We start from the raw sequence: 54,783 nt of genomic DNA, 5'->3' as shown, positions 1-54,783 counted from the left end.
ACGAGTGGGCTTCACGAGTGGGCTTCACGAGTGGGCTTCACGAGTGGGCTTCACGAGTGGGCTTCACGAGTGGGCTTCACGAGTGGGCTTCACGAGTCGGCCGCCGACGTCGAGGGCCTGGCGTCCCCATGCCGCCGCCGGGCCATGAAGATCGCGCCCGGAGCCGGACGAACGCCTCGAGTCCCGCCGTGGAGGGGTCTTGTGAAGCGGTCTTGTGAAGCGGTCTTGTGAAGCGGTCTTGTGAAGCGGTCTTGTGAAGCGGTCTTGTGAAGCGGTCTTGTGAGGCGGTCTCGTGAGGCGGTTTCGTGAGGCGGTTTCGTGAGGCGGTTTCGTGAGGCGGTTTCGTGAGGCGGTTTCGTGAGGCGGTTTCGTGAGGCGGTTTCGTGAAGCGGTCTCGTGAAGCGGTCTCGTGAAGCGGTCTCGTGAAGCGGTCTCAATTGTTTTCGAACGAGGTCGTCGTCGGATCGGAGCATCGGAGGACTCCGGCCTGTGGACAACCCCGTTCCGGCTCGTCCGGCCTGATATTCCGAAGATGTGCACGACGACGACGGGCAGATCGACGACCGACCGGCAGCGGACGACGCGAGCGGACCGCCCGCTCCCGCGGCGTGGCCCGACCTGCCGGAGACGCCTCCCGAGGAGTGGGAATACGCGCGTGCGCGGCGCCGGCGGGGGCGTCCTGACGAACCGCTGCACATCCGTCCGCTGCTGATCGACGCGGGTGTTGCCATGGTGGAGCGCGACGGCTTCGCCGAGCTTTCGCTGGCGAAGTGCGCCCGCCGCGCCGGGGTGAGTTCGGGCGCGCCGTACTCGTGGTTCGCCAACGCGGTCGAGTTCCGCTGCGCGGTGATCGCGACCTACGTGGAGTCCGCACGCAGTGACGCGCTCGACGTGGCCGGCGCGGGGGGTGACGCGCTCGACCTGCTCGTCGCGGCGTGCCGCGCGCTCGTGCAGCGCCTCGGAGCAGTCGGCATCGGCCTTGATGTCGTCTTCGGCCCGGCGGACACCGCCGTCGGCCGGGATCTCGCCTGGGCGCGGGGCGCGTGGCTGCGCGAGGTGCTCCGACTGGTCCACGCCTCGCTGTCGTGCCAGTGCTCCGGCATCGTCGCGAGCTGCCCGGCCGCGGTGGCGGCGTGGTCGGACGTGTTCGCCGTCTGCCACGGGTACATCGCACTGGCAGGCCGGGCGCGCTCCGACGCCGAGCGGGCCGAGACCGCCGACCGGGCGGGCTTCGCGGTCCGCTTGCTGCTGCGCGACCGCGTCCTCGAAACCACCGTCGGCTGAGAACGACACCCCGCCCGCCGCTCGGACCCGGCGGGTTACGTTGGGGACGTGCGAGCGGACACCGACCGGCAGGGCTTTGTCCCCCCGCCGTACCCGTACGAGCGGCTGGACGAGATCGCGGCGCTGGCCGCGCAGCACGACGGCGGCGCGGTCGATCTGTCGATCGGCACCCCGTGCGACCCGCCGCCCGACGAGGTGGTCGCCGCGCTGTCGGCCGGCCTCACCAGCCGCGGGTACCCCGCCTCGATCGGCACACCCGCGTTCCGCGAGGCCGCGTCCGCCTGGCTCGACCGCCGGCTGCACGCCCGGGTCGACCCCGCCACCGAGCTGGCCGCGTGCGTCGGCACCAAGGAGTTCGTCGCGTCGCTGCCGCAGTACCTGCGCCTGCGCGACCCGTACCACGACACCGTCCTGTACCCGGCGATCAGCTACCCCACGTACGCGATGGGCGCCACCCTCGCCGGCTGCCGCGCGGTGCCCTACCTGCATCTCGACGACATCTCCGACGACGACGCCGACCGCGCGCTGTGCGTGTGGGTCAACTCGCCGGGCAACCCCACCGGCGAGCTCAGCGACCTGGCGGCCGCCGCGGCGTGGGGCCGGGTGCGCGGCATCCCCGTCGTCTCCGACGAGTGCTATGCCGAGTTCACGTGGGCCCGCCCGGCCGCCTCGATCCTGGGGCCGACCGGCGACCACAGCGGGCTTCTCGCCGTGCACTCGCTCTCGAAGCGGGACAACTTCGCCGGCGCGCGCATCGGCTTCTACGCCGGTGACCCCCAGCTCGTGCACTACCTGCGCGAGACCCGCAAGCACGCCGGCCTGATGCCTCCCGGTCCCGTGCAGGCGGCCGCCGTGCTCGCGCTCGGCGACGACGAGCACGTCGAGGCGCAGCGCGACCGCTACCGCCGCCGCATGCACCGGTTGGCCGAGATCCTGGGCGCGCTCGGGTACCGCGCCCCGCTGCCGGAGGGGGCGTTCTACCTCTGGGTCCCCGCCCCGGACGGGGACGCCTGGTCGGCCGCGCGCGACCTCGCGCAACGCGCCGGGATCGTCGTATCGCCGGGCGAGTTCTACGGGCCTCAGGGCAGGGCATACTTCCGTGTCGCGGCAGTGCAGCCGGACGACCGCATCGAGGTGGTCGCCGCGCGCGCCGGCGCCTGACCGACCCGCTTGCCCGACCCGCAGGAGGACCCCGCACCATGCCGAGCTCGGCCGGGCTGTTCGACCACTACGAGCTGGGCGCGGCGTGGGACGAGATGATCTCCGCCGACGGCAGCGCCCGCGGCCCCTACCGGATGCTGCACGAGTCGCTGCAACGCAGCGGTGCCGGCGAGCTGCGTGCCGGTGTCGACGCCCTGGCCCGCGCGTACCTCAACCAGGGCGTCACCTTCGACGTCGGGGGCGAGGAGCGCCCGTTCCCGCTCGACATCGTCCCGCGGGTCATCGACGACGAGACGTGGAGCACCGTCGAGGCGGGCGTCCGACAGCGGGTGCACGCGCTCGAGGCGTTCCTCGCCGACGTGTACGGCAGCGCCCACGTCGTGAGCGACGGCGTCGTCCCGCGCTCGGTCATCACGTCCTCGAGCCACTTCCACCGCGCCGCGCACGGCATCGAGCCGCCCAACGGCGTCCGCGTCCACGTCGGCGGCATCGACCTGATCCGGGACGAGCAGGGCGAGTTCCGGGTGCTCGAGGACAACGTGCGCGTGCCGTCCGGCGTCAGCTACGTGCTCGCCAACCGCGCCGCCATGCGGCAGCAGTGGACGGACGTGCTCGGCAAGGTGCGGCTGCGGCCGGTGTCGCACTACCCGCAGCGGCTGCTCGCCGCCCTGCGCGCCGCCGCGCCTGCCGGGGTCGCCGAACCCACCGTCGTCGTGCTCACGCCCGGCGTGTTCAACAGCGCCTACTTCGAGCACGCCTGGCTCGCCCGGGCGATGGGCGTCGAGCTCGTCGAGGGACGCGACCTGGTGTGCTCCGGCGGTGTCGTCCGCATGCGCGACACGTCCGGCGAGCGCCGGGTGGACGTCATCTACCGCCGCGTCGACGACGACTTCCTCGACCCCGTGCAGTTCCGCCACGACTCGATGCTCGGGTGTCCCGGGCTGCTCACCGCCGCCCGCGCCGGCAACGTGACCATCGCGAACGCGGTGGGCAACGGCGTCGCCGACGACAAGTTGATCTACACCTACTTCCCGGACCTCATCCGCTACTACCTGCGCGAGGAGCCGGTGCTCAAGAACGTCGACACCTGGCGGCTCGAGGACCCGGGCGCGCTCGAGGAGGTGCTCGACCGCCTCGACGAGCTCGTCGTGAAGCCGGTCGACGGCGCCGGCGGCAAGGGTCTCGTGATCGGCCCGCAGGCCACGCGCTCCGAACTCGACGCGCTGCGTTCGCGGTTGATCGCCGACCCGCGCGGCTGGATCGCGCAGCCGGTCGTGCAGCTGTCGACCGTCCCCACGCTCATCGACGACACGATCGCGCCGCGCCACGTCGACCTGCGCCCGTTCGCGGTCAACGACGGCGACGACGTGTGGGTGCTGCCCGGCGGGCTGACACGGGTCGCCCTGCCCGAGGGCTCGCTGGTCGTGAACTCCAGCCAGGGCGGCGGGTCGAAGGACACCTGGGTGCTCGCCGGGGAGCGGCACGGCGCGCCCCCGCGTCCGGCACCGAAACCGAAGCCCGAGCACGCCGCGTTGCCCGCCGTCGAGTCGGCCATCGACATGGAGATCCGGCAGCAGCAGATGCAGCAGCAGCAGGGGAAGGACGCGACGTGCTGAGCCGCATCGCCGAGTCGCTCTACTGGATCGGTCGCTACGTCGAGCGCGCCGAGGACACCAGCCGCATCGTCGACGTGCACCTCAGCCGCCTGCTCGACGACCCGTGGGCCCCGGAGGAGGCGGTCTGCGCGTCACTGCTGTCGGCGATGGGTCACGATCCGGACCCCTCGGCGGTGGTGCGACGCGAGGAGGTGCTGCAGACCCTCGTCTACGACCGGTCGACCCCGGCCTCCGTGCTCGGCTCCATCGGCGCGGCCCGCGAGAACGCCCGCCGCTCCCGCGAGATCGTGTCGTCCGAACTGTGGGAGACGCTCAACGTCACGTGGCACGAGGCCAACAAGCCGGCGCGCCGCACCTACCCCTTCCCGTTCCTCGCCTGGGTGCGGGAACGCTCGGCGATGTTCAACGGCGTCGCGGACGGGACGCTGGCGCGCGACGAGGCGTTCCACTTCATGCTGCTCGGACGCAGCATCGAACGTGCCGACATGATCGCCCGCATGGCCGCGGCCCGCTCTCTCGCCGGGGACGCCGGGCCGTCGTGGGTCACGCTGCTGCAGAGCTGCGGCGCGTACCAGGCGTTCCTGCGCAGCGCGCGCGGCGCGGTCGACGAGCGGCGCTCGGCCGAGTTCCTGTTGCTCGACCCGCTGTTCCCGCGCTCGTTGATGAGCGCGCTGGTAGTGGCGGAGAAGTCGCTCGACCGGCTGGCCGCCTGGCACGGCGGCCTCGAGCGGACGGGCAAGTCCGGCAGCGCGGTGAAGGCGCACCGGGTGCTCGGCATGATCCGCTCGGAACTGGAGTTCGCCTCGCCCACCGAGCTGCTCGACGACGTCTACCAGCTCATGGAACGGGTGCAGAGCGCATGCTCGGTGGCCGGCGACGCGGTGGCGCAGCGCTACTTCCCCCGCGCGGTCGTCACCTCCTGGATGGCGAGCTGATGGGCGCCCGCTACCGCATCACCCACACGTCCCGGTACGAGTACGACCACAGCGTCATCGCGTCGTTCAACGAGGCGCGGCTGACCCCCGCCCAGACCGCGTGGCAGACGACCCTCGAGTCGTCACTGCAGGTCGACCCGTCGTCGTGGCACCACCGCTTCACCGACTACTGGGGCACGGAGGTCCGGGTGTTCGAGGCCAACACCGCCCACCGCGCGCTCGAGGTGCGGGCCACCAGCCTGGTCGAGATCGACGCCCGCCGGCGGCCGGTGCCGGGCGACCCGAGCTGGGACGAGGTGCGCGACCGCGCCGTGACCGACGAGTTCGTCGAGTACCTCACGCAGACCCCGGCCACCGCCCCGCCGCCCGAGGTGGCGGCACTGGCCGACGCGCTCGCCGCCGAGCACCGTCCGGCCGAGGCGGCCCGTCGCATCGGCGACGCGGTGCACGACGCGATGACCTACGTGCGCGGCGCGACCGAGGTGCAGACCACCGCCGCCGAGGCGTGGGCCGCACGCAGCGGCGTCTGCCAGGACTACGCGCACATCCTCGTCGGCGCACTGCGCCACGTGGGCCTGCCGGCCCGCTACGTGTCCGGCTACCTGCACCCGGTCGCGGAGCCCGCCGTCGGCGAGTCCGCCGAGGGCGAGAGCCACGCCTGGGTGGAGTGCCGGCTCGGGGAGTGGGCGCCGTTCGATCCCACGAACCGCGCGGAGGTCGCCGAGCGGCACGTGATGATCGGGGCGGGACGCGACTACGGCGACGTCCCGCCCATCAAGGGCGTCGTCGCCGGACCGCACCGCACCACCGACCTGAGCGTCAGCGTGGAACTCGTCCGCTTGGCGTGATTGCCGGTTACCGGTCGGTACGCCGCGGGTACCCGTTGGGTGTCCGCACACGCGAGCAGCCCGAGGAGTGGTGATGAGCGCGACCGACAAGATCAAGAACAAGATCGAGGACGCCGGCGGCAAGGCCAAGGAAGCTCTTGGCAGGGCCACCGGTGACCGCGACACGGAGGCCGAGGGTCGCAAGGACCAGAGCAAGGCCGATCTGAAGGACGCGGGCGAGAAGGTCAAGGACGCGTTCAAGAACTGACCCGCCACGGCGGTGTCGCACGAAGGCCCGGGGCCGTCGCCCCGGGCCTTCGTCGTGTCCGGATAGATTTCGGCCATGAGCGAGCTGCGCCCCCAGCGGCGGTCCCGGAAGATCGCGATGACCGACGAGGAGCGGGACGAGTTCCTCGCCTCCGAACGCACCTGCCGCGTGGCGACGGTCGGTTCGGACGGGCCGCACGCCACGCCGCTGTGGTTCGTCTGGCAGGGCGGCAGCCTGTGGCTCACGTCGCTGGTGCGCAGCCAGCGCTGGGCCGATCTGCAGGCCGACCCGCGTATCGGTGTCGTCGTCGACGCGGGGGAGGACTACCTCGAGCTGCGGGGTGTCGAGATCACCGGACGGGTCGAGGTCGTGGGCGACGTGCCACGCACCGTCGACGGCGTCGGAGCTCCCGCCGAGGTCGAAAGCGCATTCGCGCGCAAATACATGGGCGGGGACGACATGTACCACGACGAGCGTCACGCCTGGCTGCGGGTCGTCCCGTCGAAGATCGTCAGCTGGGACTTCCGCAAGCTCGGCTGATCAGCCCAGCGTCTCGTAGAGCTCCTTGGCGTTCTTGCCGAGCGACATGGCAAGTCCCACGGAGGCCTTGGCGTACTTCTGCGCGTCCTTCGCCGCGGAGAATCCCTGGGCGGCGTTCACGCCGGTGAGCGCCATGCTCGTGAACAGCGGGAAGCCCTTCTCGAAGATCTCCACCAGGTTCGAGTTCTCGTCGCGCAGCTGCTTGAACAGCTTCTCGGCCGTCGGCTGGGCCTCCTCGAAGCGCGAGATCGAGCCGCCCACGACGAAGGCCTTGTCGAGCATCGTGCCGAGCTCGGCCTGCAGCTTCTCGAGCTTGGCGAGGACGGCCTTGGCCTCCTTGCTCTCGGCGCGGCGGATCTTCTGCTCGAGCAACCCGGACTGGTCGATGGCCTCGGTGATCTTGTCGGAGGTCTCCTGCAGCTTGCCGGACAACCCCGCGACCTTGTCGCTCCAGAGCTTCAAGGTCTTCTCGGCCTCGGGCAGCGAGTCGACGAACGGGTTCGTGCCGAGCAGCCCGCGGATGATCGTGGCGCCCACCTCGTTGCCGGCCTGCTTCTTGGCGCTGGTGTAGCGCCCGGTGAGGGTGTCGCAGCTCTTCTTCAGCCGGTCGCCGACGGTGTCGGCCTCGACGTAGAGGTCGACCAGCTGGGTGGTGAGGGTGGCGGCGCCCCGGGTGAGGCCGATGATGCCCAGCGCGAGGCCCGCGCCGCCGGTGCCGACGATGCCGGCCGCGCTCGCGACGATGCCGAGCGTGCCCGCCGTGACGGCGACGCCGGACTTCACCTTGTAGACCGTGTACTGCTTCTGCCGGGAGACGAAGAGCTTCCAGCGCTCCTCGGGGATGGCCTTGAGCCGTGCCTCGGCCGCCTGCATGACCTTGGTGACGTCGCGCTGGAAGTTCTCGCGGGCGGCGTCGGTGTCTTGGGGCGACTTGCCCGGCAGCGAGTCGAGGTCGGCGACCCGGTCGGCCAGCGCCTTGACGACGCCGTCGCCGACCTTCTGCGCGTCCGACACCATGAACTGCAGGATGGCGGCCTCGCCGTTGCCGCGGATCGTGTGGATCAGCTCGTCGTCGAGCACCAGCTTGAGCGTCCAGCCGGTGAAGGTCGCCAGCCAGTCGGGATCGGCCTTCTTGCGCACCTGGGCCGACACGTCGATCTCCCAGAGCACGCCGGGCCTGCCGAACTTCTGCGGCGGCGGCGTCTTCGCCTTCTCGATCCGGGCGTGCGCGGCCTTGCGCTGGTCGCCGAGCTGGGCGGTGTACTTGTGCAGGCCGGCGATCGTCTCGGCGTGCTGCTTCGGGTCGGCGCGCTTGATGGCGTCGGCGATCTTGCCCTCGAGTTCGGAGATCGTCTTGAGGACGAGCGGCTCGTCCTTCTTCGTGACCGCGATCTGGAAGCGCGCGAGGAGGTCGCCGATGCCCGTCTTCTGCAGGGTCCTGGCCTTGTTGTCGTCCCACCACTTCTTGGTGAGCTGGGGGGTCGCTCCGGGCTTCATGACTCTGCGCTCCGATGAAGTTCGCGTTAGGTGTCGCCACATCCTGACAGCGAGAACGCAACCGGGGCAGGGGCGATGGTCCTGCCGCCCCTGCCCCGGATCGCGCGGTTCTCAGTGGCGCCCGCCGACGCTCAGACCCACTGCTCCCACTGGTCCTTGCCGCTGGACGCGAACTCCTGCGTCAGGCCCACGGCGGCGTTCACGGTCTCCAGCAGACTCTGCGCTGCCTTGAAACCCTCACCGGCGGACGCTGCCGCCAGGGCGAGGCTCACCGCGGTGGGGAACAGCTTGTCGAAGACGACCGCCCACTTCGGGTTGTCGCTCTCGAGTTCGGCGAGCGCCTGCTCGAGCTGCGGACCGGCCTCCTCGAAGCGGCGCACCTTGCCCATGAGGTCGGCGACACCGTCGAGCGCGTCGTTGACCTTGGCGCGTGCCGCCACCAGCTGCTTGTAGACGTCCTTGGCCTTCTTGTCGGGGACCGTCTTGAGCTTGGCCTCGAGCTCGTCGCACTTGGCCAGCGTCATCTTGATCGCCTTGCCGGCCTTGCGGCCGTTGACGGTGACCCCGGCGACCTTGTTGTCCCACAGCTCGTAGTTCGCACGTGCCTTCGGCAGCGTGGCGACGAACGGGGCGTCGGTGCCGAGGATGCCCTTGAGCACGGAGGCACCGGCCTCGATCGCGCCCTGCTGTGTCCTGCTCGCGTCCTGGTAGCGCTTCTGCAGGGTCTCGATGTCGGCCTTGAGGTCCTTGCCCACCTTGTCGGCGTCGAGGGCCAGGTCGTAGCAGGTCTTCACGATCGCGGTGCACCCGCGCACCATGCTCACGATGGCCAGGGGCAGCGCGGCTCCCTGCGATCCGGCGATGGCGGCGGCGCTGCCGGCGACCGTGAGAACGCCGACGGTGACCTTGACGCCCGACTTGATCTTGTAGTCCTTGTACTGCTGGTTGCGGGCGACGAAGCGCTCCCAGCGGGCCTTCGGGATGGCCTTGAGCTGCGGCTCGGCGAACTTCAGGACGTCGACGACCTGGTTGCGGAGGATGTCGCGGGCCTTCGCCAGGTCGGCGGCGCTGAGCTGCGAGGCCTTGGAGTCGAGCTGCTTGATCTTGGTGACCACCTGCGCCACCGCCTCGGCGCCGACCTTCTGCGCGTCCTCGACCATGAACGCCGGGGTGACGACGTCCTTCGCCTTCTCGAGCACGGTCAGGATGTCGTCGTTGAGGGTGAGCGACATCGTGAAGCCCTTGAAGTCGCCGAGCCACGCGGGATCGACGACCTTGGTCGCCTCGACGCCGAGGTCGATGCCCCACACCGTGACGTCCTTGCCGACCTGCTGGGCCGGCGCACCCGTCGGCGCGGCCTTCGCCCGGGCGATGCGTCCCTTGGCCAGCTCCTCCTGCTTGTCCAGCAGGGTGTCGTACTCCTTGAGCGTCGTCACCGTCTTCGGGTGCTTGCCCTTGTCGGTGCTCTTCAGCGTCGCCGCGACCTTGTCCCGCAGTTCGCTGATCGACTTGAGCACCTGGGTGTCGTCGTCCTTCGCGACGGCGATCTCGAACTTGCGCAGGGCGTCGCCGATGCCCGTCTTGCTCACCCCGTCCGGGCGGTTCTTCTCCCACCACGTCTTCGTGAGCTGTGCCGTTCCTGCCACTGTCGTCCCCGTCCGCTCGTGTCGGCGCCCGGTGAGGCGCGCGAGCGGATCGTGACACCGGGTAACCGGGGCCGGTAGGCCCCGAAAGACCCGATTGCCCGGCCGAACGGGTTCCGGACGCGCGAGGGCCGGCCGGGGACGCCCCGGCCGGCCCTCGCGGACGGACGGTCGATCAGCCGAACTCGACGCCCTGGGCGAGCGGGAGCTCGGTCGAGTAGTTGACGGTGTTCGTGGCGCGGCGCATGTAGGCCTTCCACGCGTCCGAGCCCGACTCGCGACCGCCGCCGGTCTCCTTCTCGCCGCCGAACGCGCCGCCGATCTCCGCGCCCGACGGCCCGATGTTGACGTTGGCGATGCCGCAGTCGCTGCCGGTGGCCGAGACGAAGCGCTCGGCCTCGCGGACGTCCATCGTGAAGATCGAGCTCGACAGCCCCTGCGGCACGTCGTTGTGCATCGCCAGCGCGTCGTCGAAGTCGTCGTAGGTCATCACGTAGAGGATCGGCGCGAACGTCTCCGCCCGGACGATCTCCGACTGCGTCGGCATGCGGACGAGCGCCGGCTGCACGTAGTAGGCGTCCGGGTGCTCGTCGGCGAGCACGCGCTCGCCGCCGGCCAGCACGGTGCCGCCGTTGGCCTTCGCCTTCTCGAGGGCGTCGGCGTAGCCGCGGTAGGACGCCTCGTCGACCAGCGGGCCCACGAGGGTGCCCTCGTCGAGCGGCGAGCCGATCGGCAGCGTGGCGTAGGCGGACGCGATGCGCTCGCACAGCTCGTCGGCGATCGAGGAGTGCGCGATCACGCGGCGCAGGGTGGTGCAGCGCTGGCCCGCGGTGCCGGCGGCGGAGAAGACGATGCCGCGGACGGTGAGGTCCAGATCGGCGGACGGCGCGACGACGGCGGCGTTGTTGCCGCCGAGCTCGAGCAGCAGCTTGCCGAAGCGGGAGGCCACACGGGGCGCGACCTCGCGACCCATGCGGGTCGAGCCGGTGGCGCTGACGAGCGCGACGCGGTGGTCGTCGACGAGTGCTTCGCCGACCTCCTTGCCGCCGATCACGACGGACGACAGGTGCTCGGGCGCACCGACGCGGCGGGCGGCTTCCTGGGCGAGCGCATGGCAGGCGAGCGCGGTGAGCAGCGTCTTCTCCGACGGCTTCCACACGACGGGGTCGCCGCAGACGAGGGCGAGCGCGGCGTTCCACGACCACACGGCGACCGGGAAGTTGAAGGCGCTGATGACGCCGACGACACCGAGCGGGTGCCACTGCTCCATCATCCGGTGGCCGGGCCGCTCGGAGGCGATGGTCAGCCCGAACAGCTGCCGCGACAGGCCGACCGCCAGGTCGCAGATGTCGATCATCTCCTGGACCTCGCCGAGGCCCTCGGAGCGGATCTTGCCGGCCTCGATCGACACCAGGGCGCCGAGGTCGTCCTTGTGCTCGCGCAGCAGGTTGCCCAGCTCGCGCACCAGGTTGCCGCGCACCGGGCCGGGCACCGCGCGCCACTGCAGGAACGCCTCGTGCGCGGCCGACACCGTGTCGCGCACCTCGTCGGCGGTGTGCGCCCGGACCCGGGCGAGCTCGGCGCCGGTGATCGGGCTGCGCGCCGGCTGGTCGCCGTCGGTGAGCTCGACGCCGAGGCGGGCGAGGATCTCGGCGGCGTGGGCGGCGAGGTCGGTCTGGTCGGGCACGGCGACTCCTTCGGATTGCTTAGGTCCGACGAGTCTATGCCGTAAGTTCGGCTTATGGCAGAGCGCGGCGCCGAGCACTGGGACGTCGGCCGGCTGCGGCTGCTGCGCGAGGTCGGCCTGCGCGGCTCGATCGCGGGGGCGGCGCGCACGGTGGGCATCACCGCGTCCGCGGTCTCGCAGCAGCTGTCCGCGCTCGAGCGCGACGCGGGGGCCTCGCTGCTCGAGCGGTCGTCGCGCGGCGTCGAGCTGACCGCGGCCGGACGGCTGCTCGCCGAACGGGCGGGGGAGGTGCTCGACCTGCTCTCGGGCACCCGCGCCGAGCTCGACCGGCTCAGCGGCGCGGTCGCCGGACGGGTGCGGGTGGCTGCCGTCGCGAGCGCCGCGGCGACCTTCGTGTGCGACGCCGTCACCGGCCTGCGGCTCGACGCGCCCGAGGTGTCGGTCTCGGTGACCGCGGCCGAACCGGACCGCGGCAGCGCGCTGCTGCTCACCGGTGACGTCGAGATCGCCGTCGTCGACGAGTACGACCTCGTCCCGCTCGCCCTGCCGGAGGCCACGGAGGTGCGCGAGCTGCTCGTCGAACCGCTCGTACTGGTGCACGCCGGCACTCCGCGTCGCCGTCCGGGGCTTGCCGACCTCGCCGACGCCGACTGGGTGATGCCGCCGGAGGCGGCGGCGTGCGGACGGGCGGTCCGGGGTGCCTGTCGCGCCGCGGGTTTCGAGCCCCGGGTGCGGTGGGAGACCGACGACATGCTGCTGCTGCGGCGCGCGGTCGCGGCCGGTCACGGCGTGGCGGTGCTGCCGGCCCGCTCGCTCGGGACGGCGGGTGCGGGGACGGGGGACGAGGTGACGCTCAGCCCGCTGCGCGACCCCGCGCCCACCCGCCGGTTGCTCACCGTGGCGCGGCCCGCCGTCGCGGCCCGTCCGGCCGTTGCCGCGGTCCTGGACGCGATCGCGGCCGCCGCGACCTCGCGGTGAGCCCGCTCGGTCCCCGGAACGGCGAGTTCGGCACCGCGTTCGGCGCCGCGCCGGTACCGCGCCGGTACCGCGTTCGGCACCGCGATCGGCACCGCGATCGGCACCGCGACCGGCACGATGCGCGACCGGATCGGGACATACCGGCGTGTCGCGCGGGAGTAGCAGCCGCCCGGGTTGACACCTCGGAACGACACGCGTGTAATTTCAGGAACGTCATCAGCGACGGCCGCCCGCACCGCAGTACGCGTACGACATCGCAGGACCAGTACCAGCCCCCCACCCGGCCCAACCCGTCCACCGGAGGCCACCCGTGACCCGTTCTCTCGAGAACTCCCTCGACACGTCCACCGAGACGTCCATCGACGGAGCCGACGACCAGCTGCTCGCCGACATCTTCGGGCTGCCCGAGGAGGCGAGCTGGCACGAGCGCTCGCTGTGCGCCCAGACCGACCCCGAGGCGTTCTTCCCCGAGAAGGGCGGCTCCACCCGCGAGGCGAAGAAGATCTGCACCGGCTGCGAGGTGCGCAGCGAGTGCCTCGAGTACGCGCTGCAGCACGACGAGCGCTTCGGCATCTGGGGCGGGCTCAGCGAGCGCGAGCGGCGGCGGCTGAAGAAGAGCGCCGTCTGACCCGTCCGACCGCTGCGGCCCGCGGTTACGGCGGGTCGAGTTCGTCGATGTCCTTGCCGAGGAACTCGGCGACGAGGTCGACCACGACCATGAACACCAGGTCGGCGCAGTCGTCGCGCTCGAGCGCGCGCGCCTCGACGGGGCGCCGGTAGACCACCACCACCGGCTGCGGGATGTCCGGCAGCCCCTCGCGGAACAACCGTCCGAGCACGACACCGCGGTCGGTGACCGCCTCCGGTCCGAGGTCGAGCCGCGCCGAGGTGTCGGGTGGCACGTCCTCCACGGCGAACTCCAGGCCCGCCAGCTCCGCCGCCCAGTGGCGTTCGAGCTCGTCGACGGCGGCCATCACCAGATCGTCGAAGGACTCGCTGCGGGTGCGGTGCAGTGGCACGGACGCCGGGGCGAGGTGGCCGCGCAGGCCGCGGCCGCGACGGTCCCGGCGGCGGCCGCGACGGGGCCCGCGCGCGGGGCGCGCGACCGGTCCGCTTCGACTGCGCACCCCGTCAGCGTACGCATCGGCGGTGGCTCGGCGCGTCGTCGCAGCGACGGCGGACGCGCGGCTATGGTCCCAAGCTGTGACGCCGCGACGCTGCACCCGCACCGGCTGCCCCCGGGCGGCGGTCGCGACGCTGACGTACGCGTACGCCGACCTGACCGCCGTCGTGGGGCCGCTCGCCTCCTACAGCGAGCCGCACTCCTACGACCTGTGCGAGGAGCACGCGGTACGCCTGACCGTCCCGCGCGGCTGGGAGGTCATGCGACACGTCGGCGAGTTCCCGTCGCCGATCCCGCACGCCGACGACCTCGAGGCCCTGGCCGACGCCGTCCGCGAGGCCGCGCGCACCGAACCGTCCGCGCCCCGTGGTGAGGGCGACGCCTTCACCGGGCGTCGCGGTCACCTGCGGGTCGTCCCGCCGGCGCACTGACACCGGTCGCCAGCTCGGCGATCCGCCGCAGCCCGTCGGCCATGCCGGCCTCCAGCTCGTCGTCGTGCGTGGCCTGACCGTCCAGGAACCGGCGCGTGAACCACAGCGCGAACCGTCCCTCGCCGCGCGGCGTGCGCCGGGTCTGCACGACACGCGTCGTGTCCGGTCCGAGCGACTGCAGCTCGTAGCGCCACTGCGAGCGGTTGGTCAGCACCGTCCACCCGATCGCCCGTCCGGGCTCGACCTCGGTGATGCGCGACAGCGTCACCCAGCGGGTGCCGCCGCGCCGGTTGCGGCCGAGCAGCAACCCGCCGCGGCGCACCCCGCCCAGCGCCGTGACGGCGCGGCACTCGGGCGACCACTCGCCGGTGCGCCCGACGTCGGACACCACCGCCCACAGCGCGTCGGCCGGGGCCGCGACGTCCAGGGTGGCGGTCAGGGGACGGGGCTCGGCAGAGGTCATGGCCAAAGTGAACCACGCGGTTCACTTCTGGTCGAGAGCCTCCTCGCGCTCCAGCGCCCGGGCCAGCGCCGCCAGGGCGAAGCCGGCGTCGAAGTCGTCCGGACTGGTGCGCCGGGTGAGGATCAGGCCGCGCAGCGTGGCCAGGACGAGGCCGGCGATCTCCTCGGTGCGCCCGGCGTCCCAGTCGGCCGGGCACAGCCGGCGCAGCGGCGGCAGGTACTCGACCAGCGCGTCGTGCGCCAGGGCGCCGTAGCGCTCGGGGTGGTACATCGCCAGCCCCATCGCCTGGTCGAGCACGTCGGCCTCGGCGCCGATCAGCGCCGGCCACAGGGCGAGCACCCGCTCGGCGAGACTGCCGTCGACCGCGAGCGCCGCGGCCAGGCCGCTGTCGATGCGACGTGCGCGCACCCGGGAGACCGCGGCCGCGAGCAGGTGCTCGGCGCTGCCGAAGTGGTAGAGCAGCACCTTGTGGGTGGTGCCGGCGGCCTGCGCCACGCGGCGCAGCGAGAAGTCGGCAAGGCCGTGGGCGAGCAGGTCCTCGGTGACGCGCTCGAGCAGGTCCTCGCGCCGGGCCATGCCACGCGGCGAACCCGTCGACCGGGCGGGCGCTGCTGGCACCTCGGGCACGGCTGGCACGGCGTCACTGTAGGCACCTGCCGTGCGGTGGGGGCTATGCCGCGGCCGCGACGCCACTAGGGTGACCGACGTGGACCTTTCGGCACTGGTGAAGGCGTACGACGTCCGGGGCGTGGTGCCCGACCAGCTCGACGAGTCGATCGCGAGGGCCATCGGCGCCGCGTTCGTCGACGTCACGGGGGCGACCCGGTTGGTCACCGCCCACGACATGCGCGAGTCGGGCCCCGGCCTGGCGCGCGCCTTCGCGCAGGGCGCGATGCTGCGCGGCGCGTCCGTCGTCGAGGGCGGGCTCGCCTCGACCGACATGCTCTACTTCGCCTCCGGTCACCTCGACCTGCCGGGCGCCATGTTCACCGCGAGCCACAACCCGGCGAAGTACAACGGCATCAAGCTGTGCCGCGCCGGCGCGGTGGCCATCGGCCAGGACACCGGCCTGTCCGAGATCCGCGATCTCGCCGGCCGCTACCTCGACGAGGGCGTCCCCGAGACCGGCCAGGTGAACGACGTCGAGCAGCTCGAGGACCTCCTCGCCGACTACGCCGCGCACCTGCGCGGTCTCGTCGACCTCTCGGGCATCCGTCCGCTGAAGGTCGTCGTCGACGCCGGCAACGGCATGGGCGGTTACACCGTCCCGGCGGTGCTGGGCGACAGCGTGCTACCGGCCCTCCCGCTCGACATCGTGCCGCTGTACTTCGAACTCGACGGCTCGTTCCCCAACCACGAGGCCAACCCGCTGGAGCCCGCGAACATCGTCGACCTGCAGCAGCGCGTCGTGGCCGAGGGCGCCGACCTGGGCGTCGCCTTCGACGGCGACGCCGACCGCTGCTTCGTCGTCGACGCCGAGGGCAAGGCGGTGTCGCCCAGCGCGATCACCGCTCTGGTGGCCACCCGCGAGCTGGTGAAGTCGCCCGGCAGCGCGGTGATCCACAACCTGATCACGTCCCACGCCGTGCCCGAGATCGTCCGCGAACACGGGGGCGAGCCCATCCGCACCCGCGTCGGGCACTCGTTCATCAAGGCCGAGATGGCCAAGGCGAACGCGGTCTTCGGCGGCGAGCACTCGGCGCACTACTACTTCCGCGACTTCTGGTTCGCCGACACCGGCATGCTCGCCGCGATGCACGTGCTCGCCGCGCTCGGCGAGCAGCCGGGCACGCTGGCCGACCTCACCGCCGAGTTCTCGCGCTACGTCGCCTCCGGCGAGATCAACACCACCGTCGACGACCAGGCCGCGCGGGTCGAGAAGATCCGCGAGACCTTCGCCGAGCGCGCGAGCAGCATCGACGAGCTCGACGGGCTGACCGTCGAGCTGCCGGACGGTACGTGGTTCAACGTGCGCGCCTCGAACACCGAGCCGCTGCTGCGCCTCAACGTCGAGGGCCCCACCGAGGACGCGATGGCCGCCGCCCGCGACGAGGCGCTCCAGGCGATCCGGGGCTGACGGTGACGCTCGACGACCTGCTGCTGTCGGTGCTGGCGTGCCCCAGCGACGACCACGCTGCGCTGCGCCCCGATCGCCGTGACGGTGCGGACGTGCTGGTCTGCACCCACTGCGCGTCCGTCTTCCGCATCGACACCGTGGGCGGACAGTCGATCCCGGTCCTGCTGCCCGACGAGGCCGAGCCCGGCCCGAACGGTCTCGGGGTCGCGGCGGGAACCGGGTCGGGTGGCTGAGTTCGACGAGGCGGTCCTCGACGACCCGGCCCGCCTCGACCAGCGCGACGAGCACCGGCTTCTCTGGGCGCTGGCGACCGCCGGCGCCCAGGTGCGGCGCGCGGTCGAGACCGAGGGCGACTTCGGCGTCGATCGGCTCGCCGATGCCGGCCCGCCGCGCGCCCTGCTCGTGGCCACGGACGGGGCGCCGGGCGCCTCACGACTGATCACCCGCCTGGCGTGCACCCGCGCGCCGGCCATGACGTGGCACGGCGCCGAGCTGCCCCGGTGGGCCGGCCCGGCCGACGCGTTGCTGATCGGGTCGGTCGACGGCCGCAACCGGCGCCTGGCCGAGCTGGCCGCGCAGGCGTCCCGGCGGGGACTCGTGACCGCCGTCGTCGCCCCGGGCGGCACCCAGCTCGCGGCCGCGGCCGGCCGCTCGCCGCTGCACGAACTGCCGGGCTCGCTGCACCCGCGGGCGTCCCGGTGGTCGGTGCTCGCGCCGCTGCTGCAGGCCCTGGACGTGCTCGGTCTCGCCACGATGCCGCGCGAGGAACTCATCGAGACCGCCGACGCCCTCGACGCACAGGCCGAGGCCTGCCGTCCCGACGGCGAGGCGTTCACCAACCCGGCCAAGGCGCTGGCGGCCGAGTTCGCCGAGGCCGACCCGCTGGTCGCCGGGGCCGGCGCCGTCGCCGGTGTGGCCGCCCGCGCCGTGAGCGATTCGCTGCAACTGTTCGCGGGGGCCGCCTCGACCTCGGTGTCGCTGCCCGACGGCGCCGGGCGCGCCGCGTCGTTGCTGCGCCGCTCCGCCACCACCGGTGCGGATGCCGCGGACGACCTGTTCCGCGACCGGGTCGACGACGTGCCGGCGCGCCGCGCCCGGCTGCTCGTCGTGGGCGACGACGGCAGTCCGGACGACCCGCTGCTGGGCGAGCGCTCCGAGGCCCAGATCCAGCTCGACGAGGTGGCGGCGCGGCGCGCGGCGGCCGCGCTGCGGCAGCTGGCGTCCGCTCTCGGGCTGCGCGCGTCCGGGGTCGACGTGCCCAGCGGCATGCCCGTCACCCGTTTCGCCGCGGCCACCGCGTTCGGCGATTTCACCGCCGCGTACCTGGCCTTCGGGCTGGGACGCGATCCCGGTGCACCGTCCCCCGAGGAGGCCCCGTGAGCGGAGCGTGCGTAGCGAACCGGGGTCACAGCGCGCCTGGTGCCTCGTGCGCGCCCGGAGCGAAGCGAGGACGTGCATGAGCGCGGGTGGCAGTTCGAAGGCGATCTTCGCGGCGCTGGGCGCCAACCTCGGCATCGCGGTGATCAAGTTCGTCGCGTTCGCGATCACCGGGTCGTCGTCGATGCTGGCCGAGGGCGTGCACTCGGTCGTCGACTCCGGCAACCAGGGTCTGCTGCTGCGCGGCCAGCGCCAGGCGAAGCGCCGCGCCGACGCCGACCACCCATTCGGTTACGGGCGCGACCGCTACGTCTACGGCTTCCTCGTGGCGCTCATGCTGTTCTCCGCGGGCGGGTTGTTCGCCCTCTACGAGGGCATCGAGAAGATCCGCCACCCGCACGAGCTCGAGTCACCGATCGTGGCCGTCGTCGTGCTCGTGGCCGCGATCGGGCTCGAGTCGTTCTCGCTGCGCACGGCGGTCAAGGAGTCGCGGCACGTCAAGGGCGACGACACGTGGATCGGCTTCATCCGGCACGCCAAGAACCCCGAGTTGCCGGTCGTCCTGCTCGAGGACATCGCCGCGCTGACCGGTCTGGTCCTGGCCCTGGGCGGTGTCGGCCTGGCGACCCTGACCGACGAGCCGGTCTGGGACGGCATCGGCACCTGCGCCATCGGTGCGCTGCTCATCGCGGTCGCCTGCGTGCTCGTGGTCGAGACCAAGAGCCTGCTGCTCGGCGAGTCGGCCGCGCCGGTGCAGGTGAGTGCGATCGAGCGCGCCCTCGTGGGGGAGGGCGTCGAGCGGGTGATCCACCTGCGCACGATGCACCTCGGCCCGGACGAGCTGCTCGTCGCGGCGAAGGTCGCGATGCCGCCCGGCGCGCCCGCCGCCGACGTGGCCCGCGCGATCGACGCCGCCGAGGCCCGCGTCCGCGCGGCCGTGCCGAGCGCCCGGGTGATGTACCTCGAACCCGACCTGGACCGCTCCACTGCCGACGGTGCCGCGGTCGCGCCCACGTGATCGTCGCCCTGGACGGCGTCGTCCGCCACTACGCGTGGGGCTCGACCACGGCGGTGCCCGAGCTGCTCGGCACGCGCCCGGACGGACGTCCGGTGGCCGAACTGTGGTTCGGCGCGCACCCCGACGACCCGTCCCCGGCCATCGGCGACGAGCTCGCGGCGGGCGCCCGGCTCGACACCCTCGTCGACGCCGATCCCGCCCGGATGCTGGGTGCCGCCGTCCTGAGCCGCTTCGGCCCGCGGTTGCCGTTCCTGCTCAAGATCCTCGCGGCCGACACCGCGCTGTCGATCCAGGTCCACCCGACGCTCGACCAGGCGGTCGCCGGGTACGCCGCCGAGGACGCCGCCGGCGTGCCGCGCGGCGCGCCCGAGCGCAACTACCGCGACCCGAACCACAAGCCGGAACTGCTGTGCGCGCTCACCGGGTTCGAGGCGCTGTGCGGGTTCCGCCCGGTCGAGCGGACCCGTGCCCTCGTGAGCCGGCTCGCAGTGCCGGAGCTCTCGTTCCTCGAGCCGCTGCTCACCGGGCCCGACCCGTTGCGCGCGGCGTTCGAGGCGGTGCTCACCCACGACGACACCGCGGCGCTGAGCGAGGCGCTCGCCGCCGCCGTCGGCGAGCGGGAGATCGACGACCCGCTGCGCGGCGTCGCCCTGGCCGCGGCCGACTTCCCGGGCGACGTCGGGGTCGTGCTGGCACTGCTGCTCAACCATGTCGTGCTCGCGCCGGGAGAGGCGATCTACCTGGGGGCGGGCAACGTGCACGCCTACCTGCGCGGCACCGGCGTCGAGATCATGGCGAACAGCGACAACGTGTTGCGCTGCGGTCTCACCCCGAAGCACGTCGACGTGCCCGAGCTGCTGGCCGTCACCGACTTCTCGGCCCTGCTCGACCCGCGGCTGCCGTCCGTGGACGGGGCCTTCGACGTCGCCGTCCGCGATTTCCGGCTCACCCGCCTGCACCTGGACGGGAGGGTCACCCTCGAGGAGCGCGGGCCGTTGATCGTGCTCTGCGTCGAGGGCGACGCGCGGGTCGGCGACGTCGCGCTGACCCCCGGCCGGGCCGCCTTCATGTCCGCCGACAACCCCAGTGCGGTGCTCGACGGCCACGGCCTCGTCTTCGTGGCCGGTACCCGCGCCTGAGAGGCCCGGCCGCGAATCTGACACGACCGTGGTAAGTTTCTTGCCGATGCAGTCCATGACCATCACGCAGGCAGCGGCGGCGACCGGGTGGTCGCAGCGGATGCTGCGGTACCTGGAGCAGGCCGGCCTCGTGGCCGCGCTGCGCACGCCGGGTGGTCACCGGCATTACGGACCGCGTCAGATCGAGCGCCTGCAACGGTTGCGGGAGCTGCTCGACACGCACGAGCTCGGCATCACCGAAATCGTGTTCGAGCTGCGGATGCGCACCGACCCGCGACTCGCCCGCGCCGTGGACGAGTGGTTCGGTCCGATCCACCGCTCCGCCGCACCACCGGAGTCGGAGATCTTCCGCCGGCTCGCCACGGTGGACGCCCACAGACAGCCCATGTCAGAAGGAGTGCATGTGACCAGCACGCTCACCCCGGATTCCGCCGGCAGCGTCACCGACTTCAAGGTCGCCGACCTGTCGCTCGCCGCGTTCGGCCGCAAGGAGATCGAACTCGCCGAGCACGAGATGCCCGGCCTGATGGCGCTGCGCCGTGAGTTCGCCGGCTCGCAGCCCCTCAAGGGCAAGAAGATCGCCGGCTCGCTGCACATGACCGTGCAGACCGCCGTCCTCGCCGAGACGCTCGTCGCCCTCGGCGCCGACGTCCGCTGGGTCAGCTGCAACATCTTCTCCACGCAGGACCACGCGGCCGCCGCGACCGTCGTCGGCCCCAACGGCACCCCGGAGAACCCCCAGGGCATCCCGGTCTTCGCCTGGAAGGGCGAGACGCTGGAGGAGTACTGGTGGTGCACCGAGCAGATGCTCACCTGGCCCGACGGCTCCGGCCCCGACTCCATCGTCGACGACGGCGGTGACGCGACCCTGCTGATCCACATGGGCACCGAGTACGAGACCGGCGGCGTCGTGCCGCAGGCCGAGGACACCGACTCGGAGGAGTACCAGGTCATCCTCAACCTGCTGCGCCGCTCGATCGTCGACCACCCGGGCCGCTACACCCGCATGGGCGCCGCGATCATCGGCGTCACCGAGGAGACCACCACGGGCGTCCACCGCCTGTACGAGTTCGAGCGCGCCGGCACGCTGCTGTTCCCGGCGATCAACGTCAACGACTCGGTCACCAAGAGCAAGTTCGACAACAAGTACGGCTGCCGCCACTCGCTCATCGACGGCATCAACCGCGGCACCGACGTCATGATCGCCGGCAAGCTCGCCGTCGTCTGCGGCTACGGCGACGTCGGCAAGGGCTCGGTCGAGTCGCTGCGCGGCCAGGGCGCCCGCGTCGTCGTCACCGAGGTCGACCCGATCTGCGCGCTGCAGGCCGCCATGGACGGCCTCGAGGTCGTCACCCTCGAGGACGTCGTCGGCAAGGCCGACATCTTCATCACCACGACCGGCAACAAGGACATCATCATGGCCGACCACATGGCCGCGATGAAGCACCAGGCGATCGTCGGCAACATCGGCCACTTCGACAACGAGATCGACATGGCCGGCCTCGCGAAGGTCCCCGGCATCAAGAAGACCGAGGTCAAGCCGCAGGTCCACGAGTGGACGTTCCCCGACGGCAAGAAGATCATCGTGCTGTCCGAGGGCCGCCTGCTGAACCTGGGCAACGCCACCGGGCACCCGAGCTTCGTGATGAGCGCGTCGTTCGCCAACCAGACGATCGCCCAGATCGAGATCCACAAGAACCCGGACAACTACATCGTCGACGGCAAGCCCACCGTCACCACGCTGCCGAAGCACCTCGACGAGAAGGTCGCCCGCCTGCACCTCGACGCGGTCGGCGCCAAGCTGACCCAGCTCACCAAGGAGCAGGCCGAGTACATCGGTGTCGACGTGGCCGGCCCGTACAAGTCGGACCACTACCGCTACTAGGAGCGAGCGCAGACGAGCTTGCTCGTCTGCCGAGCGACGACGTACCGGTTGAGCGCCGAAGGCGCGATCACCGCTACTGACCCGGACTTCTCTGATGTAGTCCGGACCCAGCACCACCTGACGGGCCCGCTGTTGCTTCTAGCTACCAGCGGGCCCGTCGCCCGTTAAGTAGAACCAGCGTCCCTCTTCGTTCCGGACGAAGCGGCTGCGCTCGTGCAGCACGTGGGGTTCGCCGGCCACGCGGTAGTGCGCGCGGAACTCGACGGTGCCCGTGATCCCGTCGTCCGAGGCCGCGAGCACCCGCAGTCGAGTCCAGCGCACGGAGGGGTCGAGCGTCAGCTCGTCCGGACGGGTCGAAGGATGCCAGGTGCGCAGCAGGTGCTCGCGCAGGCCGAGAGCGAACGCGGCGTACCGCGAGCGCATGAGCGCCTCGGCGTCCGCCGCTGGTGCGCCGTGGTGCAGCGGCCCACAGCATCGGCCGTAGGTCGAGCCGCTTCCGCACGGACAGTCACCGCTGTCGTCCATCGACATCACGCGAACTTAGCTTCAACTGCCGGATCTGCCACACTGCGTCTCGTGACCGTGAGTGACCGCCGCGTGCAGCCGTTGCCCGTCACCACGCCGCTGCCGCCCGCGCCGGACGCCGAGTTCGACCGCATGGCGGCGCTGACCCGCCGGGTGCTGCGGGTGCCCGTCGCGCTGGTGTCGCTGGTCGCGTCCGACTGCCAGGTCGTGCCCGGGCTGGCGGGCGATCTGCCCGACCTCGACGCGACGCGCACCAACGACCTGTCGTTCTCGCTGTGCCAGTACGTGGTGCGCGGGGCCCAGCCGTTCGTCTTCGCCGACGCCGCGGAGGTCGACTTCCTGGCCGACAACCGCTCGGTCACCGAGCTGGGCATCGTGTCGTACGCGGGCATGCCGCTCGTCGACGCGAAGGGTGTCGCCTTCGGCTCGCTGTGCGCGATGGACCTCGTGCGCCGCGACTGGAGCGACGAGGAACTGGACACGCTGCGCGACCTCGCCGCGGCCGTCTCGTCGCAGTTCCGGCTCCGGGAGATCAGCACCCGCACCGCGGTGAGCGCCGATCGCGACCGCATCGCCCGCGACCTGCAGAGCGCCGTCATCGGCGACCTCTTCCGGCTTTCGATGACGCTCGGCAGCGTCCGGACGATGTCGTCCGGCAGCTCCGAGCGGGCGCTGGCCGGGGCGATCGACACCGTCGACACCGTCATCGCGCGGATCCGCAATTCGGTCTTCGACGTCGATTAGCAGGACCTTCGTCCTCGGTTTCGCGGCAGGCCTCCCGTGTGTGATTCGTGTTAGGTACGGTCTGCGGCATGACGGAAGGGCCGAAGCTCGGGGTGCTCGTGGAGCGGCGTCCCGCCGAACCGCGCGACACCGCGCTGCTGCGGGACCTGTTCGCCGAGAGCCACGACGACCTGCTGGCGCTGCCGCCGGAGACCCGTGACCTGATCGTCGACATGCGCTTCCGGGCGCTGCGCCGCCGGCACCAGCAGGCGCATCCCGGAGCGCGACGTGACCTGCTCGTCCTCGACGGGATCGTCGTCGGACAGCTGCTGACGGCCGAGGAGATCGCGACGGTGCACCTGCTCGAGCTCGACGTCCGGCCCGCCTACCGGGGCCGGGGCCTCGGGGGCAGGGTGCTCGCCGACCTGCTGGCGGACGCCGACGCGACCCGCCGGGTCGTCCGCTTCTGCGCGTGCGACATCTCGTGCGAGTCCGCCGCCGCGACGCAGCGGTGGCTGCGCCGGCACGGCTTCGCCGGCGGCACGACGAGCCCGTCCGACCTCGTCCGGCGCCCGGGCGCCGCCGCCTGACCCGGACCGCTGCGACGGTCCCTCCCTTGTCACACTGCGACGTATGCGCGCGCAGCCCGGCATCTTCGCCCTCGGCACGACCGACCACTGCTACCTCGAGCTCGACCTGCTGCCGGGCGCCGACGCGAACGCGGCCGTGGCGGCTGCCGTCCGCCTCGAGACCGAACTCGCCTCCACCGGCGGGGTCAACGTCGTGATCGGGGTGCGGCCGTCGCTGTGGCAGCGCATCGCCGACCCCGCCGACGTCCCGGCGGACGTGACCGACTGGAACGACCCCGTGGTCGGCCCGGACGGCTTCACCATGCCCGCCACCCCGCACGACCTGTGGGTGTGGATCGCCGGGGGCGACCGGTCGCCGGTGTTCGACCTCGCCCGGGACGCGATCGCCGCCCTGGCCCCGCATGCGGGTGTCGCCGCCGAGGTGACGGGCTGGCTCTACCGCCACGACCGCGACCTCACCGGCTTCGTCGACGGCACCGAGAACCCGTCCGCCGGCGAGGCACCCGACGTCGTCGCGGTGCCCGACGGCCGTCCCGGGGCGGGCAGCAGCGTGGTGCTGCACCAGCTGTGGCGGCACGACTCGGCGGCCTGGTCGGCACAGCCGGTCGAGGTGCAGGAGCGCGCGATGGGCCGCACCAAGGCCGACAGCGTCGAGCTGGACGAGGACACCATGCCCGCGGACTCCCACGTCTCGCGCACCGTGGTCGAGGTCGACGGCGAGGAACTGGACATCTTCCGCCGCAACGTCGCGTACGGCGGCGTCACCGACCACGGCACCGTCTTCGTCGGGTTCAGCCACGACCAGTGGCGCATGGCCGAGATGCTGCGCCGCATGGCGGGCGTCGGCGACGGCATCCGTTGCGCGCTGACCCGCTACGTCGTGCCCCTCACCGGCGCGTACTACGTTGTGCCGTCGCTGGAGGCGCTCGCGCGGGTGTGAGGCCGGTTCCCAGCGACGGATGGAATCATGGGCGCGTGAAACCCCGCGTTCTCGTCGTCGACGACGACTCGGCCCTCGCCGAGATGCTCGGCATCGTCCTGCGCGCCGACGGTTTCGACCCCGCCTTCGTGGCGGACGGGTCCCGGGCGCTGAAGGCGTTCCGCGAGGTGCGGCCCGACATCGTCCTGCTCGACCTCATGCTCCCGGGCATGTCCGGGCTGGACGTGTGCCGGTCGATCCGCGCCGAGAGCGGCACGCCGATCATCATGCTGACGGCCAAGACCGACACCGTCGACGTGGTGCTCGGGCTCGAGTCGGGCGCCGACGACTACGTCATGAAGCCGTTCAAGCCCAAGGAGCTCGTCGCCCGCATGCGGGCCCGGCTGCGCCACCACGACGAACTGGCCGGCGAGACCCTGACCATCGGTCCGCCCGACTCGCCGGTCACGATCGACGTCCAGGCGCACCAGGTGACCCGTGACGGCGAGGCGCTCGCGCTCACGCCGCTGGAGTTCGACCTGCTCGTCGCGCTGGCCCGCAAGCCGCGCCAGGTCTTCACGCGCGAGGTGCTGCTCGAGCAGGTGTGGGGTTACCGCCACGCCGCGGACACCCGCCTGGTGAACGTCCACGTGCAGCGGCTGCGTGCCAAGGTCGAGCGCGACCCCGAGCGTCCCGAGGTCGTGCTGACCGTCCGCGGCGTCGGCTACAAGGCGGGTCCGCCGTAAGTGGGTGAGGCGTTGCCGGCCGCGAGCGCGGGTCCGGCGTCTGCGAAGTCCCGGCTGGCCGGTGCCTCCCGGGCCTTCGGCGACGTCACGCGGCGGCTGTCGACCCGCGCGCTGAACACGTGGCGACGGTCGTTGCAGGTGCGCGTCGGCACCACGACCGTCCTCGTGTCGGGCCTCATGGTGCTGGTCATCGGGTTGTTCCTCGTCGACAAGGTGGCCGGCGGCGTGCTCGGCGCCAAGCAGGACGCCGCCGTGAACCAGGCACGCATCGGCCTGCAGACCGCCAAGAGCGTCTTCTCCGACGTCGACGCGGGCGTGCCGGCGGACGTGTACGAGGCCCAGCAGCAGATCCTCGCCAGCCTCACCGCCGGCGGCACCAGCTCGGGCGCGGGCCTGTTCACCATCGCCATCGAATCGGCGCAGGCCATCGCCGGGCAGCGTCCGACCGTGAAGATCCCGGCCGCGCTGCGGGCCACCGTCCGCGCCGGCAACCTGGCCACGCAGTACGCACCGGTGCAGCGCACGCCGACGTCCGACGAGCTCGTCCCGGGACTGATCGTCGGCGAGCCGGTGCAGGCGCAGTCGGGGCTGTTCGAGCTGTACTACCTGTTCCCCCTCGACGCCGAGCAGCAGACCATCGCGCTCATCCAGCGGACGGTCCTGATCGCGGGGCTCGCGCTCGTCGTGCTCGTGCTCGGCATCGCGCTGCTCGTCACCCGGCAGGTGGTGCGTCCGGTGCGGGTGGCGGGGGAGACCGCCGGACGGCTCGCCGCGGGCGACCTCAGCAAGCGCATCACCGTCAGCGGCACCGACGACATCGCCCGGCTCGGCCGCTCGTTCAACGACATGGCCGACAGCCTGCAACGCCAGATCCGCCGTCTCGAGGACCTGTCGCGGCTGCAGCGCCGCTTCACGAGCGACGTGTCGCACGAGCTGCGCACCCCGCTGACGACGATCCGCATGGCGTCCGAACTGCTCTACGCCAGCCGCGACGAGTTCTCGCCCGAGATGACGCGCGCGGCCGAGCTGATGCACGACGAGCTCGACCGGTTCGAGTCGCTGCTGGGCGACCTGCTCGAGATCTCCCGGCACGACTCCGGTGCCGCGCACCTCGAGTCCGCGCCGGTCGACATCCGCGCGACCGTCGACGCCGCGGTCGAGGCCGCCCGGGTGCTGGCCGAGGCGCACGGCAGCGAGCTCGAGGTGGTGCAGCCGGCCGTCCCGGTGTCGGTCGACATCGACACCCGCCGCGTCGAACGCATCCTGCGCAACCTGCTCAACAACGCGCTCGACCACAGCGAGGGCAAACCCGTGCTCGTGACGGTCGGGTACGACGCGGACGCCGTGGCCATCACCGTCCGCGACCACGGGGTGGGGTTGCGCCCGGGTGAGGCGGCGCTGGTGTTCAACCGGTTCTGGCGCGGCGACCCGTCGCGCAGCCGGCTCACCGGCGGCACGGGGCTCGGCCTGGCGATCGCGCTCGAGGACGCCCGGCTGCACGACGGGTGGCTGCAGGCGTGGGGTGAGCGGGGCCGCGGCGCGCAGTTCCGGTTGACGCTGCCCCGCCGCGCCGGTCACACGCTGATGCACTCGCCGTTGCCGCTCGACCCCGAGGAGACCGACGAGGAGGACGAGTCATGACGACCGTCGGACGCCGCACCCTGTTCTGGCTCGCCGCCGTCCTGCTCACTCTCGCCGGCTGCACCGGCGTGCCCGGCTCGTCGTCACCGCGCACGGTCGAGTCGATCGACATCACCGGTGACAGCGAGGCGGCGATCCCCGGACCGACCCCCGGCGCGCCCGCGCGCACGATCGTGCAGGACTTCCTCGCCGCCAACCCCGTCGACCAGAGCAACCATGCGGCGGCGCGCAAGTACCTGTCGCCGGGCGCGCGGCGCACGTGGTCCGACGCGTCGGCCACCATCGTCGCCAACACGACCGTGAACCGGTACGAGGGCGGCGTCGTCACCGTCAGCGGACGCTTCGTCGGCTCGCTCACCCCCGCCGGCGTCTTCGTGCCGCAACCGGTCGGCATCGGCGACGGCGGCGACACCCAGCGGTTCACCTACAAGGTCGGCAGGGTCGACGGCGAGTACCGCATCACCGGGCCCGCGTCCGGGTTGCTGCTGACCGTCGACCAGTTCAAGCGGTACTACCAGCAGCACGCGCTCTACTTCTTCGACGCCGCGCGCCGCTACCTCGTGCCCGACACCCGCTGGAGCGCGCTCAGCGGCCTGCCGCTCGCGAACTGGCTGTGCGGTCAGCTCGCGGCCGGCCCGCGATCGGACCTCGTCGCCGGCGTCACCGTCGACACGTTGCCGGGGCAGGCCAACGCCCGCCGCGTCACCGCCACCGCGGGCAACCCGTTGCGCGTCGAGGTTCCCGGCTCGGCCCAGCTCGACCCCGCGTCACGATCGCAGCTCGCCGCCCAGCTGGCGGCCACGGTCACCGACCCGGCGTCGCCGGAGCAGATCCTCATGACCGACGGCGGCAGCACCGTGCCCGTGCCCGGGTTCCGCGGCGGGCAGTTCACCGCGGCCGACCTGTACCCGAGGTACGCCCCGCCGACCCTGCCGGCCGACGTGTTCTACGTGCGCTCCGGCAACGTGGTGCAGGACGGCATCGGGGCGCTGCCGGGCAAGCTGAAGAACAGTCCCTATGCGCTCACGTCCGTGGCCGTCGCGCGGGCGGCCGACGGGTCGCTGCTCGTCGCCGGGGTCACGCCCTTCCCCGGCGGGACGAAGGGCAACACCCTCGTGCTGGGCACGGCCGCGTCCGGGTACCGGCTCACGTCCGTGCGCAAGGTGACGTCCAGACCCACGTGGGCGCCGTCCACCGGCGCGACCTCCCCGCGCGAGGTGTGGGTCGGCGTCGGCGGGCAGCTGACCCGCGTCACGGTGTCGGGCAACCGCGGCACGCCCGCGCCGGTCTCGCTCAACACCGGCGCCGGCGGCGGGCGCATCACGGCGGTGCGACTGAGCCCCGAGGGCGCCCGCCTGGCCATGGTCGTCAACTCGCAGAACGGCGCGCGCCGGCTGTACATCGGCACCATCGCGCGCACCGCCGGGCAGGTGCGCGTCGACTCGGCACCCACGATCAGTCCCGAGGGCGTGACCGTCGACGACGCCGCCTGGATCGGCACCCAGAAGCTGATCGCGATCGGGGCGCTGCGGGCCAGCGGCGGCATCAGCGGCGACCCGCGCATCTTCGAGACGAACGTCGACGGGTCCAACTGGTCGGGACGCTCCCCGGGATCCGGACTGCCGACCGCCCCCGACAGCGTGACCGTCGCGATCAGCCAGTTCGCCTGGGTGTCGGCGAACGACACCGTCTGGGAGCAGTTCGGCCGCAGCTGGTCCTCGCCGGGCGCGACCGACCAGACGCTGGGGACGAACCCCGTCTACCTCGAGTAACCGGCCGTCCACACGGTGGGGCGACACACCGCTCGCCGTCCCCAGGCCGGTCGTCGGCACCGGCGGACCGCGGCCGTCGCGGCCAGGCTCGACCCGTGCTCGCGCCGCTCGCCGACATCGTCGATCTCGTCCTGCCGCGCCGCTGCGTGGCGTGCCGGGCGCCCGGTGCGGCGTGGTGCGCCGACTGCCGTCCCGAGCCCGAGGGGGTGGTCGCGTGGGCGGGGGACGTCACCGTCCACGCGGCGGTCGCCTACGAGGGTGCCGTCCGCCGGGCCTTGATCGCGTACAAGGAACGCGGCCGGCGCGATCTCGCCCCGCCGCTGGCCGCGCTGCTGGCGGTGGCGGTGCGCGCGTGCGTGTCGCCGGCGGCCGGACGTCCGGTGCTCGTGGCGCCGCCGACCGACCCGCGCACCGCCGCCCGCCGGGGCGGCGACCACGTCGTCCGGCTCGCCCGCCGGGCGTGCCCCGCAGGCGCGACCGTCGCGGCAGGTGCGGTGCGGACGGCCCGCCGGGTCGACGACTCCGCGGGCCTCGGCATCGACGAGCGCGCACGCAACCTGCACGCCTCGATGCGGACGGTGCCCGGCCGGCTGCGTCCGGGCGTGGCCGTGGTCCTGGTCGACGACATCGTCACCACCGGGGCGACCCTGCGCGAGCTCACCCGCGCACTCCGGGCCGCCGGTCACCCGGTCGTCGGCGCCGCGGTCGTCGCGGCGACCCAGCGGCGGGTGCCGCGGCGGCTGTGACCTCACCCGACACCTCAGCGTGTCCGGGTGATCCCACTGGCAGGTCTCAGCCGAGCGGTCTAGCGTGAGCCGGACCACACAACGATCCAGGTGCGCCGACCGGCTACCCCCGACGATCGGCCGCGGCGCACCGCGAGCACGGTGGAGGTCGCATGACAACTGTCGCCGGCACGAACGAATTCGCCGAGACCACGGACATCGACGACCAGTCGGAATCCGGCACCACGATGGAGATCGTGGTCCGGGGCCGCAACGTGGTGGTGCCCGAGCACTACCGGCGCCACGTCGAGGAGAAGCTGGGCAAGCTCGAGCGCTACGACCAGAAGATCTTCCGCACCGACGTCGAGCTGCAGCACGAGAAGAACCCGCGCCAGAACGGCAGCTGCCAGCACGTCGAGATCACCTGCCGCACCCGCGGACCGGTCGTGCGCGCCGAGGGGTGTGCCGAGGACTTCTACTCCGCTCTCGACCAGGCCGCCGACCGCCTCGAGCGCCGGCTGCGGCACGCCGCCGACCGCCGCCGCATCCATCACGGCCGCCGCCGCCCGCCCTCGGTCGCCGAGGTCACCGCCGAGCTGGCCGCCGCCATGGACGTCGCCCCCGAGTCGATCGTCGCCACCGGCGGTGGCGCCACCGAGGGCGATGCGGGCGCCGCGGGCACGACGGCCGCCTCGGCCGCTGCCGACCCGTTCGAGCCGCCGGACGACGGTCCCGGTCGCGTGGTGCGCGAGAAGACGCACCCGGCCACGCCGATGTCCGTCGACCAGGCCCTGCACGAGATGGAACTCGTGGGCCACGACTTCTACCTGTTCAAGTGCGTCGAGACCGGACGGGCGACCGTGGTCTACCGCCGCCACGCCTACGACTACGGGCTCATCCGCCTGGGCGACTGAGCCCGCCGCCGGCATCCGACGGGGCCCGCTTCGCGTGCAGCGCGAAGCGGGCCTCGTCGTCGAAACCCCCGCCCGGCCGCCGCAACCGACCCCGCAGCACGCCCTCGCGCTCGAACCCGGCCGCGAGGGCGCTGCGCTGTGAGGCCACGTTGCCGGTCTTGGCGCCGAGTTCGACGCGCGCGTACCCCTGCGCGAACAGCCACGGGGTGACCAGCCGCAGCGCCCGGGCGGCGTACCCGTGGCCGCGGAAGTCGGGGTGCACGACGTAACCGAGGCCCACGACCTGGGGCGGTCCCGCCTGGCGGACGGCCACCGATCCGGCCGTCCGCCCCGTCGCCGCGTCGACCACCGCGAGCAGCGTGCGGGCACCGACGAGCAGGTCCAGGGCCGAGCGGTCACAGATGCGTTGCCAGTGGGCGTCCGGCCGCCGCGGGCCGCCGAAACCGGTCGCCTCGGTCACCGCGTCCTCGTCGCTGTCGCGCAGCGCCGGCGCGTCGGCGCCGGTCAGTGGCCGCACGACGACCGTCCCGTCGCTCAGGCCGGCTCGCGGCAACGGGGCGAACGTCGTCGGGACGGGTCCGGACGGCTCGCCGGCCGTCCGCCCGAAGCAGGCGAGGTCGCCGGGACCGAGCGCCCCCACGGGCGCGGCGGCGGCCATCACGCCCTCGAAGCGGAACCCGGCGCGCAGGGCGGTCGAGGCCGACGCCACGTTGCGGACGTCGCAGAACAGCCCGACCCGCCCCAGGCCGTGGTCGAGGGCGAACCCGGTGAGCAGCGTCGTCGCGGCCGTGGCCCAGCCGTGGCCGCGCGCGTCGGGCGCGACCCAGAAGCCGACCTCCGGGTGGTAGCCGGAGATGCGCAACGCGGCGGCGCCGACGACGGTGCCGCTCGCCCGCTCGACCACGGCGCAGCCCAGGCCGGTGCCGTCGACGCGCCCTTCGTGGCCCGTGCGGGTGACGAAGTCCCGGGCGTCGCCGGGTGTGTAGGGGTCGGGCAGCACCAGGAAGTCGTGCATCGAGCGGTCCTGCATCACCGCGTGCACGCGCGCGGCGTCGTCGGGCCGCCACGGTCGCAGCACCACCCGCTCGTCACCCAGTTCGAGCCTCGAGAAGGCGGTCGGGTCCATGCCCACGAGCTGCGCCAGACGTCCCATTCGCACAGATTGCCACGCTGCGGGGCCTGCGGGCGGGCCTCCGTAGGGTGGACGGGTGATCGCGACGTTGCGCCGGCTGCCCTGGACGACCGTGCTCCCGGCGCTCGCCGTCGTGCTGCTGGTCGCCACCTTCGGCCGCGATCTGCCGGTGCTGCTCTACGTCGTGGTGGGTGCGTTCCTCATCGGCGCGGTGCTGTCGGCGGTGCACCACGCGGAGGTGGTCGCCCACCGGGTGGGCGAGCCGTTCGGGTCGCTCATCCTGGCTGTGGCGGTCACCGTCATCGAGGTCGGTCTCATCGTCACGTTGATGGTCGGTGGTGGCGACAAGGACACGTCCACGCTCGCCCGCGACACCGTCTTCGCGGCGGTGATGATCAGCGTCAACGGCATCGTCGGCCTCGCGCTGCTCGCGAGCGCGCTGAAACACCATCTGGCGATGTTCAACCCCGAGGGCGCGGGCGCGGCGCTGGCCACGGTGATCGCGCTGGCGACCCTGACCCTGGTGCTGCCGACCTTCACGACGTCGAAGCCGGGCCCGGAGTTCTCCGGCACGCAGCTCGTCTTCGCCGCGATCGCGTCCCTGGTGCTCTACGGCCTGTTCGTGTTCACCCAGACCGTCCGCCACAGGGACTTCTTCCTGCCCGTCGACTCCGAGGGCAACACCCGCGACCTGGACGGCGACGGACATGCCGACCCGCCCACCGGGCGCGCCGCGCTGCAGAGCCTCGGGCTGCTGCTCGTCGCGCTCGTCGGCGTCGTCGGCCTGGCCAAGGTCGCGTCGCCGGGCATCGAGGACGGGGTCGATGCCATCGGCTTCCCGCAGACGTTCGTGGGCGTGGTGATCGCGCTGCTCGTGCTGCTGCCCGAGAGCATCGCCGCCACCCGCAACGCGCTGCGCGAGCGGGTGCAGGTCAGTCTCAACCTCGGCTACGGCTCGGCGATGGCCTCCATCGGGCTCACCATCCCCACCATCGCGGTCGCCTCGATCTGGCTGGACGGCCCGCTCAAGCTCGGCCTGGACGCCACCCAGATCGTGCTGCTGGTGGTCACGGTCGCGGTCGGCACGCTGACCGTCGTGCCCGGACGGGCGAAGCCGCTGCAGGGCGGGCTGCACCTCGTGCTGCTCGCGGCGTTCGTCTTCCTCTCGATCCGTCCCTGAGCCCGCGGCGGGGTCCGGCCCCTGAGCCTTCCCGGGGCCCGGCCCGTACGATGACCGCGTGGTTCTCCAGCGAATTCTGCGTGCCGGCGAAGGCAAACAGGTCCGGCGGCTGTCCTCGATCGCCGATCACATCGAGACGCTCGAGGACGACTACGTCGACCTGACCGACGCCGAACTGCGCGCGCTGACCGACACCTTCAAGGAGCGTCTCGCCGACGACGAGACGCTCGACGACCTGCTGCCCGAGGCGTTCGCCGTCGTCCGCGAGGCCGCGCGCCGCACGCTGGGCCAGTTCCACTACAAGGTGCAGCTCATGGGCGGCGCCGCGCTGCACCTCGGCAACATCGCCGAGATGAAGACCGGTGAGGGCAAGACGCTGGTCTCGACGCTGCCGTCCTACCTCAACGCGCTGTCGGGCGAGGGCGTGCACCAGGTCACGACCAACGACTACCTCGCCAGTCGCGACGCCGACTGGATGGGCCGCGTCCACCGCTTTCTCGGCCTCACCGTCGGCAAGATCACGAACAACATGCCGCCGGAGCAGCGGCGTGCCGCGTACGCCGCCGACATCACGTACGGCACCAACAACGAGTTCGGCTTCGACTACCTGCGCGACAACATGGCGTGGTCGCTCGACGACCTCGTGCAGCGCGGCCACAACTTCGCGATCGTCGACGAGGCCGACTCGATCCTCATCGACGAGGCCCGCACCCCGCTGATCATCAGCGGTCCGGCCGAGGAGAACCAGCGCTGGTACCTCGAGTTCGCGCGCATCGCGCCGCGGATGAAGAAGGACACGCACTACGAGGTCGAAGAGGGCAAGCGCACCGTCGCCGTCACCGAGGACGGCGTCGCGTTCGTCGAGGACCAGCTCGGTATCGACAACCTCTACGAGGCCGCGAACACCCCGCTCGTCGGCTACCTGAACAACTCGCTGAAGGCCAAGGAGCTGTTCAAGCGCGATCGCGACTACATCGTCACCGACGGCGAGGTCATGATCGTCGACGAGTTCACCGGGCGCGTGCTGCAGGGCCGGCGGTACAACGAGGGCATGCACCAGGCCATCGAGGCCAAGGAGGGCGTGCAGATCCAGCAGGAGAACCAGACCCTCGCGACGATCACCCTCCAGAACTACTTCCGGCTCTACTCCAAGCTGTCGGGCATGACCGGTACGGCCCAGACCGAGGCCGCCGAGCTGCACCAGACCTACAAGCTGGGCGTGGTGCCGATCCCCACGAACAAGCCGATGGTCCGCAAGGACGAGACCGACTTCATCTACAAGACCGAGGACGCGAAGTTCGCCGCCGTCATCGACGACATCGAGGAGCGGCACGAGCAGGGCCAGCCCATCCTCGTCGGCACCGCGAGCGTGTCCAAGTCCGAGCGGCTGAGCTCGCTGCTGCTGCGCAAGGGCATCCCGCACGAGGTGCTCAACGCCAAGCAGCACGAGCGCGAGGCGGCGATCATCGCGAACGCCGGCCGCAAGGGCGCCGTCACCATCGCGACCAACATGGCCGGTCGCGGCACCGACATCCAGCTCGGCGGCAACCCCGAGTTCACCGCGGACGTCACGCTGCGCGAGCAGGGCCTCAGCCCGGACGAGACGCCCGAGGAGTACGAGGCCGCCTGGGCCGACACCCTCGAGCAGGCGAAGTCCGAGACCGACAAGGAGCACGAGGAGGTCGTCGAGCTCGGCGGCCTGTACGTGCTCGGCACCGAGCGGCACGAGTCGCGCCGCATCGACAACCAGCTGCGCGGCCGCTCCGGCCGGCAGGGCGACCCGGGCGAGTCGCGGTTCTACCTGTCGCTCGGCGACGACCTCATGGTGCGCTTCAACGGCGAGCGGGTCGCGGCGATGATGAACATGCTGCGGCTGCCCGAGGACGTCCCCATCGAGGCGAAGATGGTCAGCAAGGCCATCCAGTCGGCGCAGACGCAGATGGAGCAGCAGAACTTCGAGATCCGCAAGAACGTCCTCAAGTACGACGAGGTGATGAACAAGCAGCGCACCGTCGTCTACGAGGAGCGGCTGCGGGTGCTGCAGGGCGCCGACCTGTCGGACCAGATCCGTCCGATGATCGACGACGTCGTCACCGATTACGTCAACGGCGCGACCGCCTCCGGCTACCCGGAGGAATGGGACCTCGACCAGCTGTGGACGGCGCTGAAGACGCTCTACCCGATCTCGCTGACGCAGCAGGAGGCCATCGACCAGGCCGGCGGCGAGAAGACCGACCTCACCCGCGAGTTCCTCGTCGAGGAGCTCGTCGCCGACGCGCAGGCCGCCTACGACCAGCGCGAGGAGGACCTCGGCCCCGAGGTCATGCGCGAGCTCGAGCGGCGCGTGCTGCTGTCGGTGCTCGACCGCAAGTGGCGCGAGCACCTGTACGAGATGGACTACCTGCAGGAGGGCATCGGCCTGCGCGCGATGGCCCAGCGCGACCCGCTGGTCGAGTACAAGCGCGAGGGCTTCGACATGTTCGCCGCGATGATGGACGGGGTGAAGGAGGAGTCGGTCGGGTTCCTGTTCAACCTCGAGGTCGAGGTCGACGAGACCGGTGACACGACCGCGTCCGTGCCGGGCGCGTCCGCGAACGCAGCCGGGGCGGCCGCGGCCCTCGCCGAGGCCGAGGAGCTGGCCGACGAGGTCCGTGACGACGAGCCGCAGCTCGACGTCTCGATGCTCAAGGCCGCGCAGGACGAGCACGATGCCGTGCAGACCGAGCGGTCGCCGCAGATCAAGGCCAAGGGCCTCGACCGCAACCAGAGCAAGCAGCCGCTGACCTACAGCGCGCCCGACCTCGGGTCCGACGAGCCGTCGGTGTCGACGGAGTCCGACGGGGCCGGCGCCAAGGCCGGCAGCGCCACCGCGAAGCGGCAGCAGAACCGCAGCAACCCCAACCGGGGCAACCGGGGCAACAAGCCGCAGAACCGCAACAAGCGCAAGCGCTGACGAACCCGGACAGACCCGTCCGGACCGCTGCAGCCCCCGGAATCAGGGGGCTGCGCGACGGTCCCCCCGGATGCCGCCGCGCAGCCTGCTCCTGAATACCCGCGGCCGAAGCGCGGGTCCCGGACGTGTCAGCTTTTTGTCACGCGTGCCCGGTGGCCGCGGATTCGGCGGGGGTTCCGGTCGCGTCCGCCGTGGGTCGTCAGCCGAGTTGCAGGCGGGTGAGGCGCCAGCGGCCGTGGTGTTCGTCGAGTCGTAGCGCCATGGCGCGCACCCGGTCGCCGACCTCGAGGGTCACGCTCAACTCGGCGGCCCCCTCGGCGGGTTCCGACGCGCGCACGGTGCGGACGGCGGCGCGGTGCAGCCAGTGCCGCGGGCCGGTGGTGCCGACCGGTTCGAGGTCGTGACCCAGCCCGCGCAGGATCGACGGGCTCAACATCGCCCCGAGCTGCGGCAGCGGACGCCGGCCGGCCGCCGCCTCGATCAGGCCGACGATCAGCACGTAACCCCACCGTGCCGGATCGGGCAGGCCCGGCGGCCGTGGAGGCGTCGCCGCGAGCGGCAACGGCGTGGGCCGCGGCGGTGGCGCGAACGGCAGCGGACGGTCGGCCGGCCCGACGAGCGGCGGCTCGGTGAGCTCGTCGTCGAACGGCGGTTCGCGCCGCGGCGCCGCGCGCACGACGACGCGCAGCGGTCGGGGTGCGGGCGGGCGCCCGGCAGCGGACGGTGCGGGCGGGACGGACACGGCGGCGGTCATCGGTCACCTTCCGGAGCGGTGGGCAGGTGCAGGACCTGTCCCGGCACGACGTGGTCCGGGTCGGCGCCGACGACGGCCCGGTTGGCGGCGTAGAGCCTCTGGACGAACGGCGCGACGGCGCGCGCGTCGTGGGTGTCGAGCCGGTGTTCCGCGATCGACCACAGGCACTGTCCGGGGCGGACGGTGACGACGTGCGACGAGGCCGACGCACCGGCCGGAGGCGTCCGCGTCGGGCTGTGCGGGTGCTGCGGGTGGTGGGGTGTGGTCGGCGGCGCGCCGGGCGGGGTGTGCCCGGTGCCGCTGGGCCAGGCGGGCCCGGGAACCGGCGGTGGCGTCGGCGGGATGGCCCGCGGGGCGGCGAGGCCGGACGAGGCGCCGGTTCGGCTGCCGTCCATCGCGACCTGCGCGGCGGGGCGTCCTGCCGGGTTCCCCGCGGCGCCCGGGTGCTCCGGGGTGCGGGCGCCGGCGGCGACGGGAGCGAGCAGCACGCCGAGCCCCACCGAGCCCGCCACCATCCGGCGGACCGCCGCCGGGAGGGCGACCTCGGCGACGGACTGTGCCCACCGTCCGGCGGCTCCCGGCAGCCCGGCCGCCACGACCGCCACCAGGCCGGCGGCGACCCACACCGCGACGAGCCACAGGGCGGCGGAGCCGACGGTCACGGTCACGTGGTCGGCGCCGGTCTCGGCCAACCACGTCCGCGGGTGGGCGAGACCTCGGCCCAGGGCGGACACGTCCGAAGTCGCCAGTGCCAGAACGGCGGCGTCGGCGGAGGCCAGGGCGGCGAACCGGACGGTGACCATGCTCGATCCTTTCGTTTGCTTGCGTTTGCCTTTATAAGCGTCTGATTGCGACCGGTCAACCTTCTTGGGCGGTGCGAGATGCGGACGTCGCGGCGCGGCGGCACGATCGAGTCATGCGGTGGGAGGGGCTGTTCGCCGATCTCGAGGCGCAGGCCGAGGCGCTCGAACAGGCCGAGCGCGCGGCCGAGGTCGAGGAACGCACCCGCGCCGAGGTGGGCCGGCTCGGTGTCCACGAACGGCTGCGCGCCGGGGTCGGGATGGCCGTGCGGCTGCGGGTGGCCGGTGGGCTCGCGCTGGCGGGCCGTCTGGACCGGGTCGGTCCCGACTGGCTGCTGATCGCCGAGGACGCGGGGCGGGAGGCCGTCGTCGCCACTGCCGCGCTGCTCGGGGTGCGCGGGCTCGCGCGGTGGTCGGCGGCGCCGGGCGGCGAGGGTGTGGTCGCGTCGCGGTTGACGTTGCGGCACGCGCTGCGCGGTGTGGCCCGCGACCGGGCGGTGGTGCGCGTGCACCTGGTCGACGGCAGCACCCTCGACGGCACGCTCGACCGGGTCGGGGCGGACTTCGTCGAGCTGGCTGCGCACGCACCGGGCGAGGTGCGGCGCCGGAACGACGTGCGCGAGAACGAACTGGTCCCGCTCCCGGCCCTGGCCGCGGTGCGGCGGGCGGGCGGCTGAGCTGTCGGCGCGCGGGCGACCCGCGGGTCAGGACTCCGGTTCGGCCTCGACGAACGGGTGTTCGGCGATGAACGCGCTGGTCTGGCGGTACATGCGGGCGATGTAGTCCTCGAGGCGGGCGCGCTCGACGCGCCACTGGCCGCGGCCGCCGATCTTGATCGCCTCGAGCTCGCCGTTGCGGACGAGTGCGTAGGCCTGCGACGCGGAGATGTTGAGGATCTCGGCGACGTCGGTCAGCGTCAGGAAGCGGGGTTCGGCGGCCATCGGTCACGAGTGTGGCATCCGCCGGGGTGGCTGTTGCGTTGTCCACAGGCTGGCTGTCCGATTCGCGAGGTATGCCTCGCTCGGGCAGCATGGTTCGCGTGACGGACATTCCTGGCGCCTCGCCCGAGCCGAGACGGGTGGCCACCCCACGATGGCTCGACCTGCGCCTGGTGCTCGGGGTCGTGCTGGTGCTCGGTTCCGTGCTGCTCGGGGCCACGCTCGTGTCCCGCGCCGGCGACACCCAGGGCGTGGTCACCGTGACGCGCGACCTGGCGGCCGGTACGACGCTGCGCGCGGGCGACCTGCGCGTCAGGCAGGTGCAGCTGCCCGACGACGACCGCGCCCGGTACCTCGCCGACGTCGACGCCGCGGTCGGCCGGACCCTGCGACACGGCGTGCGCGCGGACGAACTGCTCCCGGCCGGCGCCGTGACGACTGCGCCCGAACGCACCACGGTGACCGTCGCGCTGGCGGCCGGCGCCGCCCCCGACCTGCGCGCCGGCCAACGCATCCGGTTGTGGCTCTCGACGCCGGCGTGCGCGTTCGTCGTGCTCCTGCCCGACGTCACCGTGCAGGCCGTGCGCGACGGCGGCGACGGGTCGTTCGCCGCGAGCGGGGACGGCCAGAACGTGGTCATCAGCGTCGAGCCGTCACTCGCCCCGCGGGTGGTGGCCGCCCAGTCGATCGACGACGCGCAGGTGCGCGCCGGTGTGCTCGAGGGCGGCCCGCAGGAGCCGTCCGCCTCGGGTGCCCCGTCGTCGGGTGGCCCGTCCTCCGGTGCCCCGTCGTCGGCCGGCGGTCTGCCGGCCGATCTCGCCGCCTGCGCCGGGTCGCAGGGCGCGGGAGGGGCGGGCACGGAGTCACCGGCGCGATGAGGCTGCCGGTGCTGTGCGCCGCCGACGGCGCCGCGTGGGAGGAACGGCTCGTCCGCGAGCTCGGGCCCGGCGCGCCGATCGACGTCGTGCGGCGCTGCGTCGACGTCGTCGACCTGCTGGCCGTGGCCGCATCCGGGCAGGGTCGCGCCGCGCTGGTGGCCGCCGGCCTGCCCCGGCTCGACGCCGACGCCGTCGACCGGTTGCTCGCGGCCGAGGTCGTGCCGGTCGCGGTGGTGCCCCGCGCCGACCACGAGGTCGAGGACCGCATGCGCGCGCTCGGCATCGTCCACGTCGTGCCCGACGACGCGGACCCGTCGGTGGTGGCGACGGTGCTCGCCGAGGCGGTGCGCGGGGGTCCCGCGAGCTCGTCCGGCGCGGCCGACGGGGCTCGCACGACCACGCCGCGCGATCGCGCCTTCGCCGACCCGTCCGTGTCGATGGCGGTGCCGCCCGGGGAGGGCGAACCCGTCACCGGCGCCGCCGCCCGCCGCGGCACCGTCGTCGCCGTCTGGGGGCCGACCGGTGCGCCGGGCCGCACGACGGTCGCGACCGGGCTCGCCGACGAGCTCGGCCGGCTCGAACCGCCGTCGCCGCACCCGCCGCCCTCGACGTTGCTGATCGACGCCGACGTCTACGGCGGCACGATCGCGGCGGTGCTCGGGCTGCTCGACGAGTCGCCCGGTCTGGCCGCGGCGTGCCGGCAGGCCTCGAGCCGTCGGCTCGACGCCCAGGTGCTCGCCACCCTGTGCTGGCAGCTCGGGCCGCAGCAGCGGGTACTGACCGGGCTGCCGCTCGCGTCCCGGTGGCCGGAGCTGCGTCCGCCTGCGGTCGCGTCCGTACTGGCGGCCGCTCGCACGCTCGCCGACTTCACCGTGGTCGACTGCGGCTTCTGCCTCGAGACCGACGAGGAGCTGTCGTTCGACACCCTGGCCCCCCGCCGCAACGGCGCCACGCTGGCCGTGCTCGACGACGCCGACCTCGTCGTCGCGGTGGGCTCGGCCGACCCGATCGGCATGCAGCGGTTGGTGCGCGGCCTGACCGAACTGCGCGACGCGGAGATCGCCGCGCCCGTGTGGGTCGTTCTCAACCGGGTGCGCTCGGCCGCGGTGCCGGGTGACACCGGGAACGAGCTGCGGGCCGCGCTCGAGCGGTTCGCCGGACGTCCGCCCGCGGCCCTGCTGCCCGCCGACGGCAAGGCCCTCGACGCCGCGCTCGCGGTCGGTCGCACGCTGCGCGAGGCGGCGCCGGCCAGCCCGCTGCGCCGGGGCCTGGTCGAGTTGGCCGCGAAGCTGGCCGGGGTGCCCGTGCCGTCCGGACGGCGGGGCAGGCGTCGCGCGAGGTCTGGGAGGATGGCGGTCGGCCGGTAGCGGGCCGACGTGGTGATCGGGGAGGCGCGGATGACGGAGCGGCTGGCCGTTGCCGACGTCGCCTTCCTGCACCGCGAGAGCCGCACCGCACCGCAGCACGTCGGCGGCATCGCGCTGTTCGAGCCGCCGCCGTCCGGGTTCGACTACGAGCGATTGGTCCGGTTGCTCGAGGAACGCATCACTCTCGCGCCCCGGTACCGGCAGAAGGTGCGCGCCGTGCCGGGCCACATCGCCAACCCGCTGTGGGTCGACGATCCCGCGTTCGACATCACCTATCACGTGCGCCGGTCGGCCTTGCCGCGGCCGGGAGCCGAGCAGCAGCTGCTCGACTTCTGCGCGCGCATCCTGTCCCGGCTGCTGGACCGGTCGCGGCCGCTGTGGGAGATCTACCTCGTCGAGGGCCTGTCCGACGGGCGGGTCGCCATCGTGACCAAGACCCACGAGGCGATGGTCGGCGAGGACGGCGGCATCGACATCGCCCAGGTCATCCTCGACGCGGCCCCGGCGCCCCGCCGCACCGTGGAGGCGATCTGGCTGCCGGACCCGGAGCCCAGCGGGTTGCGGCTGCTGGGCGAGGCCGTCGGCGGCATCGTCCGGCGTCCCATCGCCCTCGGCGACACCGCCCGGCTGACCGCGCGCGATCTCGCGACACTGACTGCCGGCGTGCGTGCCGTGGCCGGGGGTCTGGTCTCGACGGCGACCGCGTTGCTGCGGCGGCCGGTGCAGTCGCCGCTGGTCACGCAGCTGTCGGAGCAGCGCCGCCTCGCGGTCGCGCGCACCCGCCTCGACGACTACCGGGCTGTGCGCGACACCTTCGGCGGCAGCGTCAACGACGCGGTGCTGGCCGTGGTCGCGGGGGCGTTGCGCGGGTGGCTGCTGGCGCGGGGCGAGGCGTTGCGGCCGGCGACCTCGGTGCGCGCCCTGGTGCCGGTGAGCGTCGTCGACACCGCCGGATCGGAGGCGACCGCGGTCCGTCCGATGCTCGTCGACCTGCCCGTCGGCGAGCCCGACCCGGTGCTGCGGCTGGCCCAGCTGCGGTACGCGATGGCCTCGCACCGAGCGTCCGAGGCCGCGGTGGGTGCCGAACGGCTGACCACGCTCGGCGGGTACGCGCCGCCGACCCTGCACGCGCTCGGCGCCCGCGCGGCCGGTGGACTGGCCCGCCGGCTGTTCAGCCTCGTGGTGACGAACGTGCCGGGCCCGCAGTTCCCCCTCTACGCGGCGGGCGCGCGGATGACGGCGATGTTCCCGGTGCAACCACTGGCCGAGGGCCAGGCGGTCTCGATCGGACTGTCGTCGTACGACGGCGGGGTGTACTTCGGCGTGAACGGCGACCGTGACGCTGTGCCCGACGTCGCGTTGCTCGCCGAACTCGTCGAGGAGTCGTTGGCCGAACTGGTCGACTGCGCGCGCTCGGGTTCGGCCGCCGGACTGGAGGACGGCCGGTGACGCGCCGTGTGGCGGCGATGATGACGGCGACGACGGCAATGACGGCGATGACGACGATGACGACGACAACGGGAGCGTGCGTGGGCCGCTCGACCGAGGAGGAGGTGGCGCGGTGAGGGTGTACGTGCCGGCGACGACGACGATGCTGCGCGAACTGCACGACACCGGGGTACTGGGCACCCCGCCGCTCACCGCCTTCGCGGTCACGCCCGGCCTGCGCGAGTGGTACGTGCGCAGCGACGCCGACGACGACCAAGAGGAACTCGAGTACGCGGCGTCGGTCGAGGCCGCCCGGGGTTCGTTGCGGCTGATCGACTCGGACGAGGGCGCCGCCCGCCGGCGTGTGGTCGTCGCCGTCGAGGCGCCGGACGCGTCCGTCGAGGTGCGTGACGACCTCGACCGGGGCGTGGTGCAGCTGACGGTGCCGGTCTCCCTGGGTGACGTGGCGTCGCTGCACGTCGACGACGCCGACGCCGAGAACACGATCACCGCGGCGGCCGAGGCGGTCATCGCCGCCGACCTCGGCGACGCCGGCTCGCAGGAGAAGGTCGACGACGCCGAGGGTTTCGAACTGTCCTGGTACGCCAACCAGGAACTCGGGGCCCTGCTCGAGAGCATCTAGTCCGCCGCCCCCGGGTCCGCGATCTGCACGTGCACCGGTGACGCGAGCAGCGGATGCCAGCGGGGGTCGCCGATCAGCAGGGCGCGGCCCGGCGGAAGCGTCACCGCGCGCTCGGCGGTGCGCACCCCGAACGGTTCGCCGTCGCCCGGCCCCGGCCGCAGCAGCACCGCGCAGCGCTCGCGCCGCACCGTGGCGACGAGGCCCTGGTAGTCGGCGAGCACCTCGTCGCTGCGGGCGACGGCGACGACTGCGGCCCGACCGTCGGTCGTGTCCTGCAGGTGCTCCACCAGGGCCTGCCCGGCGTCGGACTCCGCCGCGGCGACCGCGTCGTCGACCAGCAGGAGGCAGCCGGGTGGAGGTCTCGTGTCGCCGGCAAGGACCGTGCGCACCTCGTGGCCGCGGCGTGCGAGCCGGAGCGCGGTCGCGAGCAGCGGCGAGCGCGGCGGGGCGAGCACCCGCACCGGGATGTCGGCGCGGACGGCTTCGAGCAGCAGCACCCGCAACGCGGTCGTGCGCCCGGACCGGGGCGGGCCGCTGACGAGCAGGCGGCCGCCCGTCGCAACCAGGTCGAGGTCGAGGCAGGTGCCGAGGTCGCCGGCCGGCCCGAGCCGCAGCGACGCAGCGCGCGCGGGCGGCAGGTCGTCCAGGGCGATCCGCGCGGGCAACGGTCGCAGTCGCAGCGCGTCGTGGGGCGGGGGCGTCTGCTCCGCGAGCCGGGCGACCACGGACGCTGCGGGCGCGTCGGCAACCGCTCCCGGGTGAGCGAGTTGGAACATCGAACCGTCGGCGACGCGGACGCCGCCGCCGGGCGGGAAGCGCGCCGGGAGGTCGCGGCCGAGCCCGGCGGCGAGGTAGTCGTCGCGATGCGCGAGGTCGAGCAGCAGTCGGGTCTCGAAACCGCCGCCCACCCGTGCCCCGAGCAGGTCACGTCCACCGGAGGCCACGACGAGCGTCGCCGTCCGTGATGCCGCCCGGACGACGTCGGTGAGCAGTGTCGCCGCCGCGACGGCGTCGGCGTCGGGCAGCGCAGGCAGCGTGCGGTCCCAGTCGTCGAGCAGCAGCAGTGTGGTCGCTCCGTCCCGGCGCCGGCCGCGCCGGGCGAGCCGATGCAGCAGCGCGGGCAGGACGTCGAGGTCCGCGTCGCCGATCACCGTGCCGTGCGCCAGCGGTGCGGCGGCGACGGCGAGGTCGCCGCCCACGACGTGCACGTGCGGTACCCGCGGCGGGCCCGCCGACGGCCTCCCCAGCGCGGCGGCCAGCACGGTGAGCAGGGCAGTGGTGCGGCCGCTGCCCGCCCGTCCGACGATCAGCACGCCGCCGTGGGGACCGATCGTCAGCGCGGGCTGGCGCAGCTGGTCGGGAAGGTCCAGCAACCCGATCGCGAGCATCCCGTCGGCGCCGCCGCCGCTGCCCGAATCGTGGCGCGCCGGCAGTGACGACAGGGGGACCGCGCGCGGCAACGGCGGCGGCCAGGGCGGCCGGGGCGCGGCGGGACGCTGCCCGGCCGCCAGCGCGATCGTCGCGACCAGGGGGTCGAGGTCGGATGCGACGGCCGTGCCGGCCAGGGGTCGGCGCCAGCCGTCGAGCGGGGCCACGCCCGGCCGGGCGGCGGGGGCTCCCGCCAGGGCGGTCCGCACGCGCACCGGACCGGCGGCGGCACGCACCAGCGCGAGCCCCGGTTGGCGGGGGTCGAGCCGCGCCGCGTCGTCGGTGCCGATGACGTCGGACGACTCGCCGGGCTCGGCGGTGCGCAGGGCGATGCGGATCGCGGTGTTGGCCCGGATCTCGGACGACACCGCCGTGCCGGGCCGCTGCGTGGCGAGCACGAGGTGGACACCGAGGGAGCGGCCGCGCCGCGCGACGGCGACGAGGCCGGCGAGCACGTCGGGTAGTTGCACGGCCAGTTCGGCGAACTCGTCGACGACCACGACCAGGCGCGGAACCGGTGCGGTACCCGCGCCACCGGCACGGCGCAGCCCGGCGAGGTCGGCGACCCCGGCGGCGGCGAACACGGTCTCGCGCCGGCGCAGCTCCGCCTGCAGCGCGCGCAGCGCCCGTCCGGTGACCCCCGCGTCGAGGTCGGTGAGCACGCCGGCGACGTGCGGCAACCCGGTGCAGCCCGCGAACGCGGCGCCGCCCTTGAAATCGACGAGCAGGAACACGAGCGCCTCGGGCGGTTGGCGCACCGCGAGCCCGACGACCAGCGTGCGCAGCAGCTCGGACTTGCCCGAGCCGGTGGTTCCCGCGACCAGCGCGTGCGGACCGTCGGCCGCCAGGTCGAGCACGTACGGCTCGCCGTCGGTGACACCGAGCACCGCTTCGGCTCGGTCGGCTCCGTCGCCGTGGTCGTGCCAGCCCGCCAGGACGGCGGCGGTGTCGCCCGCCGTCGCGGCGGCGACGACCGGGTCGGTGTCGGCGAGCGCCAGCACGTCACCGCCCGTGCCGCCGGTGCCGCCCGCGGTCGAGAAGGCGCGAGCCGCGAGTGAGCGCGCCAGTCCGTCCGCCCAGGACGGCGCGACGCAGTCGGCGAGCAGCTCGACGTCCGCCCGTCCACCTCGGGTGAGGGTCGCCCGGGCGCCGCTGCCGAGCAGCAGTGTCGCGGCGCACCCGAGCGGCGCGCGGTCCGGCGCGGCCATCACGATCGCGGCGGCCGGCAGGTCGAGCGCGGCGAGGTCCGCCGCCCGGACGAGGTCTGCGACCACGAGGGGAGCGGGCCCTGCCGACGCCCGCGCGAGAGCGTCGAGGGCCCGTGCCCGGCCGGGCACGCCCGATGCCGGCGCGGAACGCAGGTGCGGAGCCCACCGGCACCATCGCCAGTCGCGTTCGGTCACGTCGTCGACGAGCAGCACGAGCTCGACCTCGTCGGGTGGGGAACGGACCAGCGCCTGGGCGACCACCCAGCGTGCGACCGCCAGCGCGGTACCCCGCGGCCCGACCAGGGCGAGCGGCCCGTCCGCCAGCCGCACCGTGAGCGGCACCGCGGCGAGCACCCCCGCCGACGCGTCGCCGCCCTCGACGTCGCGCACTGCCAACTGCGCCGGGAGGTCCGCGGTGCCCAGCCGCGCGGTGAGGAACGCGGGCGAGGTGCGGGGGCGGTCCCACAGCGGCGCCGCGCCGGTGCGGGCGGCGCGGGCGAGGGCGACGGGATCGGGCGCGTCGTGGCGTCGGCGGGAGCGTTCGCGGGCCAGCCCCTCGGCCACGGCGACGGTCACGCGGGTGTCGTCGGCGCGGGCGGCGACCGCCGCCCGCCGCCGCGCTCGGCGCCAGTGCGCGCGGTCGCCCAGCGCCCCGGACAGCACCATGACGGGGGACAGCAACGCGAACAGCAGGAACTGGGGCGAACCCAGCGCGACGGCGACGGCGACCCCCGCGACCGCGGGCAGCAACGCCGTCACCCACTGCACCCGTCCCGGACGCTCGGCCGGCGGCGCGACGTGCCGCTCGACCACGGTCGGCGCGGGTGGGGGCGGGTCGTCCGCCGCAGGTAAGGCGAGCAGGGTGTCGCCGATGCGCAGCGCAGCGCCGGGCGGCAACGGCGCGTCGGCGCCGACGGGGACGCCGTCGACGAGCGTGCCGTTGGTCGACTGCAGGTCACGGACCACGACCTGCGCGCCACCCGCACCGCGGGCGACCGCGAGCGCCGTGTGCCGCCGCGACACGGCGTCGTCGTCGAGCACGATATCGCAGCCGGGATCGCGGCCGACGATCTCGACGCCGCGACGCAGTGCGACGACCCGGCCCGCGCCGGCGCCACCGACGACGTGCAGTTCGAGCAGCCCGTCCGATCCGTGAGCCGTGTCGGCTCGACCGTCGTCGCTCTCGAGCAGCCGGCCCGGACGCAGCGGACCGGCGGGGAGCCGCTCGGCGCCCGCGAGCGTCCGCAGCGACTCGGCGACGGACGCGGGCAGGGTGCCGTCCGGTGGCAGCGTGACCCGCACGTCGTGGTCCCCGGCCGGTCCGCGGACGGTGATGTCGATCTGCACGCGGCGCAGTCTCACCGCGTGCACCGACGGACGGGCCCCGGCTCCGGCCGGGGCTGTGGACAACCGGCACTTGTCCACAACCGTCGCCCTGGCGGCGGCGCGAGGTCGGCCCGCCGGCCTACCGTCCGGTCTCCGCCCGTCCGACGAATCCACCCGACGAATCCACCCGACGAATCCACCCGAGGAGCGCCCGTGCCGTCCCTGAAAGTCACTCCCGACCAGCTCGCCACGCTCGGTAGCACCGCCCAGCGCGTGTCCGCCGACGTGCGCGGTCAGCATCAGCAGTTGAAGGCGCAGCTGTCCCCGCTGTTCGGGGCCGACTGGTCCGGCGTCGCGGCCGGCCAGTTCACCGCGCTGTACCAGACCTTCGACCAGCACGCCCGCGGCCTGGCCGACGCACTCGACGGCATCGCGGCGCTGCTGGTGCGCGCCGGCGGCAGTTACGCCGAGGCCGAGCAGCAGATCGCGGCGACCTTCCGGTGATCGCCCCGATCGTCACGGCTACCGTCGGTTCCCGTGGCGGACGTTCTGGACACGGTCGAACAGGCGCTGGTCGATCACTTCGGGCACCGCCCGCAGCGCGCGTCGGTGTCGTTCCTCGGTGTCGACCGCATCGAGGTGCTGCGTTTCGAACCGATCCCCGGCGAGCGCGCCTACGTGTCGCTCGGCATGTCGCGTCACCCGATGACCGGTGCGGAGCAGGCGGTGGTGGCGACGGACGGCCCGCGGGCCGAGCTCGCGCTGCACTTCCGCGACCCCGTCGACGACTACGCCGACGTCTGGCGCAAGCTCGCGATCCTCGCGGCGGCCCCCGCGGTCGAGGGCATCGTGCACGCGGCCGGCCGCACGGTCGACCTCGGCGAACCGCTGGTGACCGGCTCGCTTTGCAGCGGCGTGCTGCTGGCGTCGTCGCCGATCGCCGATGTCGTCACCACCGAGGGCGAAGTGTCGGTGCTGCAGGCCCTTCCCGTCACCGCGAACGAACTGGCCTGGGCGCGGGTGCGCGGCGCGGACGCCTTGCGCGAGCGCCTCGAGAGCCCCGACGTCGACCTGCTCGACCTGGGGCGTGCCGGGGTCGACCTGTCCTGACCGGCTCAGCCGAGCAGCAGCACCAGCACGATCACCAGCGCGACACCCACGGCCAGTCCGACCAGCGCCGCCCCGCGACGCGGGGGCCTCGCCGTCGGTGCGGATGCGGTCGACGGTCGGAAGACCGTCGGGGTGACGACGGGTGCGGTGTCCGCCCAGCGGACGGCCGCCGTCCGCACGGCTGCTGTCTCGTCGGCGGCCCGGTCGGCGTGTATGTACTCGGACGGGACGTCCGCAGTAGGTCCGTCGTCTTTGCGCGTATCCGCGCGAATATGCGTCCAGTCCTCGGGATGCCGCGCGAGCACCTCTGCGACCACTGCGATCGGCGGCCGTGCCGTCGGGTCCTTGGCGAGCGCGTCCTGCAGCACCGCGTCGACCTCGGCGGACACCGACGGCCGCAGCGAGCGTGGTCGCGGGGGCGGGATGTGCAGGTGCGCGAAGAGCATCGCCGGGGCGCTGTCGGCCGTGAAGGGAGGACGTCCGAGCAAGGCCTCGTAGACCATGACCGCGAAGCTGTAGACGTCGCCCGCCGGCGACTCGTGTTCCGGATCGGTCGCCTGCTCGGGCGGCAGGTACCGCGGCGTCCCGATGACCGTCGTGCCTCCGGTGCGGAACGCCCCGGTCGCCGCGGCCAACCGTGCGATGCCGAAGTCGCCGAGCTTGCCGCGGCCCTCCGGGGTCAGCAGCACGTTGGCCGGCTTCACGTCGCGGTGTACGACGCCCGCCTCGGCCGCCGCCGCGAGCGCACCGGCGACGTCGACGAAGGCGGTCAGAACGCCCGTTCCGTCGAGCCGGTGCTCGGCGAGCGCGTCCTGCAGGTCGCCGCCGGGCACGTACTCGAGCACCAGCGCGAGGTCGTCCCCGACCTCTGCGATCTCGTGCACGGCCACCACGCGGGGGTCGCGCACCCGTGCGAGCGCCCGCCCCTCCCGTTCCAGGCGCAACCGTTCGGTCGGGTCGGCCGTGCCGGCGTGCAGTGTCTTGACGGCGACGAGCCGGTCGAGCGCGTGCTGCCGTGCGAGCGCCACCCAGCCGCAGCCGCCGCCACCCAGGACGTGCACGAACTCGTACCCCTCGGGCATCGGCGCGCTCGCGGCGTGCGGCGGCACCGGCATGCGCGGATCGTAGGGCGTACGCCACGATGCCGCCGAGTGGGCGCCGGATCGTCACGGTAGGCCCCGCACGCCCGTTAGATCCCTCTGTACGTGGCCGCGCACCCCCCATAGATTCGGTTCCCACTCGGCGCACAAAGGGTGGTGGGCGTGAGCGATTTCGAGATCCTCGGTCGGGTGTCCGGGGGCAGCGCCACGGTGTGGCAGGCGCGTGACGTCGCCCTCGACCGCGTCGTCGCGCTCAAGGAGGTGCCGGGCGACGACGCCGTGCGCGAGGCCCGGGCACTGGCCTCGCTCGACAGCCCGCACCTCGTGCGCGTGCACGGCGTCGTCACCGACGCCGGCCGCACTTTCGTCGTGGAGGAGTGGGTCGACGGCGCGACGCTGCGCGACGTGCTGCGCGAGGCGGGGACGCTCTCTCGCGAGCAGGCGCTCGGCGTCGTGCGGGGAGCCCTGTTCGGGCTGGCCGACATCCACCGGGCCGGTCTCGTGCACGGTGACGTGTCGCCCGGCAACGTGCTCGTCGACACCGCCGGACGCTCCCGCATGGTCGACCTGGGTTCGGCCGTGCGATCCGGTGACGAGGCCCGTCCGTCGACCGGCGCCTACGCGGCGCCCGAGACCACGGCAGGACGGGCGGTCACGCCGGCGGCCGACGTGTACGCGGCCGCGGCCGTTCTCGCCGCGCTGCTGCACGGCCGTACCGAGCGCGAGCCGAGCACGAAGGGTGTCGACGCCGGCCTGCGTCCGGTGCTCGACCGCGCGCTGTCGTCCGACCCTGACGGCCGCTTTCCCGACGCCGCCGCGTTCCTCGCCGCCCTCGACGACGCGGCCACCGACACCTACGGCTCCGGGTGGTGGACCGAGGCCGGCCTCGGCGCCGCCGCCGGCGCGGCCGCGGCGGGCCTCGTAGCGGCGGGCCTCGGTGCGCCGTTCTCGGGTGCGGGTGTGCCGATTGCGGTGCTCGACGACACCGTCGGTCCCACCGTCGGCACCGCCTACGGAGGCGCCGCCGCGGCGGGTGTCAAGGCTGCCCGCGGGTCGCTGCGCAGCCGCTACCTGCTTGGCGGTGGCGCCGCCGCGGCCGTCGTCGCCGTCGGCGCCATGGCCGTCGCGCTGACCGGCGGGGACGACGACCCCGGCGGCCCCAACACGCGCGGTACGACGTCTGGCGTCGTCGCCGCCGGGTCGGGTGGCAGCCCGTCCGCCGCGACGACCAGCGCGACCCCGAGCAACGCCGCACCGACCGTCACCGTCATCCGGTACCGGGCGGTCACGACCGTCACCGTCGCGACCGGCTCGGTCACCGTTTCCGTGGGGCAGCGTGACACGACGACGTGGACCATCCGGAGGACCTGCGCCGTGGGCCGTGCGTGCTCTCTGTCGCTCATGACCACGAGCACGGGCACGACGTCGTTGAGCGGGACGGGAGGCGTGCTGCGCTCGACGACGCGAACACCGTTCCGCTGCGTCGAGACGAAGTCGGGGAAGACGCGCGCCAGGTCCGAGTACACCATCGTCCGGACGCTGTACCTGCCCGCGGACGGGTCGGCGGCGACCGGTAAGGGCACCTATAGCGCGAGCGGACCGGCGATCGCGTCCTGCCCGGCCACGCGAGTCGAGAGCCGCACCGTGCTCACCCGCATCGGCTGAGACGGCGATCACCCGGCACACTGTGTCCCGACTGAATCCCAGCCGAGTCCAGGAGGCAGCAGGTGCAGTTCGGGCGGATCTACGAGGAGTTCGAGGTCGGGGCGGTCTACAAGCACTGGCCCGGAAAGACGGTCACCGAGTACGACGACCACCTGTTCTGCCTGCTGACCATGAACCACCACCCGCTGCACCTCGACGTCAACTACGCCGAGAAGACGACCGACTTCGGCAAGAACGTGGTGGTCGGCAACTACGTCTACTCGCTGCTGCTCGGCATGTCCGTGCCGGACGTGAGCGGCAAGGCGATCGCGAACCTCGAGATCGAGTCGCTGCGCCACGTGGCGCCGACGTTCCACGGCGACACGATCTACGGCGAGACGACCGTGCTGGACAAGACGCCGTCGAAGTCGAAGACCGACCGCGGCATCGTGCACGTCGAGACGATCGGCTACAAGCAGGACGGCACGATCGTGTGCATCTTCCGGCGCAAGGTCATGGTGCCGACGCGGGAGTACGTCGACGCGCGCGGCGGCGAGCAGCCGGGTCGCCCTACGCCGGTTCCCCGCGAGAAGAAGTAGCGGGCAACAACGACCACCCGGCCAGCGTCTCGGCGAGCAGCGGCGCCAGCGTCAGCTCGTCGAACGCGGCCCGGTCGACCCACCGCGCGTCGGTGACGTCGGTGTCGGCGCGCAGCGTGCCGCCGGTCGGGCGGCAGAGGTAGTCGTCGATGTCGTAGACCCGTCCGTCCGGCGCGTCGCGCTCGACCCGCCCGACCCAGCGGACGACCTCGACGGCGAGCCCGGTCTCCTCGGCGACCTCGCGCACGCACGCGTCCTGCGGTGACTCGCCGGGCTCGCAGCGTCCGCCCGGCAGCGACCACGTGCCCTCGGCCGGCGGCTGGCCGCGGCGAATGAGCAGCAACCTCCCGGCGTCGTCCACGACGACCGCCCCGGCACAGGGGACGTGTGACGGCTGTGGCATGTGTTCACTCCTGTTACGGCGCGGCGTGCGTGGGACGGGTGGTGCGATGCGGTAGGAACAGACTCGGACCGCCGTGGTCCTGCTCGTTCGCGCCGAGAGGAGGAACCGGATGGTCAAGGCCGCCGTGATCGGTCTCGTCGCCGCGTTCGTCCTGTTCTACATCGTGACCCAGCCCGATTCGGCAGCGACCATCGCCAACGGCGCATGGGACGCGGTCGTCAACGTCGCGCACGGCATCGGCGACTTCGTCAAGAAGCTCTCCTCCTAGCCGGAGCCCGGCGACGTGCCCGATTTCCTGGCCTCCGAGAAGGTCGCGCCCCGCTATCACGCCCACCAGCACTGGGTGATGCTGGTGCGCCGCCGGCCACGCAGGAGCTCGCTGATCACGCTCGCCGTGCTGCTGCTCGCGGCCTGGATCTGGCCGTGGCCGTGGGCGTTCGTACTCGTGGTCGTCGCGGCCCTGCTCGGGTTCCTGCGCTGGCGGCTGTGGGCGTCCGAGCAGTTGTGGCTGACCAACAAGCGCATCATCCACGTGCACGGCGTGCTCGAGACGTCACGGACCGAGGCGTGGCTGCGACTCGAGCGGGTGTCGGGCATGCGCGTCACCGAGAGCCTGCTGGGCTCGTGGCTGAACTACGCGACCATTCACGTCGACGCCCCCGGTGACCACCCGGGAACCCACCACCTGTGGCGCATCGGCAAGGCGCTGCCGTTCTACCGCCGCTTCCGTTCCCTCGTCCTGGAGGGCAACTCCGTCGGCGACCCCGACCTCGACGGCTCGCCCGGCGAGTACGTCACCGAGGAACTGCCGAGCCTGCCGGACGCGGGAGTCCGCTACCGCCACCGGGACCTGCCGTAACCCCCGCCTAAGCTCGGTCGCAGCATGCGCATCGACCTCCACACCCACAGCACCGCCTCCGACGGCACCGACTCGCCGGCCGACCTGATCCGGACGGCCGCAGCCGCGGGGCTCGACGTCGTCGCCATCACCGACCACGACACGACGGCCGGGTGGGACGCCGCGCTCGCCGCGAAACCGGACGGGCTGACCGTCGTGCGCGGTGTCGAGTTCTCCTGTCTGCACGTCGAGGCGGACGGCCGTCCGGTGAGCCTGCACCTGCTCGCGTACCTCGTCGACGGCGAGCACCCGGCGATCCGGGCCGAGTGGCAGCGGCTGCGCGACAGCCGGGTCTCCCGCGCCCGCACGATGGTCGAGCGGCTCGCCGCGGACGGGTACCCGATCACGTGGCAGCAGGTCGAGCGGCTGGCCGCGGGCGGCTCGGTCGGCCGGCCCCACATCGGACGCGCGCTGGTCGAGAGCGGCGTGGTGCCCGACGTCGACGCCGCCTTCGGCGAACTGCTCAGCTCGCGCCGCCCGTACTACGTGCGCAAGGCCGACACCGACGTCTTCGCCGCCATCGCGCTCGTGCTCGAGGCCGGGGGAGTGCCGGTGTTCGCGCACCCGATGGCGCAGAAGCGCGGCCCGATCGTCTCGGACGAGACCGTCGCGGCGATGGCGGCCGCCGGCCTCGTCGGGCTCGAGGTGCACCACCCGGCACACGAGCCCGGCGACACCGCCCACGCCGCCCGGCTGGCGGACGAGCTCGGGCTGCTCGGCACCGGGTCGTCCGACTACCACGGCAGCAACAAGACCACCGCGATCGGCGCGCAACTGACCGACCCGGCCGTGTACGAGCAGCTGCTCGACCGTCCGACCGCCCTGACCCCGGTATGACCCAGCTCAGCTTCGGCGACATGCCGCAGCCGCTGTTCGCGGCCACCCCGGCGCGGCTGGCCGCGTACGAGTGCCCGCGCGCCTACCGCTTCCGCTACGTCGACCGTCCCGCCCCGGCGACCCTGCCGTGGGCGCGCAGCACGGTCGGCGCGGTCGCCCACGTGGCGCTGTACCGGTGGTGGCACCTGCCGCGCTCGCAGCGCGTCCCCGAACGCGGCGTCGAGCTGGTCGAGCAGAACTGGACCCCTGCCGGGTTCCGCGACGAGCGACAGTCGGCGCGGGCCTGCGAGCTCGTCGCCGACTGGGTGTCCGACTATCTCGCGCAGGTCGACCCCGCCCACGAGCCGATCGGCGTCGAACGCACCGTCGCGACCCGCACCGGCTCGCTCGCGCTGTCGGGACGGGTCGACCGCATCGACGAGCGCGACGGCGGCCCGGTGATCGTCGACTACAAGACCGGCTCGCGGACGCCCACCGCTGCGGACGCCGCGCAGTCGTCCGCCCTCGCGCTGTACGCGGTGTGCGCGTCGCGGACGCTGCGGCGCGACGTCCGGCGCGTCGAGCTGCACCATCTGCCGACCGGCACGGTCGCGACCCACGAGCACGACGACGCGTCGCTGGCCGCCCACGTCACCGAGGCCGAACGCACCGCGGACGCCATCCGCGCCGACCGCACCTGGGCACCGGCGCCGTCGCCCGGGTGCGGCTGGTGCGACTACCGCCGGTTGTGCCCGGAGGGACGCGCCGCGTCGGAGCCGCGCCAGACCTGGGACGGCCTGCCGGCGCGGCTCGCCTGACCGCCCGTCCGGTCGACGTGGGTCAGGCGCGGGACGCCCAGAAGTCGCGCAGCACCTCGACCAGCACGGCCGGGTTCTCGATCGCCGCCGAGTGCGCGGCACCCGCGACCACCTCGTACCGGGCGCCGAGCCGTTCGGCCATCTCGCGCTGGACGTCCGGTGGCCAGGCGTCGTCGTCCTCACCGTGCACGACGAGCAGGGGCACGCCGGCGCGGGCGAGGTCGGCGACCCGGTCGGGCTCGGTGCGCAGTCCCTGCGCCATGCCCGCCAGCATCTCGGCCGACTGGGCGAGGAAGCGGGTCTCGTAGAACGCGGCCAGCTCGGGGGTGCGGCCGTCCTCGGGCGAGACCGCCTGGGCGGCGGCGTACACGCCCGCGACGCCGCCCTCGGTGAGCACCGGTTCGAGGTGGTCGATGAGGAACCGGCGGTCGCCGCCGATCTCGGCCGGACCCGACGACAGCAGGGTCAGCGATGCGATGCGTTCCGGTGCCGCGATGGCGGCGGCCCGGCTCACGAGCCCGCCGTAGGAGTGCCCGACGAGGTGCACGCGAGGCGCCAGCGCGGCGGCGACGTCGAGCACGACCCGTCCGAGCGATTCGGGCAGGTAGCTCGACCCGGTCGGCAGCGGCGGCGACTCGTACTGGCCGGGCAGATCGATCGCGACGGCGTGGCGGCCGTCGGCGGCGATCGGGTCGAGCACCGGCGCGAAGTCCTCCTTGCTGCCGGTGAACCCCGGTACCAGCAGGACGGTCTGCCCGTCGACCGCACCGGACTCCAGCGCGGCGAGGCCGGCGTACGACGCGGCGCGGGCGGCACCGCGCTCGAGCGGGGACGACATCAGGCGTAGGCGATGGTG

General features: G+C 73.2%; 55 protein-coding genes and 1 pseudogene (1 of these 56 cut by a window edge). 40 read left to right on the top strand and 16 right to left on the bottom strand.

Translation table 11 applies throughout. The features are described from left to right. Window positions 1-534 precede the first annotated feature (534 nt). From ACYVP9_RS22650 to ACYVP9_RS22620, 7 genes are all read left to right on the top strand, one after another. Window positions 535-1,284 carry a TetR/AcrR family transcriptional regulator gene (locus tag ACYVP9_RS22650; RefSeq protein WP_460607243.1) on the top strand — a complete coding sequence of 250 codons (750 nt, stop codon included), beginning with the start codon at window positions 535-537 and terminating at the stop codon, window positions 1,282-1,284. A 48-nt stretch (window positions 1,285-1,332) separates the two neighbouring features. Continuing rightward, window positions 1,333-2,445 carry a succinyldiaminopimelate transaminase gene (gene dapC / locus ACYVP9_RS22645; protein WP_460607242.1) on the top strand — a complete coding sequence of 371 codons (1,113 nt, stop codon included), beginning with the start codon at window positions 1,333-1,335 and terminating at the stop codon, window positions 2,443-2,445. 38 nt (window positions 2,446-2,483) lie between these two features. Continuing rightward, window positions 2,484-4,061 carry a circularly permuted type 2 ATP-grasp protein gene (locus tag ACYVP9_RS22640; protein ID WP_460607241.1) on the top strand — a complete coding sequence of 526 codons (1,578 nt, stop codon included), beginning with the start codon at window positions 2,484-2,486 and terminating at the stop codon, window positions 4,059-4,061. Next, window positions 4,055-4,996 carry an alpha-E domain-containing protein gene (locus ACYVP9_RS22635; protein ID WP_460607240.1) on the top strand — a complete coding sequence of 314 codons (942 nt, stop codon included), beginning with the start codon at window positions 4,055-4,057 and terminating at the stop codon, window positions 4,994-4,996. The genes ACYVP9_RS22640 and ACYVP9_RS22635 overlap by 7 nt, the downstream gene beginning before the upstream one ends. Then, window positions 4,996-5,844: a transglutaminase family protein gene (locus ACYVP9_RS22630; RefSeq protein ID WP_460607239.1), complete on the top strand. Its 849-nt coding sequence runs from the start codon at window positions 4,996-4,998 to the stop codon at window positions 5,842-5,844. Before ACYVP9_RS22635 ends, ACYVP9_RS22630 begins: the two co-directional genes overlap by 1 nt. A gap of 73 nt (window positions 5,845-5,917) precedes the next feature. Continuing rightward, entirely contained in the window at window positions 5,918-6,091 is a 174-nt protein-coding gene (locus ACYVP9_RS22625; RefSeq protein ID WP_460607238.1) for a CsbD family protein, read from the top strand. A 75-nt stretch (window positions 6,092-6,166) separates the two neighbouring features. Beyond that, window positions 6,167-6,631: a pyridoxamine 5'-phosphate oxidase family protein gene (locus tag ACYVP9_RS22620; RefSeq protein WP_460607237.1), complete on the top strand. Its 465-nt coding sequence runs from the start codon at window positions 6,167-6,169 to the stop codon at window positions 6,629-6,631. On the opposite strand, the gene ACYVP9_RS22615 is transcribed toward ACYVP9_RS22620, so the two are convergent. The 3 genes from ACYVP9_RS22615 to amaB form a co-directional block, all read right to left on the bottom strand. Continuing rightward, the gene (locus ACYVP9_RS22615) at window positions 6,632-8,128 is read right to left on the bottom strand and encodes a hypothetical protein (protein ID WP_460607236.1); all 1,497 of its coding nucleotides are present in this window, start codon (window positions 8,126-8,128) and stop codon (window positions 6,632-6,634) included. Between the two features lie 131 nt (window positions 8,129-8,259). Continuing rightward, window positions 8,260-9,774 (bottom strand): hypothetical protein, encoded by a 1,515-nt coding sequence (locus ACYVP9_RS22610; RefSeq protein ID WP_460607235.1) that lies wholly within the window; start codon window positions 9,772-9,774, stop codon window positions 8,260-8,262. 172 nt (window positions 9,775-9,946) lie between these two features. After that, complete coding sequence (gene amaB, locus ACYVP9_RS22605; RefSeq protein ID WP_460607234.1) at window positions 9,947-11,458, bottom strand: aldehyde dehydrogenase family protein; 1,512 nt, start codon at window positions 11,456-11,458, stop codon at window positions 9,947-9,949. A 54-nt stretch (window positions 11,459-11,512) separates the two neighbouring features. Between amaB and ACYVP9_RS22600 the strand changes: the two genes are divergently transcribed. Next, entirely contained in the window at window positions 11,513-12,436 is a 924-nt protein-coding gene (locus ACYVP9_RS22600; RefSeq protein WP_460607233.1) for a LysR family transcriptional regulator, read from the top strand. A 358-nt stretch (window positions 12,437-12,794) separates the two neighbouring features. Beyond that, window positions 12,795-13,064 (top strand): WhiB family transcriptional regulator, encoded by a 270-nt coding sequence (locus tag ACYVP9_RS22595; protein ID WP_460607259.1) that lies wholly within the window; start codon window positions 12,795-12,797, stop codon window positions 13,062-13,064. A gap of 25 nt (window positions 13,065-13,089) precedes the next feature. On the opposite strand, the gene ACYVP9_RS22590 is transcribed toward ACYVP9_RS22595, so the two are convergent. Continuing rightward, window positions 13,090-13,563 (bottom strand): metallopeptidase family protein, encoded by a 474-nt coding sequence (locus tag ACYVP9_RS22590; RefSeq protein ID WP_460607232.1) that lies wholly within the window; start codon window positions 13,561-13,563, stop codon window positions 13,090-13,092. Window positions 13,564-13,639: 76 nt separating this feature from the next. Here ACYVP9_RS22590 and ACYVP9_RS22585 point away from each other — a divergent pair, with 76 nt between their 5' ends. Further along, on the top strand, window positions 13,640-13,990 hold the full coding sequence (locus ACYVP9_RS22585; protein ID WP_460607231.1) for a DUF3499 domain-containing protein: 351 nt from the start codon (window positions 13,640-13,642) through the stop codon (window positions 13,988-13,990). On the opposite strand, the gene ACYVP9_RS22580 is transcribed toward ACYVP9_RS22585, so the two are convergent. Further along, on the bottom strand, window positions 13,944-14,453 hold the full coding sequence (locus ACYVP9_RS22580) for an SRPBCC family protein (RefSeq protein ID WP_460607230.1): 510 nt from the start codon (window positions 14,451-14,453) through the stop codon (window positions 13,944-13,946). The genes ACYVP9_RS22585 and ACYVP9_RS22580 overlap by 47 nt on opposite strands. Before the next feature lie 21 nt (window positions 14,454-14,474). Then, entirely contained in the window at window positions 14,475-15,089 is a 615-nt protein-coding gene (locus ACYVP9_RS22575; protein ID WP_460607229.1) for a TetR family transcriptional regulator, read from the bottom strand. A gap of 70 nt (window positions 15,090-15,159) precedes the next feature. On the opposite strand from ACYVP9_RS22575, the gene ACYVP9_RS22570 reads away from it, so the two are divergent. The 7 genes and pseudogenes from ACYVP9_RS22570 (at window position 15,160) to ahcY (ending at window position 21,949) form a co-directional block, all read left to right on the top strand. After that, window positions 15,160-16,530, top strand: a complete 1,371-nt coding sequence (locus ACYVP9_RS22570; RefSeq protein ID WP_460607228.1) for a phosphomannomutase/phosphoglucomutase — start codon at window positions 15,160-15,162, stop codon at window positions 16,528-16,530. A 2-nt stretch (window positions 16,531-16,532) separates the two neighbouring features. Continuing rightward, window positions 16,533-16,763 (top strand): Trm112 family protein, encoded by a 231-nt coding sequence (locus tag ACYVP9_RS22565; protein WP_460607227.1) that lies wholly within the window; start codon window positions 16,533-16,535, stop codon window positions 16,761-16,763. Further along, a complete protein-coding gene (locus ACYVP9_RS22560) occupies window positions 16,756-17,910 on the top strand; it encodes an SIS domain-containing protein (protein WP_460607226.1) in 1,155 nt (384 codons plus the stop codon). The genes ACYVP9_RS22565 and ACYVP9_RS22560 overlap by 8 nt, the downstream gene beginning before the upstream one ends. A gap of 76 nt (window positions 17,911-17,986) precedes the next feature. Continuing rightward, window positions 17,987-18,925: a cation diffusion facilitator family transporter gene (locus ACYVP9_RS22555; protein WP_460607225.1), complete on the top strand. Its 939-nt coding sequence runs from the start codon at window positions 17,987-17,989 to the stop codon at window positions 18,923-18,925. After that, window positions 18,925-20,064 carry a mannose-6-phosphate isomerase, class I gene (gene manA, locus ACYVP9_RS22550; protein ID WP_460607258.1) on the top strand — a complete coding sequence of 380 codons (1,140 nt, stop codon included), beginning with the start codon at window positions 18,925-18,927 and terminating at the stop codon, window positions 20,062-20,064. The genes ACYVP9_RS22555 and manA overlap by 1 nt, the downstream gene beginning before the upstream one ends. Before the next feature lie 46 nt (window positions 20,065-20,110). Then, a pseudogene (locus ACYVP9_RS22545) lies at window positions 20,111-20,296 on the top strand (MerR family transcriptional regulator); the annotation flags it as partial. Between the two features lie 153 nt (window positions 20,297-20,449). Beyond that, a complete protein-coding gene (gene ahcY, locus ACYVP9_RS22540; protein ID WP_460607257.1) occupies window positions 20,450-21,949 on the top strand; it encodes an adenosylhomocysteinase in 1,500 nt (499 codons plus the stop codon). A 138-nt stretch (window positions 21,950-22,087) separates the two neighbouring features. Here the strand turns inward: ahcY and ACYVP9_RS22535 are convergent, their stop codons facing one another. Next, a complete protein-coding gene (locus tag ACYVP9_RS22535) occupies window positions 22,088-22,474 on the bottom strand; it encodes a YchJ family protein (protein WP_460607256.1) in 387 nt (128 codons plus the stop codon). A gap of 51 nt (window positions 22,475-22,525) precedes the next feature. Here ACYVP9_RS22535 and ACYVP9_RS22530 point away from each other — a divergent pair, with 51 nt between their 5' ends. From ACYVP9_RS22530 to hpf, 8 genes are all read left to right on the top strand, one after another. Further along, window positions 22,526-23,218, top strand: a complete 693-nt coding sequence (locus ACYVP9_RS22530; RefSeq protein WP_460607224.1) for a GAF domain-containing protein — start codon at window positions 22,526-22,528, stop codon at window positions 23,216-23,218. A gap of 68 nt (window positions 23,219-23,286) precedes the next feature. Further along, window positions 23,287-23,787 (top strand): GNAT family N-acetyltransferase, encoded by a 501-nt coding sequence (locus ACYVP9_RS22525; RefSeq protein ID WP_460607222.1) that lies wholly within the window; start codon window positions 23,287-23,289, stop codon window positions 23,785-23,787. Between the two features lie 43 nt (window positions 23,788-23,830). Continuing rightward, window positions 23,831-24,727, top strand: a complete 897-nt coding sequence (locus ACYVP9_RS22520; RefSeq protein ID WP_460607220.1) for a Dyp-type peroxidase — start codon at window positions 23,831-23,833, stop codon at window positions 24,725-24,727. Window positions 24,728-24,762: 35 nt separating this feature from the next. After that, the gene (mtrA, locus tag ACYVP9_RS22515; RefSeq protein ID WP_460607219.1) at window positions 24,763-25,452 is read left to right on the top strand and encodes an MtrAB system response regulator MtrA; all 690 of its coding nucleotides are present in this window, start codon (window positions 24,763-24,765) and stop codon (window positions 25,450-25,452) included. Then, window positions 25,453-27,093, top strand: a complete 1,641-nt coding sequence (gene mtrB / locus ACYVP9_RS22510) for an MtrAB system histidine kinase MtrB (protein ID WP_460607217.1) — start codon at window positions 25,453-25,455, stop codon at window positions 27,091-27,093. Next, window positions 27,090-28,865, top strand: coding sequence for an LpqB family beta-propeller domain-containing protein (locus tag ACYVP9_RS22505; protein WP_460607216.1), 1,776 nt, complete (start codon window positions 27,090-27,092; stop codon window positions 28,863-28,865). The genes mtrB and ACYVP9_RS22505 overlap by 4 nt, the downstream gene beginning before the upstream one ends. A 95-nt stretch (window positions 28,866-28,960) precedes the next feature. Beyond that, on the top strand, window positions 28,961-29,611 hold the full coding sequence (locus tag ACYVP9_RS22500) for a ComF family protein (RefSeq protein WP_460607215.1): 651 nt from the start codon (window positions 28,961-28,963) through the stop codon (window positions 29,609-29,611). Window positions 29,612-29,838: 227 nt separating this feature from the next. Then, window positions 29,839-30,504: a ribosome hibernation-promoting factor, HPF/YfiA family gene (hpf, locus tag ACYVP9_RS22495; protein ID WP_460607255.1), complete on the top strand. Its 666-nt coding sequence runs from the start codon at window positions 29,839-29,841 to the stop codon at window positions 30,502-30,504. Here the strand turns inward: hpf and ACYVP9_RS22490 are convergent. Beyond that, a complete protein-coding gene (locus ACYVP9_RS22490) occupies window positions 30,485-31,657 on the bottom strand; it encodes a GNAT family N-acetyltransferase (RefSeq protein ID WP_460607214.1) in 1,173 nt (390 codons plus the stop codon). The genes hpf and ACYVP9_RS22490 overlap by 20 nt on opposite strands. Before the next feature lie 55 nt (window positions 31,658-31,712). On the opposite strand from ACYVP9_RS22490, the gene ACYVP9_RS22485 reads away from it, so the two are divergent. Together ACYVP9_RS22485 and secA are read left to right on the top strand one after the other, a co-directional pair. Continuing rightward, a complete protein-coding gene (locus ACYVP9_RS22485; protein WP_460607213.1) occupies window positions 31,713-32,816 on the top strand; it encodes a calcium:cation antiporter in 1,104 nt (367 codons plus the stop codon). A 58-nt stretch (window positions 32,817-32,874) separates the two neighbouring features. Continuing rightward, the gene (secA, locus tag ACYVP9_RS22480; RefSeq protein WP_460607212.1) at window positions 32,875-35,769 is read left to right on the top strand and encodes a preprotein translocase subunit SecA; all 2,895 of its coding nucleotides are present in this window, start codon (window positions 32,875-32,877) and stop codon (window positions 35,767-35,769) included. A gap of 199 nt (window positions 35,770-35,968) precedes the next feature. On the opposite strand, the gene ACYVP9_RS22475 is transcribed toward secA, so the two are convergent. After that, window positions 35,969-36,523: an Rv3235 family protein gene (locus tag ACYVP9_RS22475; protein WP_460607211.1), complete on the bottom strand. Its 555-nt coding sequence runs from the start codon at window positions 36,521-36,523 to the stop codon at window positions 35,969-35,971. Then, the gene (locus tag ACYVP9_RS22470) at window positions 36,520-37,326 is read right to left on the bottom strand and encodes a LysM peptidoglycan-binding domain-containing protein (RefSeq protein ID WP_460607210.1); all 807 of its coding nucleotides are present in this window, start codon (window positions 37,324-37,326) and stop codon (window positions 36,520-36,522) included. Before ACYVP9_RS22470 ends, ACYVP9_RS22475 begins: the two co-directional genes overlap by 4 nt. A gap of 113 nt (window positions 37,327-37,439) precedes the next feature. Between ACYVP9_RS22470 and ACYVP9_RS22465 the strand changes: the two genes are divergently transcribed. Then, window positions 37,440-38,000 carry a hypothetical protein gene (locus ACYVP9_RS22465; protein WP_460607209.1) on the top strand — a complete coding sequence of 187 codons (561 nt, stop codon included), beginning with the start codon at window positions 37,440-37,442 and terminating at the stop codon, window positions 37,998-38,000. 27 nt (window positions 38,001-38,027) lie between these two features. Here the strand turns inward: ACYVP9_RS22465 and ACYVP9_RS22460 are convergent, their stop codons facing one another. After that, entirely contained in the window at window positions 38,028-38,264 is a 237-nt protein-coding gene (locus tag ACYVP9_RS22460) for a helix-turn-helix domain-containing protein (protein ID WP_460607208.1), read from the bottom strand. A 98-nt stretch (window positions 38,265-38,362) separates the two neighbouring features. Here ACYVP9_RS22460 and ACYVP9_RS22455 point away from each other — a divergent pair, with 98 nt between their 5' ends. The 4 genes from ACYVP9_RS22455 to ACYVP9_RS22440 all read left to right on the top strand — a co-directional run bounded on the left by ACYVP9_RS22455 (window position 38,363) and on the right by ACYVP9_RS22440 (window position 42,577). Continuing rightward, window positions 38,363-39,139: an SAF domain-containing protein gene (locus ACYVP9_RS22455; protein WP_460607207.1), complete on the top strand. Its 777-nt coding sequence runs from the start codon at window positions 38,363-38,365 to the stop codon at window positions 39,137-39,139. After that, window positions 39,136-40,506, top strand: coding sequence for an AAA family ATPase (locus tag ACYVP9_RS22450; protein WP_460607206.1), 1,371 nt, complete (start codon window positions 39,136-39,138; stop codon window positions 40,504-40,506). Before ACYVP9_RS22455 ends, ACYVP9_RS22450 begins: the two co-directional genes overlap by 4 nt. 30 nt (window positions 40,507-40,536) lie before the next feature. Beyond that, on the top strand, window positions 40,537-41,955 hold the full coding sequence (locus ACYVP9_RS22445; RefSeq protein ID WP_460607205.1) for a WS/DGAT/MGAT family O-acyltransferase: 1,419 nt from the start codon (window positions 40,537-40,539) through the stop codon (window positions 41,953-41,955). Window positions 41,956-42,067: 112 nt separating this feature from the next. Next, window positions 42,068-42,577 carry a DUF6912 family protein gene (locus ACYVP9_RS22440; protein WP_460607204.1) on the top strand — a complete coding sequence of 170 codons (510 nt, stop codon included), beginning with the start codon at window positions 42,068-42,070 and terminating at the stop codon, window positions 42,575-42,577. On the opposite strand, the gene ACYVP9_RS22435 is transcribed toward ACYVP9_RS22440, so the two are convergent. Then, window positions 42,574-46,560 carry an FtsK/SpoIIIE domain-containing protein gene (locus ACYVP9_RS22435; protein WP_460607203.1) on the bottom strand — a complete coding sequence of 1,329 codons (3,987 nt, stop codon included), beginning with the start codon at window positions 46,558-46,560 and terminating at the stop codon, window positions 42,574-42,576. The two genes, ACYVP9_RS22440 and ACYVP9_RS22435, sit on opposite strands and share 4 nt — an antisense overlap. 192 nt (window positions 46,561-46,752) lie before the next feature. Between ACYVP9_RS22435 and ACYVP9_RS22430 the strand changes: the two genes are divergently transcribed. Together ACYVP9_RS22430 and ACYVP9_RS22425 are read left to right on the top strand one after the other, a co-directional pair. Beyond that, window positions 46,753-47,043 (top strand): WXG100 family type VII secretion target, encoded by a 291-nt coding sequence (locus tag ACYVP9_RS22430; RefSeq protein ID WP_460607202.1) that lies wholly within the window; start codon window positions 46,753-46,755, stop codon window positions 47,041-47,043. A 33-nt stretch (window positions 47,044-47,076) separates the two neighbouring features. Continuing rightward, complete coding sequence (locus ACYVP9_RS22425) at window positions 47,077-47,649, top strand: suppressor of fused domain protein (protein WP_460607201.1); 573 nt, start codon at window positions 47,077-47,079, stop codon at window positions 47,647-47,649. Window positions 47,650-47,654: 5 nt separating this feature from the next. Here the strand turns inward: ACYVP9_RS22425 and ACYVP9_RS22420 are convergent, their stop codons facing one another. After that, a complete protein-coding gene (locus ACYVP9_RS22420; protein ID WP_460607200.1) occupies window positions 47,655-48,764 on the bottom strand; it encodes a serine/threonine-protein kinase in 1,110 nt (369 codons plus the stop codon). Between the two features lie 147 nt (window positions 48,765-48,911). On the opposite strand from ACYVP9_RS22420, the gene ACYVP9_RS22415 reads away from it, so the two are divergent. Continuing rightward, on the top strand, window positions 48,912-50,414 hold the full coding sequence (locus ACYVP9_RS22415; RefSeq protein ID WP_460607199.1) for a serine/threonine-protein kinase: 1,503 nt from the start codon (window positions 48,912-48,914) through the stop codon (window positions 50,412-50,414). Between the two features lie 62 nt (window positions 50,415-50,476). Next, entirely contained in the window at window positions 50,477-50,992 is a 516-nt protein-coding gene (locus tag ACYVP9_RS22410; protein WP_460607198.1) for a MaoC family dehydratase, read from the top strand. Here the strand turns inward: ACYVP9_RS22410 and ACYVP9_RS22405 are convergent. Beyond that, window positions 50,964-51,395: an NUDIX hydrolase gene (locus tag ACYVP9_RS22405; RefSeq protein WP_460607197.1), complete on the bottom strand. Its 432-nt coding sequence runs from the start codon at window positions 51,393-51,395 to the stop codon at window positions 50,964-50,966. The genes ACYVP9_RS22410 and ACYVP9_RS22405 overlap by 29 nt on opposite strands. A gap of 109 nt (window positions 51,396-51,504) precedes the next feature. Here ACYVP9_RS22405 and ACYVP9_RS22400 point away from each other — a divergent pair, with 109 nt between their 5' ends. Genes ACYVP9_RS22400 through ACYVP9_RS22385 form a run of 4 tightly spaced genes read left to right on the top strand, consistent with a single transcriptional unit; the run spans window position 51,505 to window position 53,927 of the window. Further along, window positions 51,505-51,663 carry a hypothetical protein gene (locus ACYVP9_RS22400; RefSeq protein WP_460607196.1) on the top strand — a complete coding sequence of 53 codons (159 nt, stop codon included), beginning with the start codon at window positions 51,505-51,507 and terminating at the stop codon, window positions 51,661-51,663. Window positions 51,664-51,678: 15 nt separating this feature from the next. Continuing rightward, entirely contained in the window at window positions 51,679-52,254 is a 576-nt protein-coding gene (locus ACYVP9_RS22395; protein ID WP_460607195.1) for a YdbT family protein, read from the top strand. 24 nt (window positions 52,255-52,278) lie between these two features. Beyond that, the gene (locus tag ACYVP9_RS22390) at window positions 52,279-53,130 is read left to right on the top strand and encodes a PHP domain-containing protein (protein WP_460607194.1); all 852 of its coding nucleotides are present in this window, start codon (window positions 52,279-52,281) and stop codon (window positions 53,128-53,130) included. Beyond that, window positions 53,127-53,927 (top strand): RecB family exonuclease, encoded by an 801-nt coding sequence (locus tag ACYVP9_RS22385; protein ID WP_460607193.1) that lies wholly within the window; start codon window positions 53,127-53,129, stop codon window positions 53,925-53,927. Before ACYVP9_RS22390 ends, ACYVP9_RS22385 begins: the two co-directional genes overlap by 4 nt. Window positions 53,928-53,949: 22 nt before the next feature. Here the strand turns inward: ACYVP9_RS22385 and ACYVP9_RS22380 are convergent, their stop codons facing one another. Beyond that, window positions 53,950-54,765 (bottom strand): alpha/beta fold hydrolase, encoded by an 816-nt coding sequence (locus ACYVP9_RS22380; protein ID WP_460607192.1) that lies wholly within the window; start codon window positions 54,763-54,765, stop codon window positions 53,950-53,952. Continuing rightward, window positions 54,765-54,783, bottom strand: the end of a protein-coding gene (locus tag ACYVP9_RS22375; RefSeq protein ID WP_460607191.1) for a PQQ-binding-like beta-propeller repeat protein. The gene runs 1,286 nt beyond the window's last position; 19 of the gene's 1,305 nt are visible here — the last part of the coding sequence; the start codon falls outside the window, past its right edge; it ends in the stop codon at window positions 54,765-54,767. The genes ACYVP9_RS22380 and ACYVP9_RS22375 overlap by 1 nt, the downstream gene beginning before the upstream one ends.

It is taken from the genome of Jatrophihabitans fulvus (genome assembly GCF_054781375.1).
The sequence above is the reverse complement of the archived record's forward strand: the minus strand, read 5'-3'. Positions and strand labels throughout refer to the sequence as shown.

Coding starts and splice junctions, on each gene's coding strand:
- ACYVP9_RS22640 (WP_460607241.1), top strand. CDS start 2,484: ATGCCGAGCTCGGCCGGGCTGTTCGACCACTACGAGCTGGGCGCGGCG.
- ACYVP9_RS22630 (WP_460607239.1), top strand. CDS start 4,996: ATGGGCGCCCGCTACCGCATCACCCACACGTCCCGGTACGAGTACGAC.
- ACYVP9_RS22625 (WP_460607238.1), top strand. CDS start 5,918: ATGAGCGCGACCGACAAGATCAAGAACAAGATCGAGGACGCCGGCGGC.
- ACYVP9_RS22620 (WP_460607237.1), top strand. CDS start 6,167: ATGAGCGAGCTGCGCCCCCAGCGGCGGTCCCGGAAGATCGCGATGACC.
- ACYVP9_RS22615 (WP_460607236.1), bottom strand. CDS start 8,128: ATGAAGCCCGGAGCGACCCCCCAGCTCACCAAGAAGTGGTGGGACGAC.
- ACYVP9_RS22600 (WP_460607233.1), top strand. CDS start 11,513: ATGGCAGAGCGCGGCGCCGAGCACTGGGACGTCGGCCGGCTGCGGCTG.
- ACYVP9_RS22580 (WP_460607230.1), bottom strand. CDS start 14,453: ATGACCTCTGCCGAGCCCCGTCCCCTGACCGCCACCCTGGACGTCGCG.
- ACYVP9_RS22555 (WP_460607225.1), top strand. CDS start 17,987: ATGAGCGCGGGTGGCAGTTCGAAGGCGATCTTCGCGGCGCTGGGCGCC.
- ahcY (WP_460607257.1), top strand. CDS start 20,450: ATGTCAGAAGGAGTGCATGTGACCAGCACGCTCACCCCGGATTCCGCC.
- ACYVP9_RS22535 (WP_460607256.1), bottom strand. CDS start 22,474: ATGGACGACAGCGGTGACTGTCCGTGCGGAAGCGGCTCGACCTACGGC.
- ACYVP9_RS22525 (WP_460607222.1), top strand. CDS start 23,287: ATGACGGAAGGGCCGAAGCTCGGGGTGCTCGTGGAGCGGCGTCCCGCC.
- ACYVP9_RS22520 (WP_460607220.1), top strand. CDS start 23,831: ATGCGCGCGCAGCCCGGCATCTTCGCCCTCGGCACGACCGACCACTGC.
- ACYVP9_RS22505 (WP_460607216.1), top strand. CDS start 27,090: ATGACGACCGTCGGACGCCGCACCCTGTTCTGGCTCGCCGCCGTCCTG.
- hpf (WP_460607255.1), top strand. CDS start 29,839: ATGGAGATCGTGGTCCGGGGCCGCAACGTGGTGGTGCCCGAGCACTAC.
- ACYVP9_RS22490 (WP_460607214.1), bottom strand. CDS start 31,657: ATGGGACGTCTGGCGCAGCTCGTGGGCATGGACCCGACCGCCTTCTCG.
- ACYVP9_RS22475 (WP_460607211.1), bottom strand. CDS start 36,523: ATGACCGCCGCCGTGTCCGTCCCGCCCGCACCGTCCGCTGCCGGGCGC.
- ACYVP9_RS22470 (WP_460607210.1), bottom strand. CDS start 37,326: ATGGTCACCGTCCGGTTCGCCGCCCTGGCCTCCGCCGACGCCGCCGTT.
- ACYVP9_RS22465 (WP_460607209.1), top strand. CDS start 37,440: ATGCGGTGGGAGGGGCTGTTCGCCGATCTCGAGGCGCAGGCCGAGGCG.
- ACYVP9_RS22460 (WP_460607208.1), bottom strand. CDS start 38,264: ATGGCCGCCGAACCCCGCTTCCTGACGCTGACCGACGTCGCCGAGATC.
- ACYVP9_RS22450 (WP_460607206.1), top strand. CDS start 39,136: ATGAGGCTGCCGGTGCTGTGCGCCGCCGACGGCGCCGCGTGGGAGGAA.
- ACYVP9_RS22445 (WP_460607205.1), top strand. CDS start 40,537: ATGACGGAGCGGCTGGCCGTTGCCGACGTCGCCTTCCTGCACCGCGAG.
- ACYVP9_RS22420 (WP_460607200.1), bottom strand. CDS start 48,764: ATGCCGGTGCCGCCGCACGCCGCGAGCGCGCCGATGCCCGAGGGGTAC.
- ACYVP9_RS22405 (WP_460607197.1), bottom strand. CDS start 51,395: ATGCCACAGCCGTCACACGTCCCCTGTGCCGGGGCGGTCGTCGTGGAC.
- ACYVP9_RS22400 (WP_460607196.1), top strand. CDS start 51,505: ATGGTCAAGGCCGCCGTGATCGGTCTCGTCGCCGCGTTCGTCCTGTTC.
- ACYVP9_RS22390 (WP_460607194.1), top strand. CDS start 52,279: ATGCGCATCGACCTCCACACCCACAGCACCGCCTCCGACGGCACCGAC.
- ACYVP9_RS22385 (WP_460607193.1), top strand. CDS start 53,127: ATGACCCAGCTCAGCTTCGGCGACATGCCGCAGCCGCTGTTCGCGGCC.
- ACYVP9_RS22380 (WP_460607192.1), bottom strand. CDS start 54,765: ATGTCGTCCCCGCTCGAGCGCGGTGCCGCCCGCGCCGCGTCGTACGCC.